Raw genomic sequence first — 56,558 nt, 5'->3', positions numbered from 1 at the left:
CGCGTAGTAAAGATTTTACGTGACGGCGGTCTTATTATTTATCCTACTGATACCGTATATGGAATGGGTTGTGATATTACTAATTCTAAAGCTTTAGAGCGAATTGCCAGGATTAAAGGTGTTAAGCTAGATAAAGCAAATTTTTCTTTTGTTTGTAGCGACTTAAGTAATCTTTCAGATTATGTAAAGCAGATAAATACTTCGACTTTTAAAATACTTAAAAGATCATTGCCGGGACCTTATACATTTATTCTTCCCGGAAATAATAATCTCCCAAAGGAATTTAAAAAGAAAACAACCGTAGGTATTCGTGTCCCTGACAATAATATAGCATTAGAAATTGTACGTCAGTTAGGAAATCCCATCGTTTCAACATCTATTTATGACGAAGACGAGGTGTTAGAATATTTAACTGATCCTGAACTAATATTTGAAAAATGGCAAAATCTTGTTGATGCTGTTATTGATGGAGGATATGGAGACAATGTAGCTTCAACTATTATTGATTTATCAGGTGATGAGCCTATAGTAATTAGAGAAGGTAAAGGTGATCCTGATATTTTTTAGCAGATACTATTGAATACAGTTTATGAGTCACTGTCTTTCTTTATGTTGATATCTATACTTTGTTATAGTTAGCATAAATTAAAAACCCTTTAAATCTTTTTGATTTAAAGGGTTTTATTTTTAAGCGGAGGAAGAGGGATTCGAACCCCCGGACCTGTTACAGTCAACAGTTTTCAAGACTGCCGCAATCGACCACTCTGCCATTCCTCCAATATGTCTTGCAATTCGTTCCCTCATTGCGGTTGCAAATATAGTAAGGTTTTTCGGTTTTGCAAATGAATAAGCCTTTATTTTTTAATAAAAAATTACAGATCAAAAACTAAACTATTTAGTCAATAAATTATTTAAAATTTTAAATGTAGTTTCTTAATTATATGTAGTCAAAACAGGTAAAACAAAAAGCCCTTTAGATAAAAATCTAAAGGGCTTTTTTAAGCGGAGGAAGAGGGATTCGAACCCCCGGACCTGTTACAGTCAACAGTTTTCAAGACTGCCGCAATCGACCACTCTGCCATTCCTCCAATATGTGTTGCAATTTGTTCCCTCATTGCGGTTGCAAATATAGTAAGGTTTTTCGTTTTCCCAAAAACTATTTTGCTTTAAAACACATTTTATTTTTCATTATTTCCTAAACATTTCATTACCTAATATTTAAGAATGAAAGTTTTTTTTAAAATTCTGCGTATTCTGTTATTTCAAGGCCGTAACCAATCATTCCAACACGTTTTGTCTGTCCGGAATTGGTTAGTAAACGTATTTTAGAGATGTCAATATCATGTAAGATCTGAGCACCTATACCAAAGTCTCTGTCGTCCATTTTAGGCTGTGGTGCTTTATTTATGCCTTGTGACTGTAATTCTTTAAGTTCTTTTATGCGCCCCAGTAATTCAATAGGAGAGGTCTCCTGGTTAATAAACAGAATAGCTCCTTTACCTTCTTCATTAATACGTTTAAACATATTGTCAAGTTTGGTATCAGCATTATTGGTAAGTGTACCCAGAATATCATTATTTATCTGGGTTGAGTTTATTCTCGTCAATACCGGTTCGCCTATGTTCCAGCTGCCTTTTGTAAGAGCAATATGAACTTGCTTATTTGTAGTTTGTACATAAGCTCTCATACGGAAGGTTCCAAAGCGTGTTTCTACTTCAAAATCCTCTTTTTTCTGAATAAGACTGTCATGTTGCATTCTGTAGGCAACAAGATCTTCTATAGATACCAGTTTAAGATCAAATTTCTGAGCAACTTCATACAATTCCGGTAAGCGTGCCATTGTACCGTCTTCGTTCATAATCTCACAGATAACCCCAGCCGGTTTGAATCCGGCAAGTCTGGCAAAATCAATAGCCGCTTCTGTGTGTCCTGTTCTTCTTAAAACACCACCTTCTTTAGCAATAAGAGGGAATATGTGTCCCGGTCTTCCTAAATCATGTGGTTTTGTATCGGGATCAGTAAGTGCTTCAACTGTCTTGGATCTATCCTGAGCCGAAATTCCTGTAGTTACCCCTTTTCCTTTAAGGTCTATCGATACAGTAAATGCAGTTTCCATTGAATCGGTATTATTACTTACCATAGGATGAAGCCCAAGTTCTTTACAGCGTTTTTCAGTTAAGGGGGTACATATAAGTCCCTTTCCATGTGTTGCCATAAAGTTTATCATTTCCGGTGTTACTTTGTCAGCAGCAGCAAGAAAATCACCTTCATTCTCACGGTCTTCGTCATCAACAACTATAATGATTTTACCATTACGAATATCCTCAATGGCTTCTTCAATGGTATTAAGTTTAATTTTTATATCAGTCGACATTATTTGTGTTCTTTTGATTTTGATTTAAATAATTTTTCAAATGGAGTTGTTAACCAGTCAAAATTGATGCTTACTCCTTTATCATTAGTTGCTCTGTATGTTAAGAGTATTGCAAAAGGAGTTAGTACAAAAGATGACATCCACGATCCCAGGAAAGGAGGGATACCATTTTCGCTGGCTAATTTTCTTCCAAATGTATTTATGAAATGGAAAATAATAAATATTAGTACCGCAAATACTATAGGGAGTCCAAGTCCTCCTTTACGGATGATAGCGCCCAACGGAGCCCCAATAAAGAACATCAGCAGACATGAGAAAGCAATTACAAATTTTTCATAAAGAGCGAGCCAGTGTCCATTAATGTTTTTAGTTTTATCAAAAAGCTGCGCTTTTCCGGAAACCATAAAAAATTCAGAGCTATTGATGTTATTTTTTGCATTCTCAAGAACTCTTACTTTGTCTTTTTCATCTTTTACCAGATCAAGAAGATTTTTCGGCATACTGTTTTTGACAACAGAAGAATCTATTAAACCAATGTTTTTAGACGTAATATTTTCATTAAGCGTTACATTATATCTTTGGTTAATGTTGTCGGCAATGCTTTTTGATTCTTTGGTATAGTTTGTTTCAAGTGAATCGAGAGTATATCTCAATTCGTTGATATTTAACATCGTATTGGTGTTGGCAATTTTTTCATCGTCCATGTCATTAGAGTTAAGCATGGTAAGATCGATGTTCATCACCTGTTTAGAGAAGCTACTTTTAGCAAAAGGCTGTTTTTGGCGCTCAACTGGATTTTTAGAATTTACTTCTTCATAATAATAACCATCAAATAGCTCGAGCTGAAGTAAATTTGATTTGTCATTACTTTTTAAAAGTCCGGTTTTAGAGCGTATGATAGTAGCATAAGATGCTCCCGGATTTCTTTTGTGAATGGTAACGCCTGAGAGTTTTTCGCCATTTTCACCTGATTTTTTATCAACTTTAATATTGAAGTTCCCAATTGCGTTGAACTGGCCTTCGGCTATTGCCATAGCAGGTTTACGCTGAATGATATTTTTTCGGAGATTGATAAATTTATATTCTGCTTTAGGGATCACATTATTTGCAAAAAAGAAAGCAACAATGCTAAGTGCAAAAATAAATATAGTCAGGCTACGCATGGCTCTGTTCAGTGAAATGCCTGAAGATTTCATGGCAGCAAACTCATAATTCTCTGCGAAATTACCAAAGGTCATGATTGATGCCAACAGTATAGAAAGTGGTAATACCAAAGGAACAATTTTTGGAGCATAGAAAGCCAAAAACTTAATGATTAACCATATATCAAGATCTTTACCTGCCAGTTCAGCGATAAAAAGCCATATAGCCTGTAATACAAAAATGAAAAACAGGATAATAAATACCGACGCAAAGGTCTGAATGAACGAAGTAAGGATGTAACGGTCTAATATTTTCACCAAAAATTAGTCTAATCTATTAATATAGTAGTTAGGGTATTTACTTTCGGTAAAGGTAAAATGATTTTTTGACAAAGGCTGATTTGTTTTAAAAGAATTTATTGTAATGAGTATTTTAGTACCATCCTTTTCTGTCTGAATAAAATTGTAAATATGTTTTGTCTGCACATCAACACCTATCAGCACTTCCTTTGTCTTATCTTTTGCATTTAATGGGTTTAACTTTACATATTGGATTTTTCTTCCCTTAATGTTTTGAAGTATATCCCATGAATATTTATAACCCGAATTAAAAAAAGTTAACATCTTAGCAGGAGTAAGGTCATCGCTTTTCTGATCATCATATTTTGATATTGATATCTCTTCATCTTCAGGAACGATGTTGTAGACCTTTTTACCGTCAAATATCCGGGTTGTACCCATGAAATCTAACTTATACAGATTTCCTTTTAGAGTAACACTGCCTTTGCTTTCCTGATTAAGGTTTTGTCTGGAATTACTCATAGAGTACCTGAAATCTATAGCAATGTTTTCATAGCTTTTTACCTTAGCACTTACCTGATCAAGTAACGCCTTAGCTTTGTCAGAATTCTGTGCCTGAAGGTTTAAGGTAATTGTAAGTAATAAAAACAGGAATATTCCTTTAATCGTACGCATGCTAAAAGTTATTTTCTTCATTTTTGAAAAACTGCTCAAGAGCTGTAAGATCAGGAATTAATACATTTCGCGCTTTACTTCCTTCAAAAGGACCAACAATACCGGCAGCTTCAAGCTGATCGATCAGCCTTCCTGCTCTGTTGTATCCTAATTTTAATTTACGCTGAAGTAATGAGGCAGAGCCTTGTTGAGCTGTTACAATTACTTCTGCTGCATCCCTGAACATCGAATCTCTTTCAGATATATCCATATCAAGATTGATGCCACTTTCCTCGCCAACATATTCAGGAAGATGGTAAGCCTGTGGATATGCTTTTTGTGAACCGATAAATTCTGTTATTTTTTCGACTTCAGGGGTGTCAACAAACGCACATTGTACACGCGTCAGGTCATTGCCCTGAGTGTAAAGCATATCTCCGCGACCAATAAGCTGATCAGCTCCCTGACTGTCAAGAATAGTTCGGGAATCTATTTTTGATGTTACCCTGAATGCAATCCTTGCCGGGAAGTTGGCTTTAATGATACCTGTAATTACGTTTACTGACGGACGCTGTGTTGCTATAATCAGGTGAATACCAATAGCACGCGCAAGCTGGGCCAGACGGGCAATTGGGGTTTCAACTTCTTTTCCTGCAGTCATAATAAGATCAGCAAACTCATCGACAACCAAAACAATGTATGGAAGGAAGCGGTGTCCATTCTCAGGATTCAGTTTCCTTTGACGGAATTTCTCGTTGTATTCTTTAATGTTTCTAACCATTGCATCCTTAAGGAGGCTATAACGGTTGTCCATTTCAATACATAGTGAGTTAAGTGTATTGATAACCTTTGTATTATCTGTAATGATGGCATCACCATCATCCGGTAATTTGGCAAGGTAATGTCTTTCTATTTTGTTAAACAGTGTTAGTTCAACCTTTTTAGGGTCAACCAATACAAATTTTACTTCAGCAGGGTGTTTTTTGTAAAGTAATGAGGTAAGAACTGCATTCAAACCAACCGATTTACCCTGTCCGGTCGCACCTGCCATAAGAAGGTGAGGCATCTTGGCAAGATCTACTACAAATGTTTCATTTGAGATTGTTTTACCTAAAGCAATAGGTAGCTCCATCTCTGCAGTCTGAAATTTAGGTGCAGCTATAACACTCCTCATTGAAACCATAGTAGGAGTCTTGTTTGGTACCTCAATACCAATAGTTCCTTTACCCGGTATAGGGGCAATGATACGGATTCCCAACGCTGATAACGAAAGGGCAATATCATCCTCAAGACTTTTGATCTTAGATATTCTTATACCTGCTTCGGGTACTATTTCATATAAAGTAACTGTTGGCCCTACAGTAGCTTTAATCTGAGCAATGTCAATTTTATAATTTCGAAGTGTTTCTACAATTCTGTTCTTGTTTTCTTCAAGCTCTTCCTGGTTAATGGTAATTCCTCCCGAAGAATAGTCCTTAAGTAATTCAATAGAAGGGAACTGATAATTAGACAGGTCTAATGTGGGATCAAACTCACCAAAATCCTTTACTAACCTTGCTGCAAGATTTTCTTCAACTGTAGATTCTTCCTCAATCTTTTCAATGACAAAATTTTTATCATTGGTTTCTATTATTTCGTGATGTGGCTCCGGCTGTTTTGTTTTAACCGGATCAAGATTAATTTCAGATGCGTGCTCAATTGTAGGTTTAAGTGCCTCTCTGTTAATCTCGAATTGAGAAGGAGGAGGAGGAGGGGTTGGAATTGTTTTTAATTCAATATTTGCAAGTTCCTCGTCTTCCTCATCTTCAGTATAGTCACTGTAATTGTCTTCTTGGTCGTTGTTTTTTTCAGGTTGTAATGCCACATTAGGCTTTACAGGGGTCTGAACTGCAACCGGAGGAACGATAACATCTTTTTCAGTATTTTCTTCTTCGGTTTCTTCTTCTTCAAATTTGCGCTCAAAGAAAGTTTTAATTGCATCAGGTGAAATTCTTACTTTAAAAATAAGGAATACAAATAAAGCAAAAACAAGTACAAGTATAGTACCTATTTTCCCAAGGTAATCCTGCATGAAAAGATTCATCTCAAAGCCTATAACACCACCTAATTCAGGGATATATGCATTGAAAAAACCAAAAAGTATTGACACTATTATTACCAGATAAAGATCCCAGAATAGAGTTTTCTTTAATTTTTTAACCGGAAGGTCTAAAACCAGGTAAGCACCGGTTAAAAAGAAAAAACGGATAAGGATAAAAGAGGCCACACCAAAGCCGTGGTAAAGGAAAAAATCCGCAAGCGAAGCTCCAAATTTTCCTAGCCAGTTATTTACGGTTTCTTTCCTGTCATCAAAAGCAGTTAAAGTACTCTGGTCAAATTCCCAATACAGGAAATATGAAATGAATGATAATAATAATGCTATAGAGAATAAAAAGAACAAAATCCCAATCAGCACTTTGTGTTGTCGGGATAGTGTCCATTTTTTCTTTTCTGATACAGGTTTTTCTGATGTTTCTTTTTTACTCTTCGCCATTTAGAATAAGTGTCTTGACTGTAAAAATATCAATAATTAAAAAAGCAGAACTACTTTTGGGTAATATATAATTGCGCCCACTGCAATGGCAGCCATGGCAGCAAAAAAAACTGCCCCTGAAGCTATATCTTTAATGAAACCTATTTTTTCATGATATTCGGGATGAATGAAGTCAGCTATTTTTTCAGCAGCAGTATTCAGACCTTCTATTGAAAGTACAAGTCCTATTGCAAGTGTTTGCAGCATCCATTCTGTTGATGAGATGTTAAAACAAAAACCAGCTATAGTTACAACAATACCAATGAAAAACTGAACCATTACGCTGTGCTCAGTAGTAATAAGCTTATAAGCTCCTTTTACTGAGTACTCCATACTTTTCATTCTTCCTATAACAAACCTGTTATCTTTCATTCAGTTAAGGTTTTATTAAAGAGCAGCTAGAGCGTTTTCATAGTTTGGCTCATCTTTTATATCAGCCACCTGCTCTGTATATTTTACATTACCCTGCTCATCAAGTACTATAACTACCCTTGAATGAAGTCCTTGAAGCGGGCCATTAGCAACAGTAAGTCCATAAGCATTACCAAAGCTACCGTCTCTAAAGTCTGATAGTGAAATTACATTTTCAAGGCCTTCAGCTCCACAAAAACGATTTTGTGCAAATGGAAGATCACGTGAAATGCATAATACTTTTGTGTTTTGTAGGCTTGAAGCTTTCTCATTGAATTTTCTAACTGAAGTAGCACAAGTGCCTGTGTCAATACTTGGGAATATGTTTAAAACCAGTTTGCTTCCGTTGAAATCAGAAAGCGATACGGTTGAAAGATCAGTTTTTACCAGAGTAAAGTCAGGTGCTTTTGTACCGGTTTGAGGTAATTCTCCAGTTGTTGAGATAGGGTTTCCACCCAATAAAATATTAGCCATTTTAGATTGTTTTAGAAAAGCAAAAGTAACAATTTCTGCTTTGGAATTATACATAAATTCTTAAGCTTATAATAAAAAACGCTTCCAAAATGGAAGCGTTTGGGTTCTTATTCATTTATAAGGGATTATAATAGCATTACCAGCATAATAACACTCATTGCTATCATAATACCATCTTCTATAATAGTTACAGTGCTCATTGGTAAGTTAAATACAGCTCCCAGGCAGGCACATTGTATTCTTTTCTTATTCATAACGCTTTGTAGCACACCAATTAAGCTAACCGACATTAATATTGCAGTAAAAGCATTGGTAAAGACCGGATCAAAATTAATTGCAAAAGCTAATCCTAATGCCAATTCAAGAAAAGCGTAGATATAACCCCAACCATTAAATTTTTTAGCAACAATGTCATACATGGTATAACTTTCTGCAAAGCCTTTTAAGTCAAGCATTTTAAAAAAGGAAAACGTAAGGAAAAAACCTGCCATAAAAATGCGCATAAATGTCTCTTCTTTGAAAGATTCTTCATTTAAAGAAACAATTAAAGATATTGTAGTTATATATATAAATATCAACACAATAGGCTTGTATGTTTCTATCCATGTTCTTTTATCTTCCTGTATGGATTGTTGTTCTGAAAATATATTTCTTTCAGGTTTATGAGAATGAATTTCTATTTCAGAAAGCTGGTATTTTGGATAGTCTTTAAGGGCATTTTGAAGTTCAGGAGTAGCTATGTGTTTACTCATAGAAATATCTGCTTCACCTTTTTCAAGATTTATTGCAACATCAGTTACATTGGACAATTGTTTTATGAGATGGCTCACTTTTGCTGAACATCCGTCGCATGTCATTCCGGCAATTTTATATGTATGTGTCATTGTTAATTGTTAATTACGATTTATAGTACAAATTTCGTCATAACAATTAAATCTATAGTTACGGAATTTTTCGAATCATTATCGAGATTTACAGTTCGTTTATATTTCTGCGTTTTGTTTCTTTGATGGACTTATAGAAAGTAGGAGTGAGACCTGTTACTTTTTTAAATTGATTCGAAAGATATGCAGCACTGCTATATCCCAAAGCATCAGCGATTTCTGCAAGTGAAAGTTCGTCATAAACTAATAACTCTTTCACTTTTTCAACACGCTGAGTTATATAATATTTTTCGATAGTAGTTCCTTCTACTTCCGAGAACAAATTGCTTAAATAAGTATAGTCATAACGAAGTTTATCTGATAGCCATGTAGATAAATTAGTTTTGATTATCTCATCAGAGTGATGAACCAGATACACTATTTCAGTTTTGATTTGTTCTATAATACGCCCCTTACGATCGCCAATAAGTTCAAAACCAAGCTTTTTAAGTGATTCTTCCAGTTGTAACAGCTCTTCAGTTGATAAATCTTCAACTATTTCTGCTTCGCCCAGTTCTACTGAGTTAATTGTCAGTTTAAGTTGTTCCAGTTCATTTCGCACAGCGGTAATGCAGCGTGGGCAAACCATGTTTTTTATATAGAGATGCATCGATTATAGTTTATGATTGTAAAACTAATAATTCTATAACAAAAAAACGCTCCCGTTTCCGGAAGCGTTTTTAATATCTAAAGCTTAGTCTTTGTCGATGGCACCAAGAACCCTTTTCATAAATGTATTCAGGGCTTCTTTTTTGTCGGTTCCGTCTTTAATCATTTTGTTTACCTCGAGTGCACCATACATGTTTGAGATAAGCTCACCAATAACATCAAGTTCTTCATCTTTTAGTGAGGGAACTTCTGTGAGTGCTTCAAGTACCTCAAGAGTTTCTATGATATAATCCTGGTCGTTGTCCTCAATAAATTGGGTAAGGTGTTTAATTACTGGTAACTTCATTGACTAAATCTGTTAAAACTTCGACTTTATTTGTTTGTACCTGATTTACAAGCGCACCATTTTTAAAGGTAGCAAATGTAGGCAGATTATCAACCTTTGCAAGTTTCCTTGATTCAGGGAAATTTTCAGCATCGGCAATTACAAACGTTACATTTTCATTTTCAGTAGCCATTTTTTTGAATTTTGGCTTCATGATCCTGCAGTTACCGCACCATCCGGCTGAGTACTGTACTACAACAGTTTCATTACCGGCAACGATCTCTGCCAAATTATCCTTTTCAAGTTCTTGCAACATGATCTTTATTTTTAATTAGTTAGCAGAAAGGTAAGCAGCTACACCTGTACGGTCAGCAGTCATTGCTTCTTTTCCTTCTTCCCAGTTTGCAGGACATACTTCACCTTTAGTCTGTACGTGCGTATATGCATCGATTAGTCTTAGATACTCGGCTACATTACGTCCAAGAGGCATATCGTTAACGCTTTCGTGGAAAATTTTTCCTGTTTCGTCAACAAGGTAAGTAGCTCTGTAAGTTACGTTAGAACCTGTAAGGATTACCGAATCCGTTTCGTCGTTGTACTCTGAAGATTCGATATCAAGGATACCAAGTACATTAGAAAGGTTTCTGTTAGTGTCAGCAAGAAGAGGGTAAGTAACACCTTCGATTCCACCTTTATCTTTTGGAGTATTTAACCATGCAAAGTGAACTTCGTTAGTGTCACATGATGCACCGATTACAACAGTGTTTCTTTTTTCGAATTCACCAAGAGCTGCCTGGAAAGCGTGAAGCTCAGTTGGACAAACAAAAGTGAAATCTTTAGGATACCAGAATAGTAGTACTTTTTTGTTGTTGTTTACTGCTTCTTCGAAAATGTTGATTGATAGATTGTCTCCCATTTCAGAGATCGCATCAACAGCAATGCTAGGGAATTTTTTTCCTACTAATGACATAATATAAATTTTAGGGTTATTAATTTTTACCGTTGCAAAAATAGGTAATATGAGCGTTTATTTGTTATGACGAATATCATATTTTCTTATGTTCGAATAGAAAAAGCCTATACGCATTAAGCGGGATAAAGAGTCATGAATTCTCTAATCTGCACTTTCTTTTTTAGATTAAGTTTATATATTTGTTAACTGCATTAATAAAGCATTTTAAAAATTACACCTAACCAAATGGCATTAAAAGATTTATTCAGAAAAAAGAATGTTCAGGATATATTAAATCAGGTAGATAATAATGATGGACATCAGTCATTGGGTAGGCATTTAAGGGTTAAAGACCTTGCTGCTTTTGGTATTGCTGCTATAATTGGTGCAGGAATATTCAGTACAATAGGCAAAGCAAGTGCCGATGGCGGACCCGCAGTAATCTTTTTATTTTTATTTACAGCAATTGCCTGTGGTTTTGCAGCCTTCGCTTATGCAGAATTTGCCTCTATGGTACCTGTCTCAGGAAGTGCTTACACTTATTCATATGTTGCTTTTGGTGAAATTGTAGCCTGGATAATTGGTTGGGCACTTATTATGGAATATGCAATTGGAAATGTCACAGTCGCGATATCATGGAGTGATTATTTTACTGGATTGCTCGATAGTGGGGGAATACATTTACCGCAATGGATACAAATGGATTACCTGAGCGCTTCTAATGGTTATCACGAAGCGATGGCATTAATGCAGGGGGGGAAAACTTTTGAGAATCTTGACGCAGGACTTAAAACTGCTTACGAAGCTTATACTAATGCTCCAACTATTGGTTCATTACATCTTGTAGCTGATTTACCAGCTTTATTGATTATAGTGCTCATAACGGCTTTAGTATACCGAGGAATGAAAGAATCACGAAACGCAAGTAACCTTATGGTAGTTATAAAATTGTGTATTATTCTTTTGGTTATTGCTGTAGGTGTATTTTATGTAGACGTAGACAACTGGGATCCTTTTGCGCCTAACGGTGCGGCAGGTGTTCTTAAAGGAGTATCGGCAGTTTTCTTTGCTTATATTGGTTTTGATGCAATTTCCACTACGGCTGAAGAATGTGAAAATCCTCAGCGTGACCTGCCAAGGGGGATGATGTGGGCTATTATTATCTGTACGATATTTTATATTCTTATCGCCTTGGTACTTACAGGAATGGTACGATACAACGAATTGAATGTAGGTGACCCTCTTGCATTTGTATTTGGGAAATTAGACCTTAAATGGATGTCTGGTATTATAGCAGTTAGTGCTGTAGTTGCTATGGCAAGTGTTCTGTTAGTGTTTCAAATGGGGCAGCCACGTATATGGATGAGTATGAGCAGGGATGGATTACTTCCTAAAAGATACTCAAGGGTGCATCCAAAATTTAAAACTCCTTCGTATGCAACCATAGTTACCGGTTTTGTAGTGGCTATTCCTGCACTTTTTCTTAATCTTACTACTGTTACGGATTTATGTAGTATTGGGACATTATTCGCCTTTGTACTTGTTTGTGCCGGTGTATTGGTTTTACAGAATAAGCACGATATTCCGAGAGGTAAGTTCAAAACTCCTTATGTAAACTCAAAATTTATATTTCCGTTATTACTTATTGCCGGCATAGTATTTTCGTTTATTTATAATAATGAAGCAACAATGTCTTTCATTAATAACGATAAAGAAATTAATGGCCCTTCAACAATAGTGACATCATTGTCTGAACAGGAGGCAAAAACAGTATATGATTATTTGTTGAAAGTTAATATTCATGATACTACCACAGAAAATCAGGATCTTGAACATATCCTTAGCAGTTATGAGGATAATCCAACAGAATATAAAGCAATGGTAGATTCTCTCCCTTTGTCTGAGAACCTGAAATATGAGAGTGGTTTTGCTTTATTCAAACATAAAATACCTATGTGGATTTTCCTTATTACACTAGTGTTTTTAGCTGTATGGTCTTTTAGACAAAATCTGTCTCTTATACCTCTTTTAGGACTTGTTTGTTGTCTTTACATGATGGCACAGCTTAGTGTATGGAACTGGATATACTTCTCTGTGTGGTTATTGATAGGTCTTGCTATTTACTTTGGATTCAGTAGGAAAAACAGCAAGTTAAATGGAGCAAAGGTTTAAGACTAAAACCCTTCAAATACTCCAAGGCCGAAAAGCGCAAAATCATATTTTACTGGATCATTAGGATCCATAAAGCGTAACTGGGTATCAAGTTCGTGCAATGCTTTTGCATCATTTTGCTTTCGGGTAAGAATTCCTAACTTTCGGGCTACATTTCCGGAATGCACATCAAGAGGACATGATAGGGTAGAAGTAGAAATACTTTTCCAGATACCAAGGTCTACACCTGCATTGTCGTTACGTACCATCCATCTCAGGTACATGTTGATACGTTTAGCCGCAGAACCGACTAAAGGATCGGAAACGTGTTTTTGAGTTCGGTTTTGATGTTCTATCTCAAAGAAAACCTTTTTGAACTCGTGTATGGCTTTCTGCATGCCTTCCTTTTGCTGATGTTTGGCAAAAACGGCTTCCAGTCCGTTGTGATTTTTGTAGATATTTTGGAGTGCCTTAATGAATGTAGTGAAGTCAGAACCGTTAAATGTACGATGAACAAAATTTTCTAAATCATCAAGATGATGTTCTTTATGATTTATCACAAAATCATACGGACTGTTTCCCATCAGGTTCACCATCTTTTTGGCGTTGTTGATTATCATCTTTCTGTTACCCCACGCTATGGTAGCAGCCAGAAATCCGGCAATTTCAATATCTTCTTTTTGAGTAAATAAGTGTGGTATCTGTACAGGATCGGTATCTATAAAATCCTGATTGTTGTATTGAATTACTTTTTCGTCAAGGAATGAGCGTAGCTCATCGGCATTCATTTTCATTTCCATGGGACAAAAGTAGGGTTACTTATATGTAAAAACAAATAACCAAATCAACGAATAACCGAATCAACAGTACTAACAATTTGTCCGTCACTCATAACAAGCTTCCTGTCTGCCATATTAGCCAATTCTTCGTTGTGGGTAACAATAACAAAGGTTTGCCCCATTTCGTCACGAAGTTTAAAGAATAGCTGATGTAGGTTTTCTGCAGAAGCAGTGTCCAGGTTTCCAGATGGTTCGTCAGCAAATATTACAGCAGGTTTGTTTATTAGTGCTCTGGCAACCGCAACACGCTGTTGTTCACCTCCTGAAAGCTCCCCCGGTTTATGGTCAATCCTGTGTGACAGGCCTAAGTATTCTAAAAGACGCTTTGCTTCAGTTTCCGTTTCCGTCTTTGGCTTTCCTGCAATATATGCTGGTATACAAACATTTTCTAATGCCGTAAATTCTGGTAGGAGTTGGTGAAACTGAAAAATAAATCCAAGTTGAAGGTTACGAAATTTAGACAGGGCTTTATCCTTCATTTTAAGAACATCTTCATTATTGATAATAAGGCTTGTGCCGGTTTCTTTGCCTGGTTTATCAAGTGTACCTAATATTTGCAGCAATGTGGTTTTTCCTGCACCTGATGCTCCGACTATAGAGACGATTTCACCCTTTTTGATATGGAGATCAACACCTTTTAAAACATGAAGTTTGTCGTAATATTTATGAATGTTTGAAGCCTGTATCATCAATGTTCGTTTTTCACAAAGAAACAAACAATTTAAAAGATAATAAATCTTTTTTGGCACAATATTTCGTATGTATATTTTAAAACATGGTTAATGTTTTTTCATAAAAAGCTTATATCATTAACTTAGATGAATAAAATATGAAAAATATACTTGTAGTCGTGTTGGCATTAGTTTCCTTGTCGTGCCAGTCGAAACAAAGTCCTGAAACAGGGATTATAAAATCTAAAGAAGGAGATTTAAAAATGGATAACAAAAAAACGGAAACTGCAATTTTTGCAGGCGGTTGCTTTTGGTGTACAGAAGCATTTTTTACTGATCTGAAAGGTGTTGAAAAGGTTACTTCAGGATACATTGGAGGTAAGACCGAAAACCCTACTTACAGAGAAGTTTGTACCGGTAATACAGGTCATGCCGAAGCAATAAAAATTGAATTTAATCCTGATGAAGTGGCCTATGAGGATTTACTTGAAATATTTTTTGCAACTCACGATCCTACAACTTTAAACAGGCAGGGTGCTGATGTTGGTACGCAATATCGAAGTGAGATTTTTTATACTTCAGAAGCGCAAAAACTGGCAGCAGAAAACTTTATCAAATTGCTGGCAGATCAGCATATTTACGATAAAAAGATTGTTACAAAGATAAGTAAGGCGTCAGTGTTCTATCCTGCGGAAGATTACCATCAGGATTATTATGCTCAAAATCCTAATCAGCCGTATTGTTCAGCAGTCATTACACCTAAGCTGGATAAGCTTAAAAAGAATTATAAGTCGAAACTTAAATCGTAATTGATTTTAGATGTGATATTAAAAGCTCTCTATTCAGAGGGCTTTTCGTTTTTAAAAAGGAAACCAAGCCCTAATGATTTCAGCATTTTCTTTTCAAACCACCAGAAGAATTTAAATTGGCCAAATATAAATCCATAAGATAATAATAATACCTGATAGATAGGGAAGATTAGCACAACATAAAGAGGCCAATAGAGCAAAGGCGAAAATGTATCCCTTGTAATTCCTATCCAGGCTAATACAGGTTTAGCCAGGTAAGCTGATGTAGATCCTGTAAGTGCAAAAACAATTAATATTATAACAAACTGAAAATTGTTTGTAATTCCCCAACGCTGTTTTAAATTTCCCATTTCGGCTATTAAAGTAGCAAATATACCGGTTTTGGTCTTGCTTAGCAAGCTTTTAAGAGTATTATTTATAATTATTCCAAATTATAAATTTATTCTATTGTGGGATTATTCCACCTAGTTTTTGGTTATTAGTTACCTGAAAGAAAACAAGATAATTGTAAAGAAGGTAGTTTACTTCATATCCATAATTTATTTGTGGTTTATAGTCTATCTGCATTTGGTAAAGTTCTCCAAAGCGCTGAGGATTCATAGCACGGGCATTCCATTCGTTGACCCAAAACCTGTTTTTATTCTCAAGATAAGGCTGTCCGTAAAATCCTCTTGGTTTGGCACGGGATGCAAGCCAGGAATTAAACCCCGGATCAATAATTATTATCTCATACTCAAGAGAATCATTTGCAATACGTACGGTATCATTTTTCGAGCTGATTTCACTTAAATGTTTATTATCGGAAGCTATTTTTTTTTTGGAGCTACAGGCTATGATTAATGCAATTAAACCTGAAAGCAGTAAGATATTATATTTCATAGCCATTATTTTTATATAAATGTAAAAAATAAAAGCTCCTTATTCTAGAATAAGGAGCTTTTATTAAGTAAGCAATTAAAATTATGCTCTTGCTGTAGGTGTTGTTTTTGCGGTATCAACTGCTTTATCAGCGTGAGACGCTAATTTGTCTGCAATTTCGCCACCTTTTTCTACAACTTCATCAAATTTTTTGCGTGCAGATTCTTTAATGTTAGAATATTTATCAGCAAGATCGCTTCCCAACTCTTCAGCTTTACCGATGATGCCATCTAAATGTCCTCTTCTTTTAAGGATGATACCCACAACTGCTAAGGCTGCAACTCCCGCTGCAATACCTAAAATCATTTTTTTGTTACTCATAGCTTTACTTTTTAATAGATATTTATTGAACCTTATAAGGCTCTGATTTTTATTATATCCACTAAGTTAACTATTGTAAAACCAAAGCTTTCCTAAGGTTATCTTAAAGTTTCACGCTTTAACTTTTTGTTTGGTAAAGGGCTTAAAATCAATATTTTTTCGTTAAATAGTTCGATTTTAAATTCAGAATTGAATAGGTTTAAAAGGGTATAGCACCCCTTTCGGAGTGCTTATTGTGGTTTAGTTATTTTGTTGTTGATTAGACAAAAAGAGGATATTCGTCTTCGTCATAAACATCAAAATCACCTTCTTCGTCAAATTCAGCTTCAGTTATATAACCGAAGAATTTTACAAGCCCAAAACCAGCCAAGGCCGCCAGGATAAATTTTACGTATTTCATGTCGCTCTCGTTTTTTAATTTGATTTCTTTTTTCATGGCTTTTACAATTTTTAACCGATTTATATGCTGAATTTACGAAAAAGCCACGTTTCGAAAGGTATGTTTTAGTAAAATTTTAATAGTTAATCCTTTAATTTGAAGCGAAAAGGAAATTTCGTGTAACGAAATTTTTAATCGAGAAAGCTTGAATAATATAAATAGGGGATAAAGCTGTTTTTACAAATGTTTTACCATTGTGATTTTGTCTGCCGGATTTTCTTCTTCAAAGAAGTTTTTTATCAGCCCGCATTGCTCAAATCCAAATTTCTCATAAAGCTTAATACCTCCAATATTTGTACTATATACTTCAAGCCAGATGATGCGTAATTGAGATTTTGATGTAGCCCAATTGATTAAGCTGTCCATTAAAAAACTTCCAATTTTTTTGTTCTGCCATTGATAAGCTATCCCCATGCCAATCATACCGGTGTGAAATAACTTTTTACGTTGGTTGCCATTAAGATCAATGTTACCAATGAGTTTATTCTCGTGCTCAGCTACGAATAAAAGACTGTTAGATTCATTGGTAAATCGGTTTATCCATTCTTTTTCCATCTGAATATCGTTTTTATATTCAAATTCATATAAAGGAATGCTCATGGTATTTTTAATGTAACTTTTTTTGAGCCCAATCAATTCAGCGGCATCTTCTTCGGTAGCTTCCCGAATTATGATTTCTTTACCGTCTTTGGTAAAGCGGATTATGGGTTCTGTTTTCATATCAGGGAAGTTTAAATTCCAAGCTGTAGATTAATCCTATGATGTTATCCCATGGATCTTTTACTGAGGCAACAATAATTTTTCCTCCGACATTTTGTGGTTTCTCATATTCTATGGCTCCTAAGCTCAGAAATCTTTCATATTCATTATTAATGTTTCAATTCCCCAATATGTAACAATATTATCACCTTTAATATTATCATCGGGCTGTAAGCCTAATTCATAACTCGCAATATTGAAGCCAACATAAAAAGGCTGGTCAAAATAAGGCTCTGTATTAAAGGCCTTTGCGTACCATTCTTTGCTTTATTAATATCGCTTACTTTATGTACAACGGTTCTTAATCCTGATATGGTTTGCATGGTTGATGATTTTAAATGAATGTATTACAAATTTAATTAAGATAATTAAGGTAAAAAACAAAAAACGACTCCTTTTAAACAATAAACATTTTGCTATATTTGTCACTTTGTAAAGAAACAAACTGAAACAAATTATGAAATTATTAGAAGGAAAAACGGCAATTATAACTGGTGCAAGTCGTGGTATTGGCCGAGGTGTTGCTGTAGTTTTTGCTAAGCATGGTGCTAATGTGGCTTTTACTTACAGTGCATCTGCAGAAGCAGCAAAACAACTTGAAGAAGAACTTAAAGGTTATGGTGTCCAGGCAAAAGGCTATCAGTCTGATGCAGCAAAATTTGATGAAGCTCAAAAGCTAGTTGACGATGTTCTTGAAACATTTGGCGCCATTGATATTCTTATAAACAATGCAGGTATCACTAAAGATAATCTGTTGATGCGTATTTCTGAAGAAGATTTTGATAAAGTGATTGAGGTAAACCTTAAATCAGTTTTCAACATGACCAAAGCTGTTCAAAGACCGATGCTAAAACAACGTCACGGATCTATCATTAATATGAGCTCTGTTGTGGGTGTAAAAGGAAATGCAGGGCAATCTAACTATGCTGCTTCTAAAGCTGGTGTACTTGGATTTACTAAATCTATCGCATTAGAGCTAGGTTCGAGAAACATTCGTTGTAATGCAATCGCTCCCGGTTTTATAGAAACAGAAATGACCGCAAAGCTTCCTGAAGATGTTGTAAAAGGATGGGCTGAAAGTATTCCGTTAAAAAGAGGAGGTTCTACTGAAGATGTTGCTAATGCATGTCTTTTCCTTGCTTCAGATATGTCAGCTTATGTAACCGGTCAGACACTTAACGTAGATGGCGGTATGCTAACATAATAAACTTAATAAACTAAATTCGTAAAACACCTGATAATTTAAAATGACTGCATCTACAATTTTATTGTTAGTATTATCTGCATTTGCAGCCTTTGGATTGTCGTTTTACCAATATATTTTTAAAGCCAAAAAGACAGGGCGATTGCACTACCTTTTGGCTTTTCTTCGTTTTATCGCATTCTTCTTGGTCTTTTTGCTTTTAATCAATCCTGTTATAACAACAAAAGACCTTGAAACAGTAAAAACTCCGCTACCTATACTTGTTGATAATTCGCAGTCTATTAAAGAACTCAGAGCTGACAGCATTGCAAAGCTGATTTCTGAGAAGTTAGCAGACAATAAGTCGCTAAAAGAGAAATATGATGTGCAGCTATATAGTTTCGCAGATGGTTTTGAAAATGCTGATTCTTTAAATTTTAAAGGAAAACAAACCCATATAGATCAGGCTGCGCAAAATCTTAAACAACTTTACAGGAATACGAACTATCCTGTTGTAATGCTTACTGATGGTAATCAGACCATAGGTAATGATTACGTGTATAGTTTTAGAGAAAATACTGCGGTATATCCGTTGGTGTTAGGTGATACGACGACTTTTCTTGATTTGAAAGTAAATCAGGTTAATGTTAATAAGTATGCTTTCTTAAAGAATAAATTCCCTGTTGAAGTTTTTTTGCAGTATAGCGGAAATAAACCTGTTAATGGTGTGTTTAATATTACTCAGGGAAATTCGGTACTTTATAAACAGAATGTAAGCTTTTCAAAAGACAAAAAAGCGATTTCGTTATCATTATTGCTGGATGCTGATAAAGTAGGAGTGAAGACCTTTAAGGCTCAAATCACTTCTTCTGAAACGGAGAAGAACCGCTATAACAACATTAAGAATTTTGCTGTTGAAATTATTGATCAGCGCTCTGAAGTTGCAATAGTTTCATCGATTAATCATCCGGATCTTGGAGCGCTCAAACGTGCCATCGAAACCAATCAGCAGCGTAAAGTAACTATTCTTAAACCTGCAGATGTAAAATCACTTCAGGATTATAATGTACTTGTTTTATACCAGCCTGATGCATCCTTTAAGACTATACTTGAACAAAATAAAAATGCCGGATTAAATACACTTATCATTACGGGACTGAGCACTGATTTTAGTTTGCTGAATCAATCTCAAAATGTACTTAGCTTCAAAATGACATCTCAAAGTGAAGACTATCTTGCAGATTTTGTTACAGGATTCAATTCATTTGCGATAGACAATATCGGTTTCGAGCAGTTTCCTCCGTTGGAGAACCCTTATGGAACGGTTACTCTTAAGTCTAATGCAAACGCGCTTTTGCAGGCAAGAATAAGGAATGTAAAAATGGATAGCCCGCTAATGGTGTTTTCAGAAACGGGACCCTCACGAAATGCATTTATTTTAGGAGAAAATATTTGGAAATGGAGACTTGAGAGTCATTTGAATACAAAATCTTTTGAGCAATTTGATATTTTTATTGATAAGACAATTCAATATCTCGCTTCTAATTCAAAAAGGAAATCATTGGTTGTTACTCATGAAAGTTTTTACAATTCAGGTGAAGTTATTCCAATATCAGCTCAGTATTTCAATAAGAATTATGAATTTGATGAAAATGCAAGATTGACTATCCAGCTAAAGAATAAAAAAGATAACACATCTAAAACATACGATTTTTTAAAGGGATCGGGAGAATATAAGGTAAATCTTGACGGTCTTAATGCCGGGCTATATAGCTTTACAGTAAACGAAAACACATCTAAAACCAGCTATAATGGTTCGTTTGAGGTGCTTGATTTCGAGATAGAAAAACAATTTGTAAATCCAGACCTTACAAGGCTTCAGCAAGTTGCGGCTACTACAAATGGAAAAGTATTTTACCCGGACAACTCAGATAAACTGATTGAAATGCTGCTTGCGAATGACAGCTATAAAGCGATTCAGAAAGTTATTACTAAAAAGTCTCCTTTAATTGACTGGATCTGGATACTTGTTTTACTTGCAATAACCCTTGCAACTGAATGGTTTGTGCGTAAATATAACGGACTTCTTTAAAATTTTACTAAAGATTTTATTTCAGCGTTTTTTGTTCTTAAATTTGATTCTCATACCAAAATCTGAATCAGATGAAAAAACTAATATTTGCTTTTTATGTGCTTTTTGCCACATTAGTTATGACAGGTTGCAAATGTACTAAAGGTACAGTCTCTAAAGATGCTTTAGTATCTTCAGGCTGGGTGCTGTCAGCAATGAATGGTAATAATACCCTAAAATCTAAGTTTCCTAATAAACTGCCTAATATAACTTTTACTGCTGATAATAAGGTTTCCGGTAATGGAGGATGTAATCAGTATGGAGGTTCTTATACGGTGGATGCTGATGGAAAATTAGGCTTAGGTCAAATGATGTCTACAAAAATGTTTTGTCAGGGAGTTGCTGAAGATGAATACTTAAAAATTCTTTCAAAAGCTGACAAAGCAAAAATTGAAGATAAAAACCTTGTTTTATATTCTGGTGATGAAGCCGTACTGGTTTTTGTTCCAAAAACTGCTGAGTAATGGTTTCAAAAGAAATTTTAGATTTTTTAAACTTACTAAGTAAGAATAACAATCGCGAATGGTTTACTGCTAATAAAACTGAATTCCAGAAAATTGAAAAACAGGCTAAGTTTTTCTTTAATGAAATTGGAAATCAATTGCAAAAATCAGATTCAATAGAAAATATCCAGATGTATAGAATATACAGGGATGTACGCTTTTCAAAGGACAAATCTCCTTATAAAAATTATTTGGGAGCATGGTATTCACGAACAAAACCCTTTTTCAGAGGAAGTTACTATATTCATTTGGAACCTGGGAATTGTTTCGTTGAGGGAGGCTTCTGGATGCCCAATGCAGAAGACCTTAAAAGGATAAGGAAAGAATTTGAGCTTGATGACAGTGAGATCCGTGAAATCATAAATTCATCTGATTTTAAAAAGTATTTTGGAACCATTAGAGGAGAAGAGCTAAAGACTGCTCCAAAAGATTTTGACAAAAGTCATAAAGCAATTGACCTGATTAGGAAAAAACAGTTTTTGGCTGTGAGGAAATTTACAGACGCAGAAGTGCTGGATAAGAGTTTCAATAACGAAGTTTTTAAAACCTTTGTAGCAATGCGCCCTTACTTTGATTATATGAGTGATGTACTAACAACAAATCTTAATGGTGAAAGTATTATAAAATAATGTTATTAAAAATCAGTTTAAACATCATTTATTAGTTTTCTGGCAGCTGTTTGTACCGGATCCCAAACAGGTGAGAAGGGTGGAGCGTATGAAAGATCAAGATCAATTATATTTTGAAGCGTCAGGTTATGAGTAAGAGCCGTTGCTAATACATCTATGCGTTTTGCAGCACCTTCTTCTCCGATAATCTGCCCACCTAATAATCTGCCACTGTTTTTCTCAGCTAATAATTTCACTGTGATATCTTTAGATTTAGGATAATAATGAGCCCTCGTTCTGCTTTTAATGGTGCCTTTTACATATTCTATTCCGAGCTCTTTCAGATCTTTTTCAAGCAGTCCTGTTCGTGCAACCTCATAGCTGCAGATTTTGCAAACAGCGGTTCCTACAACACCGGGGAAATGTGGATTTTCTCCGGAAATACTGCTCCCTGCAACGACTCCTGTTTTATTAGCGATTGTCCCCAATGCTATATAAGTATGTCTATGACTAATCAGATGTAGTGATTCAGCGCAATCTCCCGCTGCCCAGACATCTTTTATATTGGTTTGCATCTGAGAATTTACTTTTATGGCATTCCTGACGCCAAGCTCAATTCCGGAATCTTTTAAAAAATCAGTATTTGGAGCGCTTCCCATCCCAAAAACAACTATGTCAGCAGGAATCGATTGTTTATTGGTTATTACAGCACTAATGGTATTGCCATCTAACTGAAATGCTTTTAACTCTTCCTCACAATGAACCGTTATCCCAAGTTTCTGCATTGCTTCAGAAACCATTTCACCCATATCAGGATCAAGGGTATTCATCAGTTGCTTACCGCGATTGATGATTGATACTTTAAGACCTCTTATAAGTAAGGCTTCAGCCATCTCAAGTCCAATATATCCTCCACCAATGATTACGGCAGACTGAGGCTTTTTTTCTTCTATAAATTTTTCAATATTAATTCCACTTTTAAGTGTCGAAACGCCAAAAGCATTTTCGGCATCTTTACCAGTTATATCCGGACAATATGATTTTCCTCCTGTTGCTATTAGTAACTGATCATAAAGCTGCCAAAACTCTTCATTTCTTTCTTTGTCAAGAACTTTTATTTTCTTGTTTTGGGTATCAACTTCCATTACCAGATGCATTGTCCTCACGTCGATATTATACTTTTCCCTAAATGTTTCCGGACTACGCACAACAAGTTCATCAATCGATTTGACCGTTTCAGATATAAAATATGGAATTCCGCACGCAGAGTATGAAGTATAGGCCGATTTTTCAAAGACAATAATTTTCCTTTCAGGCTGCGAACGTCTAACCTTTGATGCTGCAGACATCCCGGCAGCATCACCTCCAATAATTACTAATGTGTTTTCTGTCATATGTGTGAAAAAAATAGCCAAAACTTTAGGTGTTTTGGCTAAAATATTATATAAAAAAAAGTTTAGATGATGGGTTATAGAATATGTTGGCTCAAAATCATATAAACTTCATTGATATTATTGTCTTTACCAAACTGCTTTTTTATAGGCATTGCTTCACCACGTACCCATATCTTCAATTCAGCATCCAAATCAAGCAGACCGGCGCTTTCTTTTGAAAATTTAGTTATGCTGTGATAAGGAATTGACTGATAATCAACTTTTGAACCGGTAAGACCTTGTTTATCAACTAATATTAGCCTTTTATTAGTGAAAACAAACATATCTCTTATTAATTTAAAGGCTTTTTCAATCTTCTCTCCTTCAATAAGCATTGGCTGGAATTCTCCTTGGATTTTTTCAGTATCTACAGCTGAAGCATTGCCCATAATGGCATTAAATAGTCCCATGTGTTATATAATTGGTGTTATAAATTTCCTTAAAATTAAGGAGTAATTTTCGATTAAAGAAATTTGTTTCTTTATTTTTAGATGGACTTTAAGAGTTGCGTTTAATTCCGTATTTTCGATTTTTAAACCAAATCAATTTATTTCAATGAAAAATGTAATTAAAGTATTCTCTACTATCCTTATCATTGTACTAAGTTTTACAAGTGCAAATGCCCAGGAGCCAAAACAAAAAACTACCCAAACGGCTGTAATCAAAACCGCTATTTATTGTGATCATTGTAAGGCGTGTGAATCTTGTGGAGACCGGCTGGAAAAAACATTACTTAAAGAAAAAGGGGTACAGATGATTACGCTTGATGAAAAAGCAATGACAATTAAAGTAGTTTACAATTCCAGGAAAACAGATCTTACTAAAATAAAAACTGCTATCAGTAAATTGGGCTACGATGCTGATGATATAAAAGCTGATGTAGTTGCTTACGAAAGTCTTGATGGCTGTTGTAAGAAATAAGATTTTAAAATAGAATTATATACGCCATTCAAAATAAATTATATGCTGATAAAAGTCTTTGGTAGTGCCGTTTTTGGTGTAGAAGCTACCACTATTACTATTGAAGTCAATATTGACAAAGGAGTAGGGTATCACCTCGTAGGCCTTCCTGACAGTGCTATTAAAGAAAGTAGTTACCGAATAGCTGCTGCACTTAAAAATAACGGATACCAGTTACCCGGAAAGAAAATTACAATCAATATGGCTCCGGCCGATTTACGCAAAGAAGGTTCTGCTTATGATTTAACGCTTGCTGTAGGTATACTTGCTGCTTCGGGACAGATTGTTTCTGATGAAGTGGATAAATACGTTATTATGGGCGAATTGTCTCTTGATGGTAGCCTTCAACCTATAAAAGGAGCGCTGCCAATAGCAATAAAAGCGAGGGAAGAAGGCTTCAAAGGTTTCTTTTTGCCAAAACAAAACGTAAAAGAAGCGGCAATTGTTGACGGTCTTGAGGTTTACGGAGTAGAAAATGTTCTTGAGGTTATTGATTTCCTTGAAGGAAGAGGCGATTTAAAACCTACTGTTTTTGATACACGTGAGGAATTCTACAAAACGCTTGATTTTCCTGAATTTGACTTTAGCGATGTAAAAGGACAGGAGTCAATAAAGCGTTGCATGGAAATTGCTGCTGCAGGTGGTCATAATATAATACTTATAGGACCACCGGGAGCAGGAAAAACAATGCTGGCTAAAAGATTGCCAAGCATTTTACCTCCAATGACCTTGAAAGAAGCACTGGAAACAACCAAAATTCATAGTGTGGCAGGAAAGGTCAAGGAAGGCGGACTAATGAATCAACGCCCATTTAGAAGTCCACACCATACGATTTCAAATGTAGCATTGGTAGGAGGGGGGAGTTATCCCCAACCCGGTGAAATATCAATGGCTCATAATGGTGTATTATTTCTTGATGAGCTTCCAGAATTCAAACGTGAAGTACTTGAAGTTATGCGCCAGCCTTTAGAAGACAGGGAAGTAACCATTTCAAGGGCAAAATTCACAATTACCTATCCATCATCTTTCATGCTTGTAGCAAGTATGAACCCAAGTCCGGGAGGTTATTTTAATGATCCTGATGCGCCTGTAAGTTCTTCACCACATGAAATGCAGCGCTATTTAAGTAAAATATCAGGTCCTTTGTTAGACAGGATCGATATTCATATTGAAGTGACACCTGTACCTTTTGAGAAGCTTTCTGATAAGCAAAAAGCTGAAAGTAGTGTAGAAATTCGTCAGCGTGTAACTAAAGCCCGAGAGTTACAGACAATGCGTTTTGCGCATCTTGAGAATGTACACTATAATGCGCAAATGAACACAAAGCAAATACGTGAATATTGCGAACTGGATGAAACTTCACTACAACTGCTTAAAACCGCTATGGAAAGGCTTAATCTTTCTGCAAGGGCCTATGACAGGATTTTAAAAGTATCGCGTACTATTGCCGATCTGGAAGCCTCTGAAAATGTACAACAACATCATATAGCCGAAGCCATACAATACAGAAGCCTTGACAGGGATGGATGGTTAGGTTAATAATATAAAACCGAAGAGATTATGATAAAACAGCAATTAGAAGAACTATTTAGTGAAATGCCACAAATAGTTCAGGAGAAATTAAAGCCGGTGATGGAAAATTTGCTGGAAAGAGCAGCCGACCTTGATGCTGCAGGAATGGAAGATCCAGATTATGAAGATGAGCTGGAATCTATAACAAAAGAAGTAAATAAGGTAAAGTACTTAAATGACCAGTGGCAGATAATGAATGCAAAAAAGAACAATTAACATTGTTCTTTTTTATTTTATAGTTGAAAATTCTCCCTGATTTATATCTCCGGTTTCAAATCCTTTTTTAAACCAATACTTTCTTTGTTCTGAACTGCCATGCGTAAAAGAGTCGGGGACTACATGACCCTGCATACGTTTCTGAATCGCATCATCACCTACTGCGTTTGCAGCACTTAAAGCTTCTTCTATATCACCTTCTTCAAGGATATCATGCATTTTTTGGTCATAATGCGCCCATATACCTGCATAAAAATCAGCTTGCAGCTCTAGTTTTACTGATAGTTTGTTAGCACCGGCTTCATCAGTTTGTGCCTGAAGCTGTCTCATTTTAGAAGACGTTCCCAATAGCGTCTGAACGTGGTGACCAATTTCATGCGCAATAACATAGGCAATTGCAAAATCTCCACCTTTAGCACCAAAACGATTTTGTAGTTCATCAAAAAATGCCAAGTCCATATATACCTTACGATCTGAAGGACAATAAAACGGCCCTGATGCGGAAGATGCTCCTCCACAGGCGGTCTGAACAGCATCGCGGAAAAGCACAAGTTTTGGTTCTTCATAAGTCATGCCGTTTTCAGCAAAAATTTTACCCCAAACATCTTCAGTATCAGCAAGCACTGTTGCAACAAATTCTCCCATTTCCTTGTCATGGGCACTAAGTTCAACAGGTTCACCGGAAGATGCACTTTGTTGCTGTATCTGGTTATTGATATCATTTAATATGGCTGAATTATCGCCACCCATAAACATATTGATAAGTAATATAATAACACCTATTACACCACCTCCGGCAACTAATTTTCCTCCGGAAATGCCGCGGCGATCTTCCATATTATCGCTTTGCCTTCTTCCTGACCATTTCATACAATAATGATTTTATTTAATGAAGTTAATTAATAAATTTCATTCGTAATATTCTTTTACAAAGAATTAGCAAAATAAAAAAGCCATATCAGTTTGATACGGCTTTAAAATAAAATTATTCAGTTTTAGAATCCGAAACGGAATCCAAGATAAGCATCAACTTGTTTTGAATCACTTATTAAAGCCGTAATTGCTGAACCTGATCCCATATAAAATCCACCTACGCGGAATCCTACACCTGTTGTGAAACCAGATATCTCATTAGTTGAGAATGGAACATATGCTTCAAATTTTTCTGTAGAATATCTCGGGGTTACTGTAAAAACATTCTGGACCGCAATCTGAGCATTATTATTCGCTTTATTCAGCTTTTGCTGAAGGAAACCAGTAACATACCATTGGTTGTAAACTTTTACATCTCCATATACTGATAATACAGATGGCAATTTTACTTTGAAATCCCTGTTTGTTTCATCAAGAGTAACTAAACCGCTTTGAAGTAAAAGATCTTCAACTTCTTCAATGGTTTCTACATCTTCAAACTGGCTAAGGTTTAACTCATCACCAGGTTGCATTGCTAATGTATAATTGTTTGAAACATTATTATCATCTTTAAATGTCATTTTACCAAGGTTTCTAACCGATACACCTGCATTAAGTTTATAGCCATTATCATCAGAATTAACATCTTTCCAACGGTAATTGAAACCCAGATCTGCAGCAAAACCATTCAGGCCACCTGCAAAGAAATCAGTAAAATTACTCATATCATTAAAACCATTTGCTAATGAACCGGAATAAGCAAAGTTTAGGTTTGCTTCACCATCTTTTAATACCATATCACCAACATTTTCAGGATGATTCACTACATCAGTACCGATTGTAACTCTACCTTTAAATTGATCAGCAGACATATTTGCATACGATCCAGGGAATAACAGTTTAAAAGTTACTCCTCCGGAAATTTTGTGTTCTTCAGTTACGTAAATATCCCTTGCTACAGAAAAACCAATTTCTCCCCATGCAGTACCGGAAACACGTTGGTTATAGTTTGTATTGATAATATCTACAGCGTCGGTAATAGTAGGGTCGGTTGTTAATGCTCGACCTAATTCCGGGCTAACATCAATAATATTAGCTTTTATTTTAGCAGCAGTAGTGACCGCAAAAGCCCATTTTTCGTGTTTAAATGCATAAGCAGGCCCAAGTATTTCGACATCGGTACTCATATTTACAGGCTCACTGCCTGAAAAAATTAATTCTTCAAAATCAGTATCGCTATCGAAGAGATCACTCATTTTAACCTTATTATTAGAAACATTGACGCTTAAATTCAATACGTTAACCTCATGATCATTTTTTAGATTAGTCAGTTCAGCCGGATTGACCACTGCGTTAATAATACCAGTCCTTCTGGAAGTATTAATACCCGAAAAATGTTCCTGGGCATAAAGTCCTGTACTTAAGAGAGTAAAAATAAATAGTAATGGTCTTTTCATATAGGGTAATTGATTATTTGTTTATATTATATCTTTAAAATGACTACATAACAAAAGTTAAAAAGTTATTCTCCTTGTGGCATAGTGTTAAAATGCATACAAATATTAAAAAATATTAACCAAAAAAAAATAACCAGATTTGGGTATTTTATTCATATATTAATTATCGTTGAAATGATAACTTTAAATTGCTTTCCAGATAACATCATCGGGGACCGGAGCTGTTATTTCAATGTTTTCTTTAGAAACAGGATGGATAAATTTCAATTTCCGGGCGTGAAGATGTATCCCACCATCTGGGTTACTTCTGTCAAAACCATATTTTAGATCTCCTTTGATAGGAGAGCCAATAGCTGACAGTTGCGAACGTATCTGATGATGCCTTCCTGTATGCAGATTAATTTCCAAAGCTGTATAATTATTTAGCTCTTTAATTATAGTATAATCTAAACTTGCCTGTTTACTATCAGGTACTTCTTTAATATGAGCTTTAGAAGTGTTGGTTTTTTCGTTACGTTTTAGGTAATGAACCAACGTAGCCGATTTTTGGGACGGCTTGTTTTTAACTACCGCCCAATAGGTCTTCTTGGTTTCACGGTTTTTGAACAATTCATTTAAGCGTGTCAAAGCCTTTGAAGTACGGGCAAACAAAACAATACCGGTAGTAGGCCTGTCTAATCGGTGTACAACACCTAAAAACACGTCTCCGGGTTTGTTATACTTGTCCTTAATATATTCTTTTACTACTTCACTAAGGGGCTTGTCACCGGTTTTATCTCCCTGTACAATATCACCCACACGTTTATTAACCACAATAATGTGATTGTCTTCATAAAGAACCTGAAGGTTGGTTTTATCTGAAACGATTTTCATCATTAATACGATTCATTCGCATTAGGGAAATCTTTCGATTTTACATCCTGAGAATATTGTGAAATCGCAGTTGTCATTCCTTCATAAAGATTCATATATCTTCTAAGGAAACGAGGGCTAAATTCATTATTCATTCCAAGCATATCATGAATAACCAAAACCTGGCCATCAACACCACCTCCGGCACCAATACCAATAACAGGTATGGAAATGCTTTCCGCTACTTTCTGAGCTAATTGTGCAGGTATTTTTTCAAGAACTACTGCAAAACAGCCAACTCTCTCCAGCATTTTAGCATCCTCAATCAGTTTTTCAGCTTCCGCTTCTTCTTTTGCGCGAACAGTATATGTTCCAAATTTATATATTGATTGCGGAGTTAACCCAAGGTGTCCCATTACAGGGATACCTGCATTTAATATCTTTTTTATTGAATCTTTAATTTCGCTTCCACCTTCCAGTTTTACAGCATGCCCTCCGCTTTCTTTCATTATACGAATAGACGACCTTAATGCTTCTTTAGGATCTGACTGGTAGCTTCCAAAGGGTAAATCTACTACCACAAGTGCCCTGTTGGCAGCACGTACTACTGAAGAGGCGTGGTAAATCATCTGATCCAGAGTAATTGGCAATGTTGTTTCATGACCAGCCATCACGTTTGATGCTGAATCCCCTACAAGAATAACATCAACACCGGCTGCATCAACAATGCGGGCCATAGTGAAGTCATAAGCAGTAAGCATAGAGATTTTCTCTCCATTAGCCTTCATTTCAATCAGTGATCTTGTAGTGATTCTTTTATAATCTTTTTTAGCAACAGACATAGTTTTTGTTTTTAGAAATGTAAAATTAATGAATTGAGCCAATAATAACCCGAAACTTCTAATTTTATTAGTCTTGTGTAACGAAATACAATTTATACTACTAATAATAAAACCAATCAAATCATGAAAAAAATTATTGTAGCCCTGTTGCTGTTCGGCATACAAATCACTGTTGCTCAGGAAGCTGAAATTAAGAAAAGTATAGCAACTTTTTTCGAAGGGCTTCAAAGCGCTGACACTATAAAAATTAAATCAGTTTGTAAAGATCTAATCCTTCAGTCTGTTTCAGAGAAAAATGGAATGACGAAACTTCACAACGAACCCATGGATGAGTTTTATAAATCGATTGCTTCAATACCTAAAACAATGAAAATAGAGGAGAGGCTGCTTGATTATAAGATTCAGATTGACGGAGTAATGGCTCATGTTTGGACACCTTATGAATTTTATATAAACGGAAAACTAAGTCATAAAGGTGCGAATTCATTTCAGCTATTTAAGGAAGGAGATATTTGGAAGATCATTTACATAATTGATACAAGAAGAAAATAAAAATAGCCGCTATTATTCGGCTATTTTTATACTTTAAATAACAAAAGTTAACAATCTGCATTGTTGACAGTTACAGCAAGACCACCTTCTGATGTTTCTTTGTATTTATTATTCATATCCTGAGCTGTTTGCCACATAGTATTTACAACTTTATCCAATGGCACTTTAGCATTTTTCGGATCGGTTTCAAGAGCAAGCTCGGCGGCATTTATGGCTTTGATAGCTCCCATTGTGTTACGCTCTATACATGGTATCTGAACCAGTCCGCCAATAGGATCACATGTCATACCTAAATGATGCTCCATGGCTATTTCAGCAGCCATAAGACATTGTTCAGGCGTACCTCCCATAACTTCACAAAGCGCTGCAGCAGCCATTGCTGATGATACGCCAATTTCAGCCTGGCATCCCCCCATTGCGGCAGAAATAGTAGCACCTTTTTTAAAGATACTTCCAACTTCACCAGCAACCATAAGGAATTGCTTGATGTGGCTTTCGTCTGCATCATGGTTTTCAATTACCATATAATACATCAATACAGCCGGTATTACACCCGAACTACCATTTGTAGGAGCAGTTACAACACGACCAAGCGCAGCGTTTACTTCGTTTACAGCAAGAGCAAAACAGCTTACCCATTTTAATATCTGGCGGAATTTAACCTCCGTTTTACGAATCACCTCTAACCATTCCTGAGGCGAGTTGTATGGCAATTCGCCGATAAGGTTTTGGTGCATATCAAAAGCCCTGCGGCGTACATTCAATCCACCCGGCAATATACCTCCTGTGTGGCATCCTGTATACATACACTCAAGCATGGTATCCCATACACGCATTAATTCATGGTGAATCTCTTCTTCAGTACGTATGGATTTTTCATTCTCATACACAATTTCTGAAATACTTTTGTTTTCAGTCCTGGTATAAGCCAAAAGTTCATCAGCCTTATCAATAGGGAAAGGGAAGGCACATTTTATAATCGCGTTTTCTTTTGCATTTGTACGCTCCTCCTTAACCACAAAACCACCACCAATAGAATAGAATGTAGATTCATATTCCTGTCCATCTTCGGTATATGCAGTAAACATAAAACCATTAGCATGGAAAGGCAGGAAGTTTTTATTGAAAACGATATCTGTATTTATAAAGAAAGGAATTGTTCTTTCCCCACCCAGATTAAGCTGGTATGATATACTTATCGTATCTATGATAGATGAAATACTATCAATAGGTACATATTCAGGATCAGCACCGCTAAGACCAAGCATAACAGCAAGGTCAGTTGCATGGCCTTTCCCCGTAAGGGATAAAGAACCATAAAGGTCTACCTTAACACGGTTTACCGTATCAAAAATACCTTCTTCGCGAAGTTCTTTCAAAAAGCGTTCGGCACCACGCCAAGGCCCAAGGGTATGAGAACTGGATGGCCCCACACCAATTTTGAGCATATCAAAAACGGAAATACATTCGTTCATAGCAGTTTACAGCAATTCTTGTAAAGATAGTTTATTTGCAGCCTGTAAAGGTATATAAATTGTCAATACTACAACGATGTAGCGATAAAATTGTTTATTTAATAAAATAGAAATAACAAAGAGGTTTGAAGATGTTATATTAGTCGATTAATTATCCACAAGTATAAACTTCAATTCTTTCATTGGAGGACAATAATAATGTAAAAGGAATTTAGTATAAATAAAAAACTCCCGATTTCCCGGGAGTCACAATTTAAAATAGGGGAGACTAACACTATCTCCTTACAAGCATCGCAAGTCTTTCGTTAAGCGAATTGACTTCCTGCAATGTTGTGTTTTCAATGGGTTTCGCAAGCTGGATAAACCAATCGGGATGTTTATCACGCTTGCTTGTCTGCATATTTACATGTATAAATTTTGTCCATAACAGGGCTTTAAGCTGTGTTTCCTGCTCATTCCACATAGACATTTCTACCAATAAGGTATCGTCAGAAAGTTTTATAAGTGAGGACTTAATACAGATATTTTCATTGTACAGGGCTGGAGCAAGATATACTATCTCATGTTTATTTACCATCCAGCCACAGCCTTTTTCATAAAGCATTGTCATACTGATATCATGAAAATCTTTGAGATGATCTTCACGTGCATTAAGCATATAATCTATATAGCCCGAATTATGCAGGTGTTTGAAAGAATCACAGTCGGTAAAGCGAATTTTGTAAAAAGTTTTTGGTTCCATTTGTGGTTGTTTTTAATACCACAAATTTGAATGGTTGCCAAATATTTTCCTTTGACAAATATCAAAAAGTCACTTTAGCCCGGATTCTGCTTAAAGTTTCCTGAGTAATACCCAAATAAGAAGATATAGTACCAAGCGGCACGCGCTGAAATAGGGAAGGGGTGGTTTCTAAAAGAGATGTATAGCGTTCTTCAGCTAATTTAAATTGCAGATTACTAAGCCGGTTTTGAAGCTCAACAACATCTTTTGTGATGATATACCTGCCGAGGCGTTCTATCTCGTGGTGCTCGTCATAAAGCTTTTCCAGTGTTTCGTAAGGCATAGTCCAGATGACTGAAGGCTCTAACAATTCAATCTGTCTTCCATCTGGAGTATTAGTCAGGTAGCCTGCCATGGAACAGGTAAATGAATTCTCGGCACAGAATCTTTCAGTAACTTCTTTGCTGTCTTTTAGGTAAAAAGTTCGGGTAAGCCCTTTTTCAAGATAATATACGCTTTTACATATCCCGCCAAAAGGAACGAGTACGTGACCTTTTGGCAGCGAAAGCTTGGTCATATTAGACAATACTATTTGCCTGCTTACGGGGCTAAGCTTTACAAAAGGTGCAATGCTGTCAAAAAAACTGACTGGTTTTACCGTATTTTCCATACCCAAAGTTAGAAAATAAAAAACCTCCCGATTGGGAGGTTGGATATTATTTATTCTTTCTTTCAAGCAATGCCATATAAAAACCATCAAATCCGCTTTCTGATGCTAGTACTTTCTGGTCTTTTATAAAGGTAAATTCTTTTCCGATTTCAGTTTTAAGGAATTTTTCAACCTGTTCCTGATTTTCTGAAGGTAGTACCGAACATGTAGCATATACCATTTTTCCTCCCGGTTTTACAATTTTAGAATAGCTTTCAAGCACTTCTGCCTGAACTTTTCTGATATTGTCTACAAACTCAGGCTGAAGTTTCCATTTACTGTCCGGGTTACGTTTAAGTACTCCTAATCCGCTACATGGAGCATCGATAAGTACACGGTCAGCCTTTTCATGAAGTTTCTTAATAACCTTAGTGCTGTCAATAATTCTGTATTCAATATTAAAGGCACTATTTCTTTTTGCACGAAGCTTAAGTTGCTTCAGTTTACTTTCATAAAGATCCATAGCAATAAGCTGACCTTTATTCTGCATTAACGAAGCCATGTGTAGTGTTTTACCACCGGCACCGGCACAGGTATCAACTACACGCATACCCGGCTCAACTTCAAGAAAACGGGCTACAAGCTGCGACGATGCATCCTGTACTTCAAACAATCCTTCTTTAAAGGCATCTGTAAGGAATACGTTTGCTCTTTCTTTAAGGATAAGTGCATCAGGATAATCCTTTTCAATTATAGTATCAATGTTTAAATCCATCAGGATAGCTCTAAGCTTTTCTCTGGTAGTTTTAAGTGTGTTTACCCGAAGTATTACTTTAGCCTGTTCATTTTGTGCTGCAAGCTCAGTTTCCCATTTCTTTTCGCCAAGTTCTTTTACACCAAGTTCGTCCATCCAGTCAGGAATAGACTCCCTGAACTTTCTAATTTTAGAAAGCTCATCATAACGTCCTTTGATACGACGCACAGGAGTTTCTTCGAAATATTTCCAGTCCGGCAGGGTAATACCTCTTAGTACCGCCCAAACGGCAAAAATCCTCCATAATTTATCACGATCTAACGGATCCTTTACTTCAGCAATTTCCATGTAAAGACGTTTCCATCTCACAATCTCATATATAGTTTCGGCAACGAACTTTCTGTCGGCGCTGCCCCAACGTTTATCTTTTTTTAGCGCACGGGCCACAACTTTATCAGCATATTCGCCGTCGTTAAAGATAAAGCCCAGTGAATCGATAACCGTAAAAACTAAATTTCTGTGTAATCTCATTTTTGTAAATTGAAGGTGCAAAGGTATCAATTTTTAAGGAGATTGCCTAAGCTGTTGACAAGGCTTAATACCTTTTAAGAAAAGCCGATGGAGTAGTACCTGTTTTCTTTGTAAAAATTCTGGAAAAATAAGCATAGTCATCATATCCTAAAGAATAGGCAATATCAGCAAAACCTTGTTTTTGAAGTATTATTTCTTTTTTAGCTTCGAGTATTACACGTTCCATTATTACATCCGAGGCCGTCTTGCCAACCACTTCCTGTGATATCCTATTTAAATGTTTAGATGTTATACTTAATATATCGGCATAGGCTGAAGGTAACTTAATATTTCTGAATTCTTTTTCCACAAGCTCCTCAAAAGCTCTGAATTTGCTATAATATTTATCCTTATTATTTACCACTCCTGGATTACTGAGAATATAAGTCCGAGTTGATAAAGAGTAAATAATATCTATATAGCTAATAAGCATTTCTTTAGCCAAAAAGGCGTTGGCAAGATATTCTTTGAGCAGCATTTCAAAAAAAGGCAATATTGCTTTAAGCATTACATTGTTTAGATGGATACATGGATTGCTGTATATACTATAGTAAAAGGGAAAAGAACTTAAACTGTTATTAGTGTAGTGTAAATCGTAAAAGCTTTGTGTATGAAGAAAAATATACCCATCGGTATCATCAGACAATTCCCAGTGATGTGTCTGTCCCGGATTTAGAAAAAACAGTGCCCCTGTCTTTACCTCATACGACATAAAATCGACTTCATGAATGCCGGTTCCTTTAGTAAACAAAACAGTTACATAAAAATCATGTTTATGTGGTAAATGAATATCCTTATGTCGTGTAACCAAATGATCTTTTAAAGTGTTGGTATGAAACTCCTCGGTAGCGTCATCAAAATGGAACTGCTGTATATTTAATATGCTTACTTTTTTCATAATTGAATAGAATGTCCTAAAAGTACAAATTATTGAGTACATATACTATTTATTCAAAACTCTGTCATGACTAAATTTGTAATAAAAAAAGTATGTCACAGTTAACAGATATAATGAGCGAAAAATGTCCGAAATGTGGTGTAGGGCATGTGTTTTCAAAAAAAGGAAACCCTTTACTTTTTCAAATCCCCAAAATGAATGAACACTGCAGTGAGTGTGGGCATAAATTTGAACGTGAACCGGGATACTTTTTTGGTTCAATGTATGTAAGCTATGCTTTAACTATTGCTGAAATGGTAGGCGTGTTTATAATTTCACGTTTCGTTTTTGGATTGAGTTACGTAAATATTGTAATCGCAATTGGGATTATATCATTTCTTTTAGGAGCTTTTAATTTCAGGTTATCAAGAATGCTATGGATTTACATGTTTGACGGAAGGCATAAGCAGGCTTAACAGCATTTTTTTTCGACGAATTACATGTTTTAAAAGGAGCTCTTGATGGCTCCTTTTATTGTATTCAAAAGCTTTTTTTACGACTTTTTCACAAAATATAAGTTATTTGTATATAAAATTCACTTAACCTCAGATAAGTATGTTGTTTTTTTAGTATATTAGCAAACCAAATTTATCTGATGAAGAAAGTGTTATTTTTTTTAGTGACAGCTTCTTTTTTCTCTTGCAAAAAGGAAGAAAACAAAGATTTCAAAGCTTCTTTTACAGCTGTTACTATTGATACACTTTTAAATGAAGAAATTAGCATAAGGGCAATCACTCCCGATAACGATAAACTTTGGTATGCCGGTAGTAATGGAAAATATGGATCGGTGTCACTTAGTGGCGGCACTAATTTTAATGGTGTAGCTGTTCAGGACTCTATACTTCCCGAATTCCGGGCCATTGCCCAAACAAAATCTGATATATTTATAATAAATGCCGGCTCTCCTGCATTACTTTATAAAATATCTAAAAATGGTAAGCAGGTAAAACTTGTTTACACAGAAATGGGTGAGAAGGTGTTCTATGACAGTATGCAATTTAGAAATGATAGCGAAGGGATGGCTATTGGCGATCCAACAGATGGATGTTTTTCGATAATTACAACTAATGACGGAGGCAACACCTGGATCAAAAAGAATTGCGGTACAATACCGGGAACAACTGAAGGCGAGGCGGCTTTTGCTGCCAGCAATACAAACCTGATTTTAAAAGGAAATAAAACCTGGATAGCATCAGGAGGAAAAAAGTCGAGGATTTTCTTTTCTGATGATAAAGGAAATAACTGGAAAGTGTTTGATACACCAATAGTTCAGGGTAGTGAGATGACCGGTCTTTTTTCCGTTGATTTTTATAATGATAAAATAGGTTTTGGAGTTGGCGGTGATTATGAACAACCTAAAAAAAACAATACTAATAAGATAATTACTGAAGATGGAGGTAAAACCTGGAGACTTACCGGTGAAAACAAAGGTTTCGGGTATGCATCATGTGTTCAGTATTTACCCGGTAGTGATGGAAATGAATTATTAACAGTAGGACCTTCAGGTGTTTATTATTCCTTCGACAGGGGAGAGAACTGGAAAAAGATCGCAGACGATACAACACTGCACACGATACGTTTTAAAGATAAAAAAACTGCTTTAGCGGCAGGTCAGAATAAAATTATCCGATTATCATTTAAATAAATTAATTGTAATCGAAATTACAGGCGGATTGATAGATTGAAGAGTTTCTTTGAAAAGGCTGAAAATTGTAGGTTATGAGGTTATATAAAAAGAGAAAGAGAAGCTGTAACTTCCCTTTCCCAAACTTAAACTAAACATAAACTAACTAATTGGATAATCATCCCGATTACGCCAATTAACTTTCATAAACTACTTTAATCTTTTTTGCCTTTATATTTACTAAGAAGAAGCTTATTGAAATCGTCTTCCGCCTTTCTTAATTTTAATATTTTTTTAGGCCCTATAACAGGTTTTAAATCATTAATCAATTTTTTGTGAAGATTAAATATTTCTTCTTCCGCTGTCTCAAGAAGTATTAGGTTAGTAAGAGCTTCTTTTTGTGAAAGAGCATCAATACCACCCTTTTCTTCTAACTTATTGTTTATAGGACGTATTTTATTATGTCTTATTTCATATTCTCTTTCTTCACTATTCAGGTACAAAGGCCAGAATTTTTGTGATTCAGCAGCAGTAAGATTTAAAGCTGCAGCTATCCTTGCAGATTTTAACTGCTTTATCTGATCTCTCTTATCGGCCTGTCCGAAAGAAAGGAGTGTAAGTAAAACTAGGATTGATAATATTTTCGTTACTTTCATAGTTTTAATTTGTTTGATTAGATAGGTATTCAAAGTCAATATTTTCTTCTATCAGCTCATCACTAATATTTTCAACAGCCTGCTCATTTAATTCTTTAATATCATCAGTACTAAGATTAGCTAAAATATCAGATGCTTCAATCCCTGATTGATTTAAAATATAATCTTCAGAAATTGATACAACTGACAAAGCAGGTGCTTTCGACTCATGCTTTGTAAGTATTAAAGAAAAAGATAAGACTAGAGCTGCCGCTGCAGAAGTAACCCATACCGGTTTTCTTCTGTACAAAGGAATTACTTTAACCTCTTCAACAGGGATATTCATCATTATCCTTTCGGAAATATTTTCGAAATATCCATCAGGGGCTTTAAAACCTGATTTAATTGTATCCCTATTATCTAATTTAAAATCGTTCATACTGTTTAGACTGAATTAAATTAAAAAAGTTTAATTGCTATTAATAAAATCTTCAATTTTTTTTACGGCATGATGGTAAGAGGCTTTCAAAGCTCCTACAGAAGTGCCTAATATCTCTGATATTTCATCATATTTCAGGTCTTCAAAATATTTCATTTTAAAAACCAGTTGTTGCTTTTCCGGAAGTGACGCTATAGCTTGCTGAAGCTTTAATTGCATTGCATCACCTTCAAAATATTCGTCCGCCTCTAAATTTTTTAATGCTTTTTGCTGAACCTCCTCGTTAGTAACGTTGCTTTTTTTTGCTTTGGAACTAATAAAGGTTATGGCCTCATTAGTTGCAATGCGGTAAACCCATGAAAAAAGTTTACTTTCTCCTTTAAAGTTTTTTAAATTCTGAAATACTTTGATAAAAGTATTTTGCAGGACATCATCAGTATCATCATGATCGATAACTATATTTCTGATATGGCTATACAGAGGCCTGCTATATTGGGATACGAGCTGCCTAAACGCTGATTCCTGCGTTTTTGGATCTAGCAATAAAGCTATAAAGGCCTTCTCGTCCTGCAAGTTTAGAATTGTTTTTAAGTAAGACTAAAAATAGAATAAAAGGTTTAATTATTAACGATATTCCATTTTAATCACAAAGGTTTAACAAAGCTCTAAATATAGGGCTTTTAAAGATGGAAAGGCTATTAAATTAACATCAGGTTATAGGATTGATTGTGACTTTTTAATTTTGATGTTGTACTTTTGCGCTTTATAATATTATTTATGATTAAGACAGTAATTTTTGATATGGACGGCGTTATAGTTGATACTGAACCTGTTCATCATTATGCTTACCACCAACATTTTAAACATCTCAATATTGATGTTACTCAGGAAATGTATGCTTCATTTACCGGTAACTCCACTAAGAATGTTTACCAACGTCTAAAGGAAACATTCGATATTCTTGACGAAGTTGAAGATCTGGTACAAAAAAAGCGTTCACTATTTAATGATGCTTTTGATGAAAAAGAAGACCTGGATTTACTTCCCGGTGTAAGAGAACTTATAGTGGATCTGCATTCAAACGGAATTCAGCTTATCCTTGCTTCATCGGCGTCTAAAGTTACTATTGAACGTGTTTTTAACCGTTTTGGCCTTCATAAATATTTCACTCATATTGTAAGTGGTGAAGATTTCCCTAAATCAAAACCGCATCCTGCAATTTTTGAACATGCCGCTTCACTTTCTGTTGCTCCTAAAGAAGAATGTATCGTTATTGAAGACAGTACTAACGGTATAAAAGCAGCTAAAGGTGCAGGTATATATTGTGTTGGCTACATGAGCGAGAACTCACACTTACAGGAACTTGCAGAAGCGGATATGGTTATAAATCATTTTAATGATCTTAATGCTGAAAAAGTAAAAGCACTTAAGTAATGGTAAAAGCAGTAATCTTTGATATGGATGGGGTAGTGGTAAACACCGAGCCTATTGGATATCGTGCTAATCAGGAATTATATAAATCATTAAATATTAGAGTTTCCGATGATGTTTATGGAACTTTTATTGGCAACTCTGACAAAATGATTGTGCAAAAACTAAAGGATTTGTATTCAATTTCGCTTAGTCATGAAGAATTGCTTAACGAAAAATACAGGTATTACTTTAATGCTTTTGACACGGCAGAAGATCTTGAAATGCTCCCGGGTGTAAAAGACCTGATTGTTGACCTTTATGAGAATGGAATCAGGTTGATCCTTGCATCTTCAGCTTCTAACAGAAAAATTGAAAAGGTTTTTACACGCTTTGGATTACATCACTATTTTGACCATGCAATAAGTGGCGAAGACTTTGAAGAATCGAAACCAAATCCTGCAATTTTCATAGAAGCCGTTTATAAGTCGGGATTTCCTAAGGAAGAATGCATTGTTATCGAAGACAGTACCAACGGCATAAAAGCGGCCAAGGCGGCCGGAATCTTTTGTATTGGCTATAATAGCGGCCATACAATGGGGCAGGACACTTCCCTTGCTGATATGGTAATTACCGACTTTGCCCAACTAAGTGCTGACAGCATTAAAAAAACTTTATAATTGTTAAAATATTCATCCAAAATACTATCTTTAATCATAACAAGATAATGATAGTATTATGGATAAATTAGTACGCTCTATAAAGTTTCCTTTCTCTTTTGATACTAAAAAACTAAAGGATGATTTTCGAAAAGTAGTTAACTTTGACTGGGTAGATCATTATAATAAGAGTGATTATAATGGCAAATGGACTTCTATAGCGCTACTTTCTAAAAATGGAAATTACGATGCCATTAATGCCATAACTAGTAATGAACCTTTATTACCGACAGAAGTATTACAGTCCTGTGCTTACTTTAACGAAATCCTGAATAGTTTTCTTTTCAAAAAAACCGCCGTGCGATTAATGCAACTTGACCCAGGTGCAATAATAAAACCTCATACAGATCATTGTCTTGGTTATGAAGATGGCTCTTTCAGGCTTCATATCCCCGTAATTACCAACCCCGGAGTAGAATTTATCCTTGATGGTAATCGGCTGATAATGAATGAAGGAGAATGTTGGTATATTGATGCTAATTTTACACATTCTGTTGCAAACTATGGTGCAGAAAGCCGTATACATCTTGTAATTGATGGTATCAGAAACGAATGGACCGATGCAATGTTTTATAAAGAAGCTGAAATCGAACGATTCGTTAAACCACAAAAAGTATCAAGCCCAGAGGAAAAAGAACTTATAATAGCCGAACTATTGAGAATGAATACACCTGCTGCTAATGCTATAATAAAAGAAATGGAAAATTAAGACGTTCGTTTTTCCAGAATATGGTTCTCCATAACCAATATATCTAAAGCAGTTATTTTAAATAAATCGATAGCTTCTTGGGGAGTTTCAACAATGGGCATTCCTTTTTTATTCAGGCTTGTATTGAGTACTACTGCTATTCCGCTTTGCTTATAAAACTCTTCGAGAAGTCCATTAAATAATGGATTCCAATTTTTCTCAACAGTCTGAACCCTTGCTGAACCATTTCTATGGGTTACATTGCAAAGTTTAGAAATAAATTCAGGTCGCGTTTTATCAACCAAAATCATGTAAGGGCTATTCCTGCCATTTATAAAATATTCACCAACCTTATTTTTTAAAACGGCTGGAGCAAAAGGACGAAAATCTTCTCTGAATTTTATATTTAGATTAATATGATCTTTCATACCTTCAATACCAGGATGAGCAAGTATACTTCTTCTTCCTAATGAGCGAGGACCAAATTCAGATCCTGACTGAAACCAACCAATTGTTTTACCATCAACAAGTTTTTTTGCACAATAATCCAACAAATCAGCCTCTTCAGAAAATATATGATAGTCAGTATTTTCAGTGTGATTAGTAGTTATTGCTTCTTTGATATTCTTTTCTGTATATTTCTTTCCAAAACAAGCGCTTCCGTCATGAGCTACTTTAGACATTCCTAAATACTCAATCCAGCCATAAAAAGCGCAGCCTAGTGCAAGTCCATTATCAGCAGCTGCCGGTTCTAAATATAAATTTTCAGATATCCCACTATCTTCAAGAAGGGCATTAGCTACTGCGTTTAACGCAACACCACCGGAATAACATAAATTTTTATGGTAGAATTTACCTATTCGATTCCCAATACATTCTAAAATGGCTTTTTCAACTTGTTCCTGAGCCCAATACGCTACGTTAGCATAGTACTCAAAATTTTGTTTAAAATATTCATAGTCTTTAGATGGGTTAGTAAATTCTTGTTTCCAGTTCTCTTTTACAAATAAAGAATTGTTAACAAATTCAAATGCTTCTGATTTAAAAACTCCGGGATTACCATAAGGAGCAAGTCCCATCAGTTTTCCCACATCATCCATATCCCCAAAAACATAGTTACTTATTGCTGCATAAAACCCTCCAATAGAATGTTCTGTAGTAGGTAAAGAAAATGTATCATTCTTTAAATCAGACATTTTACTAAAATCTTTCACTAAAGGGATTAATTTTTTACCATTAAAGTGATAAAAACTATCTTTTTCACAGACCATTTCTGTCTGATTTAGAAAAGCTTGTTCTATGAAGTCTTTCTGTTCAGGATGAATTTCTAAAAATTGATCCAAGGGACTACCACATCCATCTATCACCATAACATTACATTCATCAAAAGGACACGTTCCAACAGCACTGTAAGCATGAGCAAGATGATGAGATATATTTATTACTTCAGGTAAATTACTTTCAGAGAAAATTCGCTTACCGTTATAGTAGTTCCTTTTAGGTATCTCAAAATTAGCACATTGAACAACAAGAGTTACATCTTCTAATGTTATACCTTCAGCATCAAGGCAATACTGAATTGCAAGAGTATCGTTGCCACCATCGTGTTTTTTACGACTAAGACGTTCCTTTTCAATACCTACACATATACGTCCATCTTTTAGTAAAACTGCAGACCCATTATGCGAAAGTCCGGTACCTAATATATATATAGGAGATTTCATTAAATTTTAATAGAAGTTTAGTTAATATTTAGTTGTGCGTAAATATATACAAACCAATATTATTGTACAGCTTCTTTATAAATTTTCAAGGCTCTTTCTCTTGCCATTTTATGATCAACTATTGGTAGATAATCAAGCGCTTCAAACTCCGGTACCCATTTTCGGATATATTCCAGGTTTTTATCAAATTTTTTAGTTTGTTCTGTTGGATTGAATATCCTGAAATAGGGCGCAGCATCCACACCACTTCCTGCAGCCCACTGCCAGTTACCAACATTACTTGATTGTTCATAATCCAGAAGCTTTTCTGCGAAATAAGCCTCACCCAACCGCCAGTCTATAAGCAAATGCTTGCATAAAAAACTAGCCGTAATCATCCGAACACGATTATGCATTAATCCTGTAGTGTTCAATTCACGCATTCCGGCATCAACTATAGGGTAACCGGTTTTCCCTTCGCACCATGCTTTAAATTCAACTTCATTATTTCGCCATTTAATATCATCATATTTTGGTCTGAAGCTTTTTGTGACCGTATTTGGAAAATGCCATAATATCTGCATGAAAAACTCTCTCCATATAAGTTCATTAAGGAATGTTTCTTTTTTATTTTGGTAAGCAACACTTACTATTTCACGAATACTTACTGAACCAAAACGCAAATAAGAACTTAGATGTGATGTACCATCTAAAGATGGAAAATCACGCGTTTCTTGATAATCTGAAATTAATGAATCTGAAAGATCAAAAGCAGGCGGTTGGATCACGTTCTTTTTAAATCCAATATCATCAAGGCTTAAAAAAGGGTAGGAGTGTACAACTATATTCGATATATGCTCTAAGGAAGTATACTTTTGTATGTTTTCATTTTTGAATTTTTCTTTCCATTTCTTCATATATGGCGTATAAACAACATACGGAGTACCATCATCTTTTACTACTTCATTTTTTTCAAAAATTACACTGTCTTTGAATAGTTTAAATTCAACATTGTTATCAGATAATAATTGCTGAATCTCGTTATCCCTTTTTAATGCATAAGGTTCATAATCCTGATTTGTATATACAGCACTTATTGGGTTTTCATTTATTAGTTTTTTGAATACTGCTTTAGGTTCATCAAAAAAAACAGCCAGCGATTTATTGTGTTCCTTTAATTCATTATTGATACTTTCCAGTAGTTTATGAATAAACATTACTCTGGCATCATCAGCCGGCAAATCATTCAGTATATTTTTATCAAATATAAAAACGGGAAGAGTTTCTTTGTCAGAACTTAAAGCTTTATAAAGACCTACGTTGTCATTGAGGCGTAAATCACGCCTGAACCAAAATATGTTCATTTTAAAATGTATTATTCTATTTCTCCAAAAAGTTCTTTAAGCTTAGTTTTTCGGTAGTCAAAAATTGCTTTAAGTTTAGGTTCTACTAATAACGGGTGCACGATTCTACCTATAAAACCAAATGGCAATTTATAATGGATTATATCCTCCATCACAACACCTCCTGGAATTTCTTTTAAAAAGTGTTTATGATGCCAGAATTTATATGGTCCGAAGCGTTGTTCGTCAACAAAATATTCCTTGTTTTCAAGATGAGTTATTTCAGTTACCCATTCCACACTCACTCCAAAAAGAGGAGTTACCGTATAATGGATAATCTGACCGCTAAACATTTGCCTATCATCTCCGGATAAAGTTTTGAATCCCATCGAAGGCGGTGTAATTACGGCAAGGTTTTTGGGAGAAGAAATAAATTCCCATACTTCATGCACGGAAGCACTAAGTTTTTGCGTTCTTTTAAAAGTATATAGCATAGATTTTGGTGACTAAGCTATAAAGGTAGTAAGGAGAAGGAGATTATAACAAATATAGACTCTTATTTTTAATATTTTTTAACAATCATACAGCGTAGAATTATTAATTTCGCATCGATAACATTGTAACAAAATCACAACAAATTTTATGAAAAAAATATTCATTACCGCGGCTTTTGTGCTGGCATTTATGGCAAACGGCTCGGCTCAGATAACAACACCTCAATTGAGTCCAAAAGCTGTTATTGAACAGAAAGTCGGATTAACAGATGTAAAGATTGAGTATTCTCGCCCAAGCGCTAAAGGCAGATCTGTTTACGGAGAACTTGTACCATTCGGTAGAATGTGGAGAACAGGAGCAAATGCTAATACAGTAATTACATTTAGCAATGATGTTGTTATTGGAGGCAAAACTCTTAAAGCAGGTAGTTATGCATTATACACACAACCAAAAGCAGATGCATGGGATGTGGTTTTTTATGATGACACCAATAACTGGGGACTTCCTGAAAAATATGATGATTCGAAAGAAGCTTTAAGAACATCTGTAAAACCCGAATTTTTAAGCAGAAACGTAGAAACACTTACTATCGGCGTTAACAATCTTGATACAGATTATGGATTCCTGGAAATTGCATGGGAAAAAACTATGGTAGCTGTTAAGTTTGAAGTACCTACAAAGGCTATTGCTATGAAAAGTATAGATGCAGCAATGTCAGGACCTTCTGCAAATGATTATTTTGCCGCGGCACAGTACTACTATCAGTCAAATGGTGATCAGGCAAAAGCCTTAAACTGGATTAACCAATCTATAGCAAAATCGGGAGGTCAGGATGCACCTTATTACATCTTAAGACAAAAATCCCTTATTCAGGCTAAAATGGGTGATAAAAAAGGAGCAATAGAAACTGCACAATTATCACTTGCCGGTGCTGAAAAAGCCAAAAACCTTGATTACGTAAAAATGAACAAGGACTCTATTCAGGAATGGAGTAAAAAATAAATTAAACATTTATAAATAAAATGGCTGCCAATTCTGGCAGCCATTTATTTATAAGTAGATTGTACTATTCTATGTAGGAACTTTCAGGATCATTTTTTGTCCCTATTAGCAATTGTAGTAACAATGCTATAACTATTGTTAATGAAGCTCCAATTACATTAAGCCATAAATAGCTAAGTATATCCAGCTTATAAATTACCAACACAATAGTTTGAGTTACGACAGCACTCCAAAAAATGGCTTCTGCTTTAATGAATTTAATATAGAATGCTACAAGGAAAATTCCAAGTACAGTTCCGTAAAATATTGAACCGATGATATTCACCATCTGTATAAGGTTATCGAAAAGTGATCCCATACAGGCAAATAAAATTGCTATAACTCCCCAAATTAGTGTAAATAATCTGGTTGAGTTTACAAAATGCTTATCTGTTTTGTCACCTTTAACATGGCGTTTGTAAATATCTATTGTTGTGGTAGAGGCAAGGGCGTTTAATCCTGAAGCTGAAGACGACATGGCAGCAGATATTATAACAGCGAGCAATAAACCTATTAATCCCTTAGGCAAAAAATTAAGTATGAAATAAAGAAAGACGTAATCTTTGTCATTGGTCTCAGCTTTTTTATCAATCTGATGGATTAGTTCTTTGGCCTGATCCCTTAAATCTTTTTCCCTGCTATTCAGGGCTATCATTTTGTTATGCAGCTCTTTATTGTCAAAATCTTTACTTAACTGATCCACATAAAGCATGCTGATTTCTTTTTTCTCACCAGCCACAGCATCCAGTTGTTTCTCAAGGTCATTATATTTAGACTTGTAAGCTGAATTCTCAATTAGCCTTGTATTGTTTGGATTAAAATGCAACGGTGCAGAATGGAACTGAAAAAACACAAATACCATTACTCCGATAAGTAATATAAAAAACTGCATCGGCACTTTTAAGAATCCATTCATAATAAGTCCCATTTGGCTTTCACGAACAGATTTACCTGATAAATAACGCTGTACCTGCGACTGATCTGTTCCAAAATAAGCCAGTGCAAGAAAGAAACCTCCGGCTATACCACTCCAAATGGTATATCTTTTCTCCGGATCGAATGAAAAATCAAGAATATTAAGCTTTTCATTTGCTCCTGCAATATGAAGGGCATTGTTAAAATCCAGTTCTTCAGGAAGGAAATCTAAAATGATAAAAAAAGCTATTATCATTCCTGTAAAGATTACAAACATCTGTTGCTTATGTGTAACATTTACGGCCTTGGTTCCCCCTGACATGGTGTAAATAATAATCATAACACCAATGACAACATTCATCAGATTCAGGTTCCAGCCTAATAAAGATGAAAGGATAATTGCCGGAGCATAAATGGTAAAACCAGTTCCCAAACCTCGCTGAACTAAAAAGATAAGTGCTGCTAATGATCTGGTTTTTACATCAAATCGCTGTTCAAGATACTCATAGGCTGTATATACCTTTAGTTTATGATAAATAGGAATAAAAGTTATGCAGATAACCACCATAGCTAATGGTAGTCCGAAGTAAAACTGAACAAACCCCATACCATCATGATAAGCCTGTCCGGGAGTAGAAAGGAAAGTAATGGCACTTGCCTGAGTTGCCATAACAGATAAACCTACAGTCCACCATGGCGTTTCATTATTTCCTAATATGTATTCGTTAACATTCTTGCTCCCTTTGGTTTTTATAGCGCCATAAGCGACAATAAACAAAAGAGTAGCCGAAAGAATAATCCAGTCTAATAACTGCATATTAATAAATTTGCATTATAAAATAAAACAGCACTATGTAAATAATATTAAGCAAAAGCACCAACGAGTAGCTTTTTTTCCAGCCTGCGGATTTATCTTTCATTTGTGTTTTATTTTTAGTTTTTAATAAGACTCATTTCTTGTTGGTTTGTTACATTATTTGCCAATAGCAATCAGGTTTGCCATAAGCCTGTATGCTCCGGAAACTCCTTCGGGTAGCTCTCTGAAAAAGCTCAGGCCTGTATAAATGTAATGTCCCTTACCGTATTTTGCGACCAATAAACCACCTTTTTTTGCTTCTTCACCTTTATCATGAGAAGTGAATATTGGAGTAAATTCTTTGCCCCATTCATCAGGATAATACAATCCCTGTTCCTGAACCCAACCTGTAAAATCTTTCTCAGTTATCTTATTAGGATAATTTAGCACAGGGTGTTTCGCGTCCAGGAAATTAACTTTGGCATCTTCTTCAGTTACCCTATCTCTTGATATCCTCAATGGGTAAGGAGCTATATCTCTTGTCATTAAATCACCGGTTGTGTTATATTGCACCACCATCGTTCCTCCATTAGCAACGTAATCAAATAATACCTGTTGTTTGAAAACTATGCCATCCAAAACATTGTAAGCACGTATACCTACAACGACAGCATCATAAGAACTTAATGTTTGCATAGTTATTGCTTCCGGAGTCAATAATGTTACATTATATCCCATTTGCCTAAGGCTTTCCGGAACAGAATCTCCTGCACCCATGATATAAGCGATACTGTTTCCCTCAATTTTAAGGTCGACTTTGGTAAACTTAGCTGTTGAAGGCATTAATACCTGTTGTATAGAAATATGAGGATAATTAATTATTACCTGTTCCCTGTCAAAATCTTCGCCATCAATAGTAGCTATACTTTTTGCGGTTACTTCAGAAGGACTGTCAGGAGGCGTTATTTCAAAGTTTACAATTGTTTCACTTCCTTTTCTAACAAGTTCAAACGGTATTGATGCCGGCGAAACCTTCCAACCATCAGGTAATTCAAAACGAAGTGTTCCTTTGCAATTATCTTTTCCTGCTTTAATTTTAACACTGGTTGTTTGCTTTTTATTGTCTTTAAACAACTGAACCTTATTCATTATACTTGTTGTAACGGCAGGTATAATATCAAGAGGTTCATACACTTCACCCTTTACAGGATCATTATATTTATAAACTATTGTACGCTCAAAAGGAATAGATATATCGCCAAACTTTACTGTAAAAATAGCTGACATTTCCCTTATGATATCAGGAATCCCTATTTTTTGAAGATCATTTACAGTATACATTCCTTTATCTCCTTTTTGTGTCAACCAATAGGGAGAAGTAAAGTTTGCTGATTTAGGTATAACAACATCAAAAGAATTATCAACGCTTATGTTGTTAGCTAACAGTGTATCTTGTGTAATTGCTTTTCCTTCCGGATACAAAGCAACCGAACTAAGTTTCATTGCAATATTGCTACGGTTAGTTGCTTCCCACCTGATCTTTAAATTGCTACCTGGCGTGGCAGACTGATTCTCGGCAATTGCTTCAAGATAAAGACCAGTACATAATGCAATAATTTCTTTTATCTCTTTGGATTTTAAACTTTTCCAGTGTTTATCTTCAAGCTTTAAAATAGAAGAATATACTTTTAAAAGTTCAGGCACAGAAGCTGAGGGATTTCTGAAATCATAATTTTTAATTATAACTGCAATAGCATCTCCAATTGCTTTACCATCTTTAACTCGGTTCCATGAAGTATCAATTCCTTCAAAAAGGTTTTGTTTATCTTTCAGGTTATCGCCTTTAATCAGCTCAAGGTATTCCATATCGTCGCCACGAACGCCTGTAGTACCAAATCCTTGTGATTTATGTTTGCTCCTGCTTAAAGCAGCAATTTCCTGATTGGATAAACCAATAGTAGGGTAGTAGTCTCCTGTCTGAAGATTAATATATTTCGATTTATCTGCCTTCTCAAATTTGTCTTTCCCTCCAAAAAACCACCATGAAACGTTAAACATCACCCTTTTTGGTTGCCACAACTGTACATATTTCAGCTGTTCAGGCTCATAATTAGGATCTGCGGCGAGTGAATAGGCTTCTTGTGTCAACATAGCTGAAGACGTGTGGTGACCGTGAGTAGTTCCTGGAGAACGGTGATCAAAACGATTAATGATGATATCCGGCTGGAATTTTCTTATTATCCATACCATATCCTGCAAAACTTTTTCCTTATCCCAAATCTGGAGTGTTTCGTTAGGGACTTTAGAAAAACCAAAATCATTAGCGCGACTAAAGAATTGTTCTCCACCGTCTACCTTTCTAGCTTCAATAAGTTCCTGAGTACGGATTACTCCTAACTGCTCCCTTAATTCCAGACCTATCAGATTCTGCCCTCCATCACCACGAGTTAATGATAAATAACCTGTTCTTGCTTTTACTTTATTAGCCAGATAGGAAATAAGCCTTGTATTCTCATCATCAGGGTGTGCAGCAATGTATAAAGCACTTCCTAAAAAATTCAATTTTTCAAGTTTATTGTATATCTCAGCAGAAGCAGGTTTTTGAGGTTGAGTAAAACCTAAAGTGTAACTTAAAATAAATATTAATAATGATATGTTCTTCATTTAATTAGTCGTAAAATTCTTTGTCTTCCTGTCTAATTGGCACTATGCTAACACCTTTTTGCAACAGTAAATTATTAGGATAAGTTATTACTTCTCCATCCCTGGTTTTTATGAGCGTATGAAAGGCTTTTATATCTTCAATCTGTCCTTCAATAGGAAAATCTTTGTCGTGTACTTTTATCACATCACCAATACGGAAAGGGAAGCTAAAAAAAAGTATGATTCCCGAAGTAATGTTACTAAGTATAGACCACTGGGCAAAAAAAGCTACTCCAATAACTGTGAGGGCTCCTGAAATGTAAGTAAAAATTAATTCGGCCTGAAGCCCCCATATTGCAATTATTATAATGATATAGAATATCATTATAAAGAAGTTAATATATTTTGCAATAAGGTTAGTTCTGTGTTCCGATAACTCAGCAGAACGTGCATATCTTTTTATTAGCCTTTTTACTATGTAACCTACTATAAAAAAAACCGCCGATGTTATCAGGGTAATCATTAGTTGGGTATATAGATAAGATTCTGACATTATTAAGCAAGCTTCATTAAGTATTGATACACTTTATCTACAGGCATGCCTACTACATTAGCATAAGAGCCTTCAATTTTTGCGATTGCTATAAGGCCAATCCATTCCTGAATACCATAAGAACCGGCTTTATCATAAGGTTTATACTCTTCAAGATAATAGGCTATCTCCTCATCGGTAAGTGGATTGAAAGTTACCTTAGTTGTTTCGTTAAATGTTTCGCTCTTCCGTGTATTTTTGATACAAACAGAGGTTATAACTTCATGTGTCTTACCTGAAAGAGATTTAATTATATTAAAAGCATCCTCTTTATCCTTAGGTTTGCCAAGGGCTATCCCTTCGTGCCATACAATAGTGTCACTTGTAATTAGTATCTCATCATCGGAGAGTGTTTCTTCTAATGCAGAAGCTTTAAGTTCAGCCAGATAATCTGTAATTTCTGCACCTTTCAATGAATCAGGATAAATCTCTTCTACTTCTTTAAGGCGCACTTCAAAGTTTGCATCGAGCTCCCTAAGGAATTGTTGCCTTCTGGGAGATCCTGACGCAAGTACAATAGTATACCCTTTTAGTTTTTCCTTAAGCATTGCTGTTAATATTAAAAGTTATTACTGCTATAGATAATGAGGTGAAAAATATTACGGCTTTAATCACAATTTCAAGTACTGCAAAATCTTTACTCGTTTTAGCTGACCATAAATTGATAAGGCAATAAATAACAGGCCCCAATACAAAAACCAATAAATAACCCATAGCCCATAAAAGTTCCTTCAGGTAAGCATTAATGTAATACAACACAAGACCTGCTACAATTATACCTACTCCAAAAGTAATTTTTGCTGCTCTTTCTTTCCCTATCGCAATTGGTAGAGTATTTAGTCCTTCATTATAGTCAAGATCAGTATTTTTAAGATCATTAAGAAGTGTAACAAGTAAACCTAAGGCAACCGCAAAGATTGAATAATGCTTTATAACTTCATATATATTTGCAAGATGTACAGGATCACCATTACCAAAAACAGGGTAAACGGTAAAGAATCCAATAATCATTATGCTTAATCCCATAACAATCGCAATTGCAATATTACCTAGCAATAGGCTTTGTCTTAAATTAGTTGAATAGAAATACAGAGTAGCCACCGGAATAGCAAAAGCCATCAAAAAACTAGTTCTTCCTATTATATCAGTTAAAAAATATCCTATGATTAATCCACCGATAGTTAGTGCCCCATATATATAAAACGCTACCGACTCATTCAGTCCGTAACTTTCACTTCCATTGGCTGTTATATTATTAATTAAGAAACCTCCTGCAGCAATCATGACACTTGCTAACACTAAAAGGTTGTAATAGCCATCACTGAGATTTAATATTATACCCGGTTGATAATCCAAAAAACCATATTTAAAGATAAATTGGGCAAAAGCAAGCAATATGAGATGGCCGAAACCTATTAGTTTTAAAAATTTCATTGGTAAGTTTTAAAGTTTGAACAAAATAAAAAATGAATAAAGATTAGTCGTATCTGGCATTAAAATGTTCCATCCATTTGCCTTGTACTTTCATTACCTGTTCGATAACATCTCTTACACAGCCAGTTCCTCCATTTTTATGAGAGATATACTTGCTGATTTCTTTAATTTCCGGAGCTGCATCCTGAGGACAGGTTGGCAGTCCTACTAATTGCATTACATGAAAATCAGGAATATCATCTCCCATATATAACACCTGCTCCGGTTTTATATTATAAATATCTATAAATTCATCAAATGTCTCAACCTTATTAGGTACCCCGAGATAAATATCTGTAATTCCAAGGTTTCTTAGACGTATACGCACTCCTTCATTTAATCCACCCGATATAATACACACAGTATATCCATTTTCAACCGCTGCTTTCATGGCATACCCATCACGGATATTCATATTTCGCAACATTTCTCCGGTAGGTGTTACATGTATTGTACCATCTGTCAATACACCATCCACATCAAAAATAAATGTGGTGATGTCATTCATTAATTCTTTATAGCTTTTAGCCATTTGTTCTTTGTATCGATTGAGTTAATAACGTATAAATGTCTTTTTGCATAGGATCCTTAATAAAATCAAGATGCCTTTGTATTGTCGTTTTATCATTTCTCTTAGCAGGGCCGGTTTGGGCATTAATCGGAGAAACTGTCTTTATCTTGTCAGCCGTTTCGTGTATCAACGGCTTTAATATATCAAACGGAATATTATTTTCATCACAAACTCTACTCCCTAATACGTATAAATGATTTGTGAAATTATTTACAAATACAGCTGCCACATGCAAAGCTTGTCTCTGTTCAGAACTAATACTATAGGTTAGGGGAGAGATACTTTTAGCTAATTTTTCTAATGTATTGTAATCATCAGGATGTTCTGCTTCTAGACATAACGGTATCTCTTTAAAATCAACATCTTTGTTTTTTGAAAAGGTTTGAAGAGGATAAAACACACCTCTTCTGTTTTTAGCATCTGATTTTTCAACTGGAGTACTCCCTGATGTATGCACTACAAGTCTGTTGCTAAAAGGCAATTGTTTTGATACATCCTCAATTGCATCATCTGTAACAGAAATAATATACACATCAGCTTCCTTAAGATCCTGAAGTGAACCAGTTATATCTTCTAGAGACAGAATATGCTTGAGTTTTCCAGGATTACGGGCATAAGTCTGCACTAATTCTACTTTTTCAGAATTTTTGAAAGCCTTTATCAAATGCTGTGCAACATTGCCCGAACCTATTACTATTACTTTTAGCATGCCGCTAAATTAGTAAAAAACTTTCAGGTATACCGACTATTGGAGGGTGTCAAAATGATGTATTCAATTCGTCAAAGCAACAAAAAAGCGGTTTAATATTTAAACCGCTTTTTTGTTATTCTTTTATCCAGGAATTATTAGATCCATCAACATCCGGTAATATTCTGGAAGGATCAATATCAACAGCTTTTACCTTTTTAGACGATCTAAGCAGGTATTCCCATTCGTTAGTACGCTGCCAAACTTCTACAGGCAGTGTTTTTATCTCTTTTGAATCATCTTCATAAATTACTTTAAACACTATCGGCATTGGAACATCTCCTTTATTTGTAAAGGTAATAATCGCTGAATCCTGATTTTGTACTACATTACTAATTCCAAGATCAATATTGCCACTACCCATAAACCATCCTCTCCAGAACCAGTTAAGATTTTCACCTGCTCCGTTTTCCATAGCATTAAAGAAGTCTGATGGCTGCGGATGTTTGTATGACCAGTTTTTTATATAAGCTTTGAATGCATTATCAAAACGTTCTGCACCAAGGATATATTCACGAAGCATAATAAGTCCCAATGCAGGTTTAGAATAAGCAGTGTAGCCTAAGTTCATAGGTCTTGCTACATCAGGGTAAGTATTGATGCCTTCTCTGTTTTTTGAGCGGTACCAAAACACCTGGTTACGGCCTTTAGCTGCGTCAGATGGATATTCTCCTTTATTGAATTCAAGTGTACTGTAATGATTGATAAAAGTATTAAAACCTTCATCCATCCATGCATACAGACGTTCGTTAGATCCAACTATCATCGGAAACCAGTTGTGCCCAAATTCATGATCAGTAACTTCCCAAAGATCCTGACCCTTACTGCGCGCATGACAGAAAGAAACACCCGGATATTCCATACCACCAACATTTGAAGCCACATTTATGGCATTAGGATAAGGATACTCAAACCACTTTGATGAGTAATGTTCAATAGATGCTTTTGTATATTCTGTAGATCGGCTCCATGCCTTAGGCCCATCACTTTCTTTTGTATAAACAGATTGTGCTACTGCTTTCTTTCCACTTGGCAAGTTGATACGTGCTGCATCCCATATAAAGCCTCTCGAAGCTGCAAAAACGGCATCACGGCTGTTTTTTATCCTGAAATGCCATGTTGTTTTACCATTTTGCGAAGGTCTTGTAAGTTTAGTGTTTCCAATTTCATTTGGAGCTATCAGATAAACAGTTTTATCACTTTGAGATGCTTTATCCCAACGGTTTTGCAATTCTTTTGAAAGTACTTCTTTTGGGTTAACCAATTCTCCTGAACCTACAACTATAAAATCATAAGGTACAGTAACTTTAAAATCATAATCTCCATAGTCAAGATAAAACTCTCCGGCTCCAAGATATGGTTCGGTATTCCATCCTTTTACATCATCAAAAACAGCAACTCTGGGATACCATTGCGCAACAGAGTATATAATACCATCTTTGGTTTTAAGCTGTCCCATACGGTCCATACCTTCTTCCGGTATTTTAAATTCAAAATTCATTGAAACAGTCGCCATACCTCCTTTAGCTGCAATAGGCTCGTTAAAGAAAACCTGCATGCGGGTATCTGTTATAAGATATTTTGAAGAAGCATCACCCTTTACTTTTGCTGAAAGCGATGATATCTTAAATCCACCATCAGTATCTCCCGCATAACGGTTTCTGCCTTCAATAGGAGTGGTAAGTGTTCCTCTTGAATCTTCAGTAAAACGATTTTGTTCAACATACATCCACACATAGTTCAGTTCTTCAGGACTATTGTTATGGTATGTCATTGTTAGCTTACCTTTCAGTACGTTTGCTTTTTCATCAAGCTCAACATCAATATTGTAATCTGCTCTGTTTTGCCAGTATTGAGGACCAGGCACGCCGGATGCGCTACGATAAACGTTACCGCGACGATACATTATCTCGTCAAATTTAGACTGGTTGTTAGGAACAACCTCTTGTGCAAAAGCAGTCAAACTACTGAAGCAGAACAGTAAAAGAAATTTAGGAATTCTCATCAATGACTTAAGTTAGTTGGGAATAGTTTAGTTTGCGTTAAGAGTAAACGCCAAATATACCCAACTTCTTGCTATTATAAAAAAATATTTGACAATCTAAATTGGTCATTTTTTCTGATAAAATAAGGTTCGCGACTTAAGTTTTGAGTACTTTTGCAACAATTTATAAAACAACTTTCCGTACTCATGGATAAAATTATATCGTTCTTTTCTTCAACACGTTTAATGGCAGTGCTTTTCCTTGTTTTTGCCTTAGCAATGGGAATAGGTACCTTTATCGAAGATGCTTATAATACCGATACAGCGCGAATCTACATTTACAATGCAAAATGGTTTGAAGCTATTATGTTTTTGTTTGTCATAAACTTTATTGGAAACATTAAGCGCTATCAGCTTCATAAAAAAGAGAAATGGGCTACGCTTTTATTGCACCTGTCTTTCATACTTATTATAGTTGGTGCATTCATTACCCGTTATATAAGTTATGAGGGGATGATGCCTATTCGTGAAGGAGCTACTGAAAGTCGTTTTTATTCTGACAAAACTTATCTGACTGTTCTTGTTGATGGTCAATATAAAGGAGAAATGCGCCGCAGGTCTTTTGAGGAAAAATTATTGCTATCACCTGTAGCTAATAATGATTTCACCATGAAAGGTCAGTTTGATGAAATACCTTTCAAAGTAATTTATAAAGATTTTAAACTAGGTGCTAAAGAAACTATAGTTAAAGATGCAAACGGAATTCACT

At 35.4% G+C, this 56,558-nt stretch carries 61 protein-coding genes and 2 tRNA genes (2 of these 63 running past the window's edge); 18 read left to right on the top strand and 45 right to left on the bottom strand.

Annotated features, from left to right (window positions below; translation table 11 throughout):
* A protein-coding gene (locus ACFSR3_RS12750) for an L-threonylcarbamoyladenylate synthase (protein ID WP_114756734.1) crosses the window boundary here: on the top strand, positions 1–567 show its 3' portion. 54 nt of this gene lie to the left of the window's left edge; the window shows 567 of its 621 coding nt (coding positions 55–621); its start codon lies off the left edge, out of view; it ends in the stop codon at positions 565–567.
* A gap of 125 nt (positions 568–692) precedes the next feature.
* On the opposite strand, the gene ACFSR3_RS12745 is transcribed toward ACFSR3_RS12750, so the two are convergent.
* From ACFSR3_RS12745 to ACFSR3_RS12685, 13 genes are all read right to left on the bottom strand, one after another.
* A tRNA-Ser gene (locus tag ACFSR3_RS12745) sits at positions 693–777 on the bottom strand.
* A 226-nt stretch (positions 778–1,003) separates the two neighbouring features.
* Positions 1,004–1,088 (bottom strand) — tRNA-Ser (locus tag ACFSR3_RS12740).
* A 149-nt stretch (positions 1,089–1,237) separates the two neighbouring features.
* Complete coding sequence (ribB, locus tag ACFSR3_RS12735; protein ID WP_379821432.1) at positions 1,238–2,374, bottom strand: 3,4-dihydroxy-2-butanone-4-phosphate synthase; 1,137 nt, start codon at positions 2,372–2,374, stop codon at positions 1,238–1,240.
* Positions 2,374–3,834: an LptF/LptG family permease gene (locus tag ACFSR3_RS12730; RefSeq protein ID WP_379821430.1), complete on the bottom strand. Its 1,461-nt coding sequence runs from the start codon at positions 3,832–3,834 to the stop codon at positions 2,374–2,376. Before ACFSR3_RS12730 ends, ribB begins: the two co-directional genes overlap by 1 nt.
* A 6-nt stretch (positions 3,835–3,840) precedes the next feature.
* A complete protein-coding gene (locus ACFSR3_RS12725; protein WP_379821427.1) occupies positions 3,841–4,512 on the bottom strand; it encodes a LolA family protein in 672 nt (223 codons plus the stop codon).
* Complete coding sequence (locus ACFSR3_RS12720) at positions 4,493–7,003, bottom strand: DNA translocase FtsK (RefSeq protein WP_379821426.1); 2,511 nt, start codon at positions 7,001–7,003, stop codon at positions 4,493–4,495. Before ACFSR3_RS12720 ends, ACFSR3_RS12725 begins: the two co-directional genes overlap by 20 nt.
* A 36-nt stretch (positions 7,004–7,039) precedes the next feature.
* Positions 7,040–7,414: a diacylglycerol kinase family protein gene (locus ACFSR3_RS12715; RefSeq protein ID WP_114756701.1), complete on the bottom strand. Its 375-nt coding sequence runs from the start codon at positions 7,412–7,414 to the stop codon at positions 7,040–7,042.
* A 15-nt stretch (positions 7,415–7,429) separates the two neighbouring features.
* Positions 7,430–7,927 carry a thiol peroxidase gene (tpx, locus tag ACFSR3_RS12710; RefSeq protein ID WP_114756965.1) on the bottom strand — a complete coding sequence of 166 codons (498 nt, stop codon included), beginning with the start codon at positions 7,925–7,927 and terminating at the stop codon, positions 7,430–7,432.
* A gap of 125 nt (positions 7,928–8,052) precedes the next feature.
* A complete protein-coding gene (locus tag ACFSR3_RS12705) occupies positions 8,053–8,811 on the bottom strand; it encodes a heavy-metal-associated domain-containing protein (RefSeq protein WP_379821424.1) in 759 nt (252 codons plus the stop codon).
* An 88-nt stretch (positions 8,812–8,899) separates the two neighbouring features.
* Positions 8,900–9,460 (bottom strand): helix-turn-helix domain-containing protein, encoded by a 561-nt coding sequence (locus ACFSR3_RS12700; protein ID WP_379821423.1) that lies wholly within the window; start codon positions 9,458–9,460, stop codon positions 8,900–8,902.
* Between the two features lie 84 nt (positions 9,461–9,544).
* Complete coding sequence (locus ACFSR3_RS12695; RefSeq protein ID WP_114756697.1) at positions 9,545–9,805, bottom strand: DUF6952 family protein; 261 nt, start codon at positions 9,803–9,805, stop codon at positions 9,545–9,547.
* Entirely contained in the window at positions 9,786–10,100 is a 315-nt protein-coding gene (locus tag ACFSR3_RS12690; RefSeq protein ID WP_114756696.1) for a thioredoxin family protein, read from the bottom strand. Before ACFSR3_RS12690 ends, ACFSR3_RS12695 begins: the two co-directional genes overlap by 20 nt.
* A 15-nt stretch (positions 10,101–10,115) precedes the next feature.
* Positions 10,116–10,754 (bottom strand): peroxiredoxin, encoded by a 639-nt coding sequence (locus tag ACFSR3_RS12685; RefSeq protein ID WP_114756695.1) that lies wholly within the window; start codon positions 10,752–10,754, stop codon positions 10,116–10,118.
* Positions 10,755–10,982: 228 nt separating this feature from the next.
* Between ACFSR3_RS12685 and ACFSR3_RS12680 the strand changes: the two genes are divergently transcribed.
* A complete protein-coding gene (locus tag ACFSR3_RS12680) occupies positions 10,983–12,908 on the top strand; it encodes an amino acid permease (RefSeq protein ID WP_379821420.1) in 1,926 nt (641 codons plus the stop codon).
* A 2-nt stretch (positions 12,909–12,910) separates the two neighbouring features.
* On the opposite strand, the gene ACFSR3_RS12675 is transcribed toward ACFSR3_RS12680, so the two are convergent.
* Positions 12,911–13,675 (bottom strand): TIGR02757 family protein, encoded by a 765-nt coding sequence (locus ACFSR3_RS12675; RefSeq protein WP_379821597.1) that lies wholly within the window; start codon positions 13,673–13,675, stop codon positions 12,911–12,913.
* 56 nt (positions 13,676–13,731) lie between these two features.
* Positions 13,732–14,415: an ABC transporter ATP-binding protein gene (locus ACFSR3_RS12670; protein WP_379821418.1), complete on the bottom strand. Its 684-nt coding sequence runs from the start codon at positions 14,413–14,415 to the stop codon at positions 13,732–13,734.
* 245 nt (positions 14,416–14,660) lie between these two features.
* On the opposite strand from ACFSR3_RS12670, the gene msrA reads away from it, so the two are divergent.
* Positions 14,661–15,206, top strand: a complete 546-nt coding sequence (msrA, locus tag ACFSR3_RS12665; protein WP_379821595.1) for a peptide-methionine (S)-S-oxide reductase MsrA — start codon at positions 14,661–14,663, stop codon at positions 15,204–15,206.
* A 29-nt stretch (positions 15,207–15,235) separates the two neighbouring features.
* Here the strand turns inward: msrA and ACFSR3_RS12660 are convergent, their stop codons facing one another.
* From ACFSR3_RS12660 to ACFSR3_RS12640, 5 genes are all read right to left on the bottom strand, one after another.
* Positions 15,236–15,556: a DUF6787 family protein gene (locus tag ACFSR3_RS12660; protein WP_114756962.1), complete on the bottom strand. Its 321-nt coding sequence runs from the start codon at positions 15,554–15,556 to the stop codon at positions 15,236–15,238.
* Positions 15,557–15,650: 94 nt separating this feature from the next.
* Positions 15,651–16,085, bottom strand: a complete 435-nt coding sequence (locus ACFSR3_RS12655; protein WP_379821416.1) for a DUF6146 family protein — start codon at positions 16,083–16,085, stop codon at positions 15,651–15,653.
* 81 nt (positions 16,086–16,166) lie between these two features.
* A complete protein-coding gene (locus ACFSR3_RS12650) occupies positions 16,167–16,445 on the bottom strand; it encodes a hypothetical protein (RefSeq protein ID WP_379821414.1) in 279 nt (92 codons plus the stop codon).
* Positions 16,446–16,704: 259 nt separating this feature from the next.
* Positions 16,705–16,881, bottom strand: a complete 177-nt coding sequence (locus ACFSR3_RS12645) for a hypothetical protein (RefSeq protein ID WP_169519184.1) — start codon at positions 16,879–16,881, stop codon at positions 16,705–16,707.
* A gap of 180 nt (positions 16,882–17,061) precedes the next feature.
* Entirely contained in the window at positions 17,062–17,604 is a 543-nt protein-coding gene (locus ACFSR3_RS12640; RefSeq protein WP_379821412.1) for a GNAT family N-acetyltransferase, read from the bottom strand.
* Positions 17,605–18,100: 496 nt separating this feature from the next.
* Here ACFSR3_RS12640 and fabG point away from each other — a divergent pair, with 496 nt between their 5' ends.
* The 4 genes from fabG to ACFSR3_RS12620 all read left to right on the top strand — a co-directional run bounded on the left by fabG (position 18,101) and on the right by ACFSR3_RS12620 (position 22,089).
* Complete coding sequence (fabG, locus tag ACFSR3_RS12635) at positions 18,101–18,847, top strand: 3-oxoacyl-[acyl-carrier-protein] reductase (RefSeq protein WP_379821411.1); 747 nt, start codon at positions 18,101–18,103, stop codon at positions 18,845–18,847.
* Between the two features lie 43 nt (positions 18,848–18,890).
* Positions 18,891–20,918: a hypothetical protein gene (locus ACFSR3_RS12630; RefSeq protein WP_379821409.1), complete on the top strand. Its 2,028-nt coding sequence runs from the start codon at positions 18,891–18,893 to the stop codon at positions 20,916–20,918.
* Between the two features lie 71 nt (positions 20,919–20,989).
* The gene (locus tag ACFSR3_RS12625) at positions 20,990–21,421 is read left to right on the top strand and encodes an META domain-containing protein (RefSeq protein WP_379821406.1); all 432 of its coding nucleotides are present in this window, start codon (positions 20,990–20,992) and stop codon (positions 21,419–21,421) included.
* Positions 21,421–22,089 (top strand): DUF2461 domain-containing protein, encoded by a 669-nt coding sequence (locus tag ACFSR3_RS12620; RefSeq protein ID WP_379821405.1) that lies wholly within the window; start codon positions 21,421–21,423, stop codon positions 22,087–22,089. The genes ACFSR3_RS12625 and ACFSR3_RS12620 overlap by 1 nt, the downstream gene beginning before the upstream one ends.
* A 17-nt stretch (positions 22,090–22,106) precedes the next feature.
* Here ACFSR3_RS12620 and ACFSR3_RS12615 read toward each other — a convergent pair whose 3' ends face one another.
* Complete coding sequence (locus tag ACFSR3_RS12615) at positions 22,107–23,462, bottom strand: FAD-dependent oxidoreductase (protein ID WP_379821403.1); 1,356 nt, start codon at positions 23,460–23,462, stop codon at positions 22,107–22,109.
* Between the two features lie 74 nt (positions 23,463–23,536).
* Complete coding sequence (locus tag ACFSR3_RS12610) at positions 23,537–23,911, bottom strand: PH domain-containing protein (RefSeq protein ID WP_199509035.1); 375 nt, start codon at positions 23,909–23,911, stop codon at positions 23,537–23,539.
* A gap of 145 nt (positions 23,912–24,056) precedes the next feature.
* On the opposite strand from ACFSR3_RS12610, the gene ACFSR3_RS12605 reads away from it, so the two are divergent.
* From ACFSR3_RS12605 to ACFSR3_RS12595, 3 genes are read left to right on the top strand one after another with little or no spacing between them, the layout of a single operon-like run.
* Positions 24,057–24,422 carry a cation transporter gene (locus tag ACFSR3_RS12605; protein WP_379821401.1) on the top strand — a complete coding sequence of 122 codons (366 nt, stop codon included), beginning with the start codon at positions 24,057–24,059 and terminating at the stop codon, positions 24,420–24,422.
* Positions 24,423–24,464: 42 nt separating this feature from the next.
* Complete coding sequence (locus ACFSR3_RS12600) at positions 24,465–26,000, top strand: YifB family Mg chelatase-like AAA ATPase (protein ID WP_379821399.1); 1,536 nt, start codon at positions 24,465–24,467, stop codon at positions 25,998–26,000.
* A gap of 21 nt (positions 26,001–26,021) precedes the next feature.
* Complete coding sequence (locus ACFSR3_RS12595; protein ID WP_379821398.1) at positions 26,022–26,249, top strand: hypothetical protein; 228 nt, start codon at positions 26,022–26,024, stop codon at positions 26,247–26,249.
* Positions 26,250–26,261: 12 nt separating this feature from the next.
* Here ACFSR3_RS12595 and ypfJ read toward each other — a convergent pair whose 3' ends face one another.
* From ypfJ to panB, 4 genes are all read right to left on the bottom strand, one after another.
* The gene (gene ypfJ, locus ACFSR3_RS12590; protein ID WP_379821396.1) at positions 26,262–27,119 is read right to left on the bottom strand and encodes a KPN_02809 family neutral zinc metallopeptidase; all 858 of its coding nucleotides are present in this window, start codon (positions 27,117–27,119) and stop codon (positions 26,262–26,264) included.
* Positions 27,120–27,244: 125 nt separating this feature from the next.
* On the bottom strand, positions 27,245–28,618 hold the full coding sequence (locus ACFSR3_RS12585; RefSeq protein WP_379821394.1) for a hypothetical protein: 1,374 nt from the start codon (positions 28,616–28,618) through the stop codon (positions 27,245–27,247).
* 183 nt (positions 28,619–28,801) lie between these two features.
* Positions 28,802–29,491, bottom strand: a complete 690-nt coding sequence (locus ACFSR3_RS12580; RefSeq protein ID WP_379821593.1) for an RluA family pseudouridine synthase — start codon at positions 29,489–29,491, stop codon at positions 28,802–28,804.
* Between the two features lie 2 nt (positions 29,492–29,493).
* Positions 29,494–30,312: a 3-methyl-2-oxobutanoate hydroxymethyltransferase gene (gene panB, locus ACFSR3_RS12575; RefSeq protein ID WP_379821393.1), complete on the bottom strand. Its 819-nt coding sequence runs from the start codon at positions 30,310–30,312 to the stop codon at positions 29,494–29,496.
* A 123-nt stretch (positions 30,313–30,435) separates the two neighbouring features.
* Between panB and ACFSR3_RS12570 the strand changes: the two genes are divergently transcribed.
* Positions 30,436–30,864 (top strand): nuclear transport factor 2 family protein, encoded by a 429-nt coding sequence (locus ACFSR3_RS12570; RefSeq protein WP_379821391.1) that lies wholly within the window; start codon positions 30,436–30,438, stop codon positions 30,862–30,864.
* 47 nt (positions 30,865–30,911) lie between these two features.
* Here the strand turns inward: ACFSR3_RS12570 and ACFSR3_RS12565 are convergent, their stop codons facing one another.
* From ACFSR3_RS12565 to ACFSR3_RS12545, 5 genes are all read right to left on the bottom strand, one after another.
* Complete coding sequence (locus tag ACFSR3_RS12565; RefSeq protein WP_379821390.1) at positions 30,912–32,339, bottom strand: L-serine ammonia-lyase; 1,428 nt, start codon at positions 32,337–32,339, stop codon at positions 30,912–30,914.
* A 274-nt stretch (positions 32,340–32,613) separates the two neighbouring features.
* Positions 32,614–33,081: an acyl-CoA thioesterase gene (locus tag ACFSR3_RS12560; RefSeq protein ID WP_379821389.1), complete on the bottom strand. Its 468-nt coding sequence runs from the start codon at positions 33,079–33,081 to the stop codon at positions 32,614–32,616.
* Positions 33,082–33,142: 61 nt separating this feature from the next.
* Positions 33,143–33,730: a Crp/Fnr family transcriptional regulator gene (locus ACFSR3_RS12555; RefSeq protein WP_379821387.1), complete on the bottom strand. Its 588-nt coding sequence runs from the start codon at positions 33,728–33,730 to the stop codon at positions 33,143–33,145.
* 46 nt (positions 33,731–33,776) lie between these two features.
* On the bottom strand, positions 33,777–34,994 hold the full coding sequence (locus ACFSR3_RS12550; protein ID WP_114756674.1) for an RsmB/NOP family class I SAM-dependent RNA methyltransferase: 1,218 nt from the start codon (positions 34,992–34,994) through the stop codon (positions 33,777–33,779).
* Positions 34,995–35,058: 64 nt separating this feature from the next.
* Positions 35,059–35,931: an AraC family transcriptional regulator gene (locus ACFSR3_RS12545; RefSeq protein ID WP_379821386.1), complete on the bottom strand. Its 873-nt coding sequence runs from the start codon at positions 35,929–35,931 to the stop codon at positions 35,059–35,061.
* A 92-nt stretch (positions 35,932–36,023) separates the two neighbouring features.
* On the opposite strand from ACFSR3_RS12545, the gene ACFSR3_RS12540 reads away from it, so the two are divergent.
* Together ACFSR3_RS12540 and ACFSR3_RS12535 are read left to right on the top strand one after the other, a co-directional pair.
* Positions 36,024–36,386, top strand: a complete 363-nt coding sequence (locus ACFSR3_RS12540) for a DUF983 domain-containing protein (protein ID WP_379821384.1) — start codon at positions 36,024–36,026, stop codon at positions 36,384–36,386.
* A 179-nt stretch (positions 36,387–36,565) separates the two neighbouring features.
* Positions 36,566–37,615 carry a WD40/YVTN/BNR-like repeat-containing protein gene (locus tag ACFSR3_RS12535; RefSeq protein ID WP_379821383.1) on the top strand — a complete coding sequence of 350 codons (1,050 nt, stop codon included), beginning with the start codon at positions 36,566–36,568 and terminating at the stop codon, positions 37,613–37,615.
* Positions 37,616–37,809: 194 nt separating this feature from the next.
* On the opposite strand, the gene ACFSR3_RS12530 is transcribed toward ACFSR3_RS12535, so the two are convergent.
* Genes ACFSR3_RS12530 through ACFSR3_RS12520 form a run of 3 tightly spaced genes read right to left on the bottom strand, consistent with a single transcriptional unit; the run spans position 37,810 to position 39,241 of the window.
* Positions 37,810–38,250: a sensor of ECF-type sigma factor gene (locus tag ACFSR3_RS12530; protein ID WP_114756670.1), complete on the bottom strand. Its 441-nt coding sequence runs from the start codon at positions 38,248–38,250 to the stop codon at positions 37,810–37,812.
* A gap of 4 nt (positions 38,251–38,254) precedes the next feature.
* The gene (locus tag ACFSR3_RS12525; RefSeq protein WP_379821381.1) at positions 38,255–38,668 is read right to left on the bottom strand and encodes a hypothetical protein; all 414 of its coding nucleotides are present in this window, start codon (positions 38,666–38,668) and stop codon (positions 38,255–38,257) included.
* Positions 38,669–38,698: 30 nt separating this feature from the next.
* Positions 38,699–39,241 carry an RNA polymerase sigma factor gene (locus tag ACFSR3_RS12520; RefSeq protein ID WP_379821380.1) on the bottom strand — a complete coding sequence of 181 codons (543 nt, stop codon included), beginning with the start codon at positions 39,239–39,241 and terminating at the stop codon, positions 38,699–38,701.
* Positions 39,242–39,445: 204 nt separating this feature from the next.
* On the opposite strand from ACFSR3_RS12520, the gene ACFSR3_RS12515 reads away from it, so the two are divergent.
* The 3 genes from ACFSR3_RS12515 to ACFSR3_RS12505 are packed head-to-tail and all read left to right on the top strand — an operon-like array spanning position 39,446 to position 41,506.
* A complete protein-coding gene (locus ACFSR3_RS12515; RefSeq protein ID WP_379821379.1) occupies positions 39,446–40,102 on the top strand; it encodes an HAD family hydrolase in 657 nt (218 codons plus the stop codon).
* Positions 40,102–40,758: an HAD family hydrolase gene (locus tag ACFSR3_RS12510; RefSeq protein ID WP_379821377.1), complete on the top strand. Its 657-nt coding sequence runs from the start codon at positions 40,102–40,104 to the stop codon at positions 40,756–40,758. The genes ACFSR3_RS12515 and ACFSR3_RS12510 overlap by 1 nt, the downstream gene beginning before the upstream one ends.
* Positions 40,759–40,816: 58 nt before the next feature.
* Positions 40,817–41,506, top strand: coding sequence for an aspartyl/asparaginyl beta-hydroxylase domain-containing protein (locus tag ACFSR3_RS12505; protein WP_379821374.1), 690 nt, complete (start codon positions 40,817–40,819; stop codon positions 41,504–41,506).
* Here ACFSR3_RS12505 and ACFSR3_RS12500 read toward each other — a convergent pair.
* The 3 genes from ACFSR3_RS12500 to ACFSR3_RS12490 are packed head-to-tail and all read right to left on the bottom strand — an operon-like array spanning position 41,503 to position 45,025.
* Positions 41,503–43,209: a carbamoyltransferase family protein gene (locus tag ACFSR3_RS12500; protein WP_379821371.1), complete on the bottom strand. Its 1,707-nt coding sequence runs from the start codon at positions 43,207–43,209 to the stop codon at positions 41,503–41,505. The two genes, ACFSR3_RS12505 and ACFSR3_RS12500, sit on opposite strands and share 4 nt — an antisense overlap.
* A 59-nt stretch (positions 43,210–43,268) precedes the next feature.
* Positions 43,269–44,552, bottom strand: coding sequence for a cryptochrome/photolyase family protein (locus ACFSR3_RS12495; protein WP_379821369.1), 1,284 nt, complete (start codon positions 44,550–44,552; stop codon positions 43,269–43,271).
* Between the two features lie 11 nt (positions 44,553–44,563).
* Positions 44,564–45,025, bottom strand: coding sequence for an SRPBCC family protein (locus tag ACFSR3_RS12490; RefSeq protein WP_379821366.1), 462 nt, complete (start codon positions 45,023–45,025; stop codon positions 44,564–44,566).
* Between the two features lie 148 nt (positions 45,026–45,173).
* Here ACFSR3_RS12490 and ACFSR3_RS12485 point away from each other — a divergent pair, with 148 nt between their 5' ends.
* A complete protein-coding gene (locus ACFSR3_RS12485; protein WP_379821364.1) occupies positions 45,174–46,028 on the top strand; it encodes a DUF2911 domain-containing protein in 855 nt (284 codons plus the stop codon).
* Positions 46,029–46,092: 64 nt separating this feature from the next.
* Here the strand turns inward: ACFSR3_RS12485 and ACFSR3_RS12480 are convergent, their stop codons facing one another.
* From ACFSR3_RS12480 to ACFSR3_RS12445, 8 genes are all read right to left on the bottom strand, one after another.
* On the bottom strand, positions 46,093–47,799 hold the full coding sequence (locus tag ACFSR3_RS12480; RefSeq protein ID WP_379821362.1) for a sodium:solute symporter family transporter: 1,707 nt from the start codon (positions 47,797–47,799) through the stop codon (positions 46,093–46,095).
* Between the two features lie 156 nt (positions 47,800–47,955).
* Positions 47,956–50,442 carry a PIG-L family deacetylase gene (locus ACFSR3_RS12475; RefSeq protein WP_379821359.1) on the bottom strand — a complete coding sequence of 829 codons (2,487 nt, stop codon included), beginning with the start codon at positions 50,440–50,442 and terminating at the stop codon, positions 47,956–47,958.
* A gap of 4 nt (positions 50,443–50,446) precedes the next feature.
* Positions 50,447–50,944, bottom strand: coding sequence for a mechanosensitive ion channel domain-containing protein (locus ACFSR3_RS12470; protein ID WP_379821358.1), 498 nt, complete (start codon positions 50,942–50,944; stop codon positions 50,447–50,449).
* Between the two features lie 32 nt (positions 50,945–50,976).
* Complete coding sequence (locus tag ACFSR3_RS12465) at positions 50,977–51,561, bottom strand: Maf-like protein (RefSeq protein WP_379821356.1); 585 nt, start codon at positions 51,559–51,561, stop codon at positions 50,977–50,979.
* Positions 51,554–52,447 (bottom strand): prenyltransferase, encoded by an 894-nt coding sequence (locus ACFSR3_RS12460; RefSeq protein WP_379821355.1) that lies wholly within the window; start codon positions 52,445–52,447, stop codon positions 51,554–51,556. Before ACFSR3_RS12460 ends, ACFSR3_RS12465 begins: the two co-directional genes overlap by 8 nt.
* Positions 52,448–52,490: 43 nt before the next feature.
* The gene (locus ACFSR3_RS12455; RefSeq protein WP_114756655.1) at positions 52,491–53,018 is read right to left on the bottom strand and encodes a KdsC family phosphatase; all 528 of its coding nucleotides are present in this window, start codon (positions 53,016–53,018) and stop codon (positions 52,491–52,493) included.
* Entirely contained in the window at positions 53,011–53,766 is a 756-nt protein-coding gene (locus ACFSR3_RS12450) for a Rossmann-like and DUF2520 domain-containing protein (protein WP_379821353.1), read from the bottom strand. Before ACFSR3_RS12450 ends, ACFSR3_RS12455 begins: the two co-directional genes overlap by 8 nt.
* 115 nt (positions 53,767–53,881) lie before the next feature.
* Positions 53,882–55,810, bottom strand: a complete 1,929-nt coding sequence (locus tag ACFSR3_RS12445; RefSeq protein ID WP_379821352.1) for a M1 family metallopeptidase — start codon at positions 55,808–55,810, stop codon at positions 53,882–53,884.
* A 186-nt stretch (positions 55,811–55,996) separates the two neighbouring features.
* Here ACFSR3_RS12445 and ccsA point away from each other — a divergent pair, with 186 nt between their 5' ends.
* Positions 55,997–56,558: the beginning of a cytochrome c biogenesis protein CcsA gene (gene ccsA, locus ACFSR3_RS12440; protein WP_379821351.1), read on the top strand. It continues 2,567 nt past the right edge of the window; only the first 562 of its 3,129 coding nucleotides appear in the window; it begins with the start codon at positions 55,997–55,999; its stop codon lies off the right edge, out of view.

This window comes from Flavobacterium suzhouense (assembly GCF_042684765.1).
Classification (GTDB): domain Bacteria; phylum Bacteroidota; class Bacteroidia; order Flavobacteriales; family Flavobacteriaceae; genus Flavobacterium; species Flavobacterium suzhouense.
This window is presented reverse-complemented; position numbering and strand designations above follow the sequence as displayed.

Coding starts and splice junctions, on each gene's coding strand:
- ACFSR3_RS12640 (WP_379821412.1), bottom strand. CDS start 17,604: ATGAAAACAGAACCCATAATCCGCTTTACCAAAGACGGTAAAGAAATC.
- ACFSR3_RS12515 (WP_379821379.1), top strand. CDS start 39,446: ATGATTAAGACAGTAATTTTTGATATGGACGGCGTTATAGTTGATACT.
- ACFSR3_RS12525 (WP_379821381.1), bottom strand. CDS start 38,668: ATGAACGATTTTAAATTAGATAATAGGGATACAATTAAATCAGGTTTT.
- ACFSR3_RS12600 (WP_379821399.1), top strand. CDS start 24,465: ATGCTGATAAAAGTCTTTGGTAGTGCCGTTTTTGGTGTAGAAGCTACC.
- ribB (WP_379821432.1), bottom strand. CDS start 2,374: ATGTCGACTGATATAAAAATTAAACTTAATACCATTGAAGAAGCCATT.
- ACFSR3_RS12610 (WP_199509035.1), bottom strand. CDS start 23,911: ATGGGACTATTTAATGCCATTATGGGCAATGCTTCAGCTGTAGATACT.
- ACFSR3_RS12585 (WP_379821394.1), bottom strand. CDS start 28,618: ATGAAAAGACCATTACTATTTATTTTTACTCTCTTAAGTACAGGACTT.
- ACFSR3_RS12630 (WP_379821409.1), top strand. CDS start 18,891: ATGACTGCATCTACAATTTTATTGTTAGTATTATCTGCATTTGCAGCC.
- ypfJ (WP_379821396.1), bottom strand. CDS start 27,119: ATGAAATGGTCAGGAAGAAGGCAAAGCGATAATATGGAAGATCGCCGC.
- ACFSR3_RS12530 (WP_114756670.1), bottom strand. CDS start 38,250: ATGAAAGTAACGAAAATATTATCAATCCTAGTTTTACTTACACTCCTT.
- ACFSR3_RS12625 (WP_379821406.1), top strand. CDS start 20,990: ATGAAAAAACTAATATTTGCTTTTTATGTGCTTTTTGCCACATTAGTT.
- ACFSR3_RS12465 (WP_379821356.1), bottom strand. CDS start 51,561: ATGCTTAAGGAAAAACTAAAAGGGTATACTATTGTACTTGCGTCAGGA.
- ACFSR3_RS12620 (WP_379821405.1), top strand. CDS start 21,421: ATGGTTTCAAAAGAAATTTTAGATTTTTTAAACTTACTAAGTAAGAAT.
- panB (WP_379821393.1), bottom strand. CDS start 30,312: ATGTCTGTTGCTAAAAAAGATTATAAAAGAATCACTACAAGATCACTG.
- ACFSR3_RS12540 (WP_379821384.1), top strand. CDS start 36,024: ATGTCACAGTTAACAGATATAATGAGCGAAAAATGTCCGAAATGTGGT.
- ACFSR3_RS12560 (WP_379821389.1), bottom strand. CDS start 33,081: ATGGAACCAAAAACTTTTTACAAAATTCGCTTTACCGACTGTGATTCT.
- ACFSR3_RS12495 (WP_379821369.1), bottom strand. CDS start 44,552: ATGAACATATTTTGGTTCAGGCGTGATTTACGCCTCAATGACAACGTA.
- ACFSR3_RS12535 (WP_379821383.1), top strand. CDS start 36,566: ATGAAGAAAGTGTTATTTTTTTTAGTGACAGCTTCTTTTTTCTCTTGC.
- ACFSR3_RS12650 (WP_379821414.1), bottom strand. CDS start 16,445: ATGAGTAACAAAAAAATGATTTTAGGTATTGCAGCGGGAGTTGCAGCC.
- ACFSR3_RS12485 (WP_379821364.1), top strand. CDS start 45,174: ATGAAAAAAATATTCATTACCGCGGCTTTTGTGCTGGCATTTATGGCA.
- ACFSR3_RS12505 (WP_379821374.1), top strand. CDS start 40,817: ATGGATAAATTAGTACGCTCTATAAAGTTTCCTTTCTCTTTTGATACT.
- ACFSR3_RS12605 (WP_379821401.1), top strand. CDS start 24,057: ATGAAAAATGTAATTAAAGTATTCTCTACTATCCTTATCATTGTACTA.
- ACFSR3_RS12500 (WP_379821371.1), bottom strand. CDS start 43,209: ATGAAATCTCCTATATATATATTAGGTACCGGACTTTCGCATAATGGG.
- ACFSR3_RS12455 (WP_114756655.1), bottom strand. CDS start 53,018: ATGGCTAAAAGCTATAAAGAATTAATGAATGACATCACCACATTTATT.
- ACFSR3_RS12660 (WP_114756962.1), bottom strand. CDS start 15,556: ATGGGAAATTTAAAACAGCGTTGGGGAATTACAAACAATTTTCAGTTT.
- ACFSR3_RS12685 (WP_114756695.1), bottom strand. CDS start 10,754: ATGTCATTAGTAGGAAAAAAATTCCCTAGCATTGCTGTTGATGCGATC.
- ACFSR3_RS12580 (WP_379821593.1), bottom strand. CDS start 29,491: ATGAAAATCGTTTCAGATAAAACCAACCTTCAGGTTCTTTATGAAGAC.
- ACFSR3_RS12450 (WP_379821353.1), bottom strand. CDS start 53,766: ATGCTAAAAGTAATAGTAATAGGTTCGGGCAATGTTGCACAGCATTTG.
- ACFSR3_RS12700 (WP_379821423.1), bottom strand. CDS start 9,460: ATGCATCTCTATATAAAAAACATGGTTTGCCCACGCTGCATTACCGCT.
- ACFSR3_RS12670 (WP_379821418.1), bottom strand. CDS start 14,415: ATGATACAGGCTTCAAACATTCATAAATATTACGACAAACTTCATGTT.
- ACFSR3_RS12680 (WP_379821420.1), top strand. CDS start 10,983: ATGGCATTAAAAGATTTATTCAGAAAAAAGAATGTTCAGGATATATTA.
- ACFSR3_RS12475 (WP_379821359.1), bottom strand. CDS start 50,442: ATGAAGAACATATCATTATTAATATTTATTTTAAGTTACACTTTAGGT.
- fabG (WP_379821411.1), top strand. CDS start 18,101: ATGAAATTATTAGAAGGAAAAACGGCAATTATAACTGGTGCAAGTCGT.
- ACFSR3_RS12460 (WP_379821355.1), bottom strand. CDS start 52,447: ATGAAATTTTTAAAACTAATAGGTTTCGGCCATCTCATATTGCTTGCT.
- ACFSR3_RS12550 (WP_114756674.1), bottom strand. CDS start 34,994: ATGAGATTACACAGAAATTTAGTTTTTACGGTTATCGATTCACTGGGC.
- ACFSR3_RS12565 (WP_379821390.1), bottom strand. CDS start 32,339: ATGAACGAATGTATTTCCGTTTTTGATATGCTCAAAATTGGTGTGGGG.
- ACFSR3_RS12445 (WP_379821352.1), bottom strand. CDS start 55,810: ATGAGAATTCCTAAATTTCTTTTACTGTTCTGCTTCAGTAGTTTGACT.
- tpx (WP_114756965.1), bottom strand. CDS start 7,927: ATGGCTAATATTTTATTGGGTGGAAACCCTATCTCAACAACTGGAGAA.
- ACFSR3_RS12490 (WP_379821366.1), bottom strand. CDS start 45,025: ATGCTATATACTTTTAAAAGAACGCAAAAACTTAGTGCTTCCGTGCAT.
- ACFSR3_RS12510 (WP_379821377.1), top strand. CDS start 40,102: ATGGTAAAAGCAGTAATCTTTGATATGGATGGGGTAGTGGTAAACACC.
- ACFSR3_RS12705 (WP_379821424.1), bottom strand. CDS start 8,811: ATGACACATACATATAAAATTGCCGGAATGACATGCGACGGATGTTCA.
- ACFSR3_RS12570 (WP_379821391.1), top strand. CDS start 30,436: ATGAAAAAAATTATTGTAGCCCTGTTGCTGTTCGGCATACAAATCACT.
- ACFSR3_RS12720 (WP_379821426.1), bottom strand. CDS start 7,003: ATGGCGAAGAGTAAAAAAGAAACATCAGAAAAACCTGTATCAGAAAAG.
- ACFSR3_RS12675 (WP_379821597.1), bottom strand. CDS start 13,675: ATGAATGCCGATGAGCTACGCTCATTCCTTGACGAAAAAGTAATTCAA.
- ACFSR3_RS12595 (WP_379821398.1), top strand. CDS start 26,022: ATGATAAAACAGCAATTAGAAGAACTATTTAGTGAAATGCCACAAATA.
- ACFSR3_RS12480 (WP_379821362.1), bottom strand. CDS start 47,799: ATGCAGTTATTAGACTGGATTATTCTTTCGGCTACTCTTTTGTTTATT.
- msrA (WP_379821595.1), top strand. CDS start 14,661: ATGGATAACAAAAAAACGGAAACTGCAATTTTTGCAGGCGGTTGCTTT.
- ACFSR3_RS12470 (WP_379821358.1), bottom strand. CDS start 50,944: ATGATTACCCTGATAACATCGGCGGTTTTTTTTATAGTAGGTTACATA.
- ACFSR3_RS12655 (WP_379821416.1), bottom strand. CDS start 16,085: ATGAAATATAATATCTTACTGCTTTCAGGTTTAATTGCATTAATCATA.
- ACFSR3_RS12645 (WP_169519184.1), bottom strand. CDS start 16,881: ATGAAAAAAGAAATCAAATTAAAAAACGAGAGCGACATGAAATACGTA.
- ACFSR3_RS12615 (WP_379821403.1), bottom strand. CDS start 23,462: ATGACAGAAAACACATTAGTAATTATTGGAGGTGATGCTGCCGGGATG.
- ACFSR3_RS12690 (WP_114756696.1), bottom strand. CDS start 10,100: ATGTTGCAAGAACTTGAAAAGGATAATTTGGCAGAGATCGTTGCCGGT.
- ACFSR3_RS12555 (WP_379821387.1), bottom strand. CDS start 33,730: ATGGAAAATACGGTAAAACCAGTCAGTTTTTTTGACAGCATTGCACCT.
- ACFSR3_RS12715 (WP_114756701.1), bottom strand. CDS start 7,414: ATGAAAGATAACAGGTTTGTTATAGGAAGAATGAAAAGTATGGAGTAC.
- ACFSR3_RS12695 (WP_114756697.1), bottom strand. CDS start 9,805: ATGAAGTTACCAGTAATTAAACACCTTACCCAATTTATTGAGGACAAC.
- ACFSR3_RS12545 (WP_379821386.1), bottom strand. CDS start 35,931: ATGAAAAAAGTAAGCATATTAAATATACAGCAGTTCCATTTTGATGAC.
- ACFSR3_RS12725 (WP_379821427.1), bottom strand. CDS start 4,512: ATGAAGAAAATAACTTTTAGCATGCGTACGATTAAAGGAATATTCCTG.